Origin of the sequence: Bradyrhizobium canariense, from assembly GCF_019402665.1 — a bacterium.
Taxonomy (GTDB): domain Bacteria; phylum Pseudomonadota; class Alphaproteobacteria; order Rhizobiales; family Xanthobacteraceae; genus Bradyrhizobium; species Bradyrhizobium canariense.
In genome coordinates this window covers 1-53420 of sequence record NZ_VSST01000071.1, presented here as the reverse complement: position 1 = coordinate 53420, position 53420 = coordinate 1, and the positions used below count along the sequence as shown (strand labels likewise).

General features: G+C 64.9%; 46 protein-coding genes and 1 pseudogene. 28 read left to right on the top strand and 19 right to left on the bottom strand.

The genetic code is table 11. The features are described 5' to 3' along the window. Positions 1-155 (top strand): annotated as a pseudogene (locus tag FXB41_RS41205) (NAD(P)/FAD-dependent oxidoreductase); the annotation flags it as partial. Between the two features lie 199 nt (positions 156-354). Here the strand turns inward: FXB41_RS41205 and FXB41_RS32780 are convergent. Further along, positions 355-1632, bottom strand: coding sequence for a flavin-dependent oxidoreductase (locus FXB41_RS32780; protein WP_219684699.1), 1278 nt, complete (start codon positions 1630-1632; stop codon positions 355-357). Positions 1633-1773: 141 nt separating this feature from the next. Between FXB41_RS32780 and FXB41_RS32775 the strand changes: the two genes are divergently transcribed. Continuing rightward, positions 1774-2394, top strand: coding sequence for a glutathione S-transferase family protein (locus FXB41_RS32775; RefSeq protein WP_219684698.1), 621 nt, complete (start codon positions 1774-1776; stop codon positions 2392-2394). A gap of 126 nt (positions 2395-2520) precedes the next feature. Here the strand turns inward: FXB41_RS32775 and FXB41_RS32770 are convergent, their stop codons facing one another. Then, a complete protein-coding gene (locus FXB41_RS32770) occupies positions 2521-3438 on the bottom strand; it encodes a LysR family transcriptional regulator (RefSeq protein ID WP_007595001.1) in 918 nt (305 codons plus the stop codon). A 90-nt stretch (positions 3439-3528) separates the two neighbouring features. Between FXB41_RS32770 and FXB41_RS32765 the strand changes: the two genes are divergently transcribed. Then, the gene (locus tag FXB41_RS32765; RefSeq protein WP_219684697.1) at positions 3529-3972 is read left to right on the top strand and encodes a nuclear transport factor 2 family protein; all 444 of its coding nucleotides are present in this window, start codon (positions 3529-3531) and stop codon (positions 3970-3972) included. Positions 3973-4307: 335 nt separating this feature from the next. Continuing rightward, positions 4308-6317, top strand: a complete 2010-nt coding sequence (locus FXB41_RS32760) for a HAMP domain-containing methyl-accepting chemotaxis protein (RefSeq protein ID WP_007594997.1) — start codon at positions 4308-4310, stop codon at positions 6315-6317. A gap of 58 nt (positions 6318-6375) precedes the next feature. Here the strand turns inward: FXB41_RS32760 and FXB41_RS32755 are convergent, their stop codons facing one another. From FXB41_RS32755 to FXB41_RS32745, 3 genes are all read right to left on the bottom strand, one after another. Continuing rightward, on the bottom strand, positions 6376-7062 hold the full coding sequence (locus FXB41_RS32755) for a glutathione S-transferase family protein (protein WP_219684696.1): 687 nt from the start codon (positions 7060-7062) through the stop codon (positions 6376-6378). A gap of 132 nt (positions 7063-7194) precedes the next feature. Then, a complete protein-coding gene (locus tag FXB41_RS32750; protein WP_219684695.1) occupies positions 7195-7521 on the bottom strand; it encodes a hypothetical protein in 327 nt (108 codons plus the stop codon). A 168-nt stretch (positions 7522-7689) separates the two neighbouring features. Next, on the bottom strand, positions 7690-8820 hold the full coding sequence (locus FXB41_RS32745) for a site-specific DNA-methyltransferase (RefSeq protein WP_007607106.1): 1131 nt from the start codon (positions 8818-8820) through the stop codon (positions 7690-7692). A gap of 410 nt (positions 8821-9230) precedes the next feature. Here FXB41_RS32745 and ypfJ point away from each other — a divergent pair, with 410 nt between their 5' ends. Then, entirely contained in the window at positions 9231-10166 is a 936-nt protein-coding gene (gene ypfJ, locus FXB41_RS32740; protein ID WP_007594991.1) for a KPN_02809 family neutral zinc metallopeptidase, read from the top strand. 161 nt (positions 10167-10327) lie between these two features. Continuing rightward, on the top strand, positions 10328-10891 hold the full coding sequence (moaB, locus tag FXB41_RS32735; protein ID WP_219684694.1) for a molybdenum cofactor biosynthesis protein B: 564 nt from the start codon (positions 10328-10330) through the stop codon (positions 10889-10891). A gap of 184 nt (positions 10892-11075) precedes the next feature. Here the strand turns inward: moaB and FXB41_RS32730 are convergent, their stop codons facing one another. Further along, a complete protein-coding gene (locus FXB41_RS32730; protein WP_219684693.1) occupies positions 11076-12002 on the bottom strand; it encodes a bifunctional helix-turn-helix transcriptional regulator/GNAT family N-acetyltransferase in 927 nt (308 codons plus the stop codon). Between the two features lie 61 nt (positions 12003-12063). Next, positions 12064-12639 carry a glycosyltransferase family protein gene (locus tag FXB41_RS32725; RefSeq protein WP_007594985.1) on the bottom strand — a complete coding sequence of 192 codons (576 nt, stop codon included), beginning with the start codon at positions 12637-12639 and terminating at the stop codon, positions 12064-12066. A 323-nt stretch (positions 12640-12962) separates the two neighbouring features. Between FXB41_RS32725 and FXB41_RS32720 the strand changes: the two genes are divergently transcribed. Beyond that, the gene (locus FXB41_RS32720; RefSeq protein ID WP_007594984.1) at positions 12963-13802 is read left to right on the top strand and encodes an RMD1 family protein; all 840 of its coding nucleotides are present in this window, start codon (positions 12963-12965) and stop codon (positions 13800-13802) included. 233 nt (positions 13803-14035) lie between these two features. Here FXB41_RS32720 and FXB41_RS32715 read toward each other — a convergent pair whose 3' ends face one another. Next, positions 14036-15223, bottom strand: coding sequence for an acetate/propionate family kinase (locus tag FXB41_RS32715; protein WP_219684692.1), 1188 nt, complete (start codon positions 15221-15223; stop codon positions 14036-14038). Positions 15224-15231: 8 nt separating this feature from the next. After that, a complete protein-coding gene (locus FXB41_RS32710) occupies positions 15232-17646 on the bottom strand; it encodes a phosphoketolase family protein (RefSeq protein WP_219684691.1) in 2415 nt (804 codons plus the stop codon). Positions 17647-17857: 211 nt separating this feature from the next. Here FXB41_RS32710 and FXB41_RS32705 point away from each other — a divergent pair, with 211 nt between their 5' ends. From FXB41_RS32705 to FXB41_RS32690, 4 genes are all read left to right on the top strand, one after another. Then, entirely contained in the window at positions 17858-19021 is a 1164-nt protein-coding gene (locus tag FXB41_RS32705; RefSeq protein ID WP_007594981.1) for a PA0069 family radical SAM protein, read from the top strand. A gap of 24 nt (positions 19022-19045) precedes the next feature. Beyond that, on the top strand, positions 19046-19501 hold the full coding sequence (locus FXB41_RS32700; protein ID WP_007594979.1) for a VOC family protein: 456 nt from the start codon (positions 19046-19048) through the stop codon (positions 19499-19501). An 84-nt stretch (positions 19502-19585) separates the two neighbouring features. After that, positions 19586-20422, top strand: a complete 837-nt coding sequence (rnhB, locus tag FXB41_RS32695) for a ribonuclease HII (RefSeq protein WP_219684690.1) — start codon at positions 19586-19588, stop codon at positions 20420-20422. A 98-nt stretch (positions 20423-20520) separates the two neighbouring features. Continuing rightward, complete coding sequence (locus FXB41_RS32690; protein WP_219684689.1) at positions 20521-22029, top strand: glycosyltransferase family 39 protein; 1509 nt, start codon at positions 20521-20523, stop codon at positions 22027-22029. A 120-nt stretch (positions 22030-22149) separates the two neighbouring features. Here the strand turns inward: FXB41_RS32690 and FXB41_RS32685 are convergent, their stop codons facing one another. Further along, positions 22150-22959 carry a uracil-DNA glycosylase gene (locus FXB41_RS32685; protein WP_007594976.1) on the bottom strand — a complete coding sequence of 270 codons (810 nt, stop codon included), beginning with the start codon at positions 22957-22959 and terminating at the stop codon, positions 22150-22152. A 135-nt stretch (positions 22960-23094) separates the two neighbouring features. On the opposite strand from FXB41_RS32685, the gene FXB41_RS32680 reads away from it, so the two are divergent. The 3 genes from FXB41_RS32680 to FXB41_RS32670 all read left to right on the top strand — a co-directional run bounded on the left by FXB41_RS32680 (position 23095) and on the right by FXB41_RS32670 (position 27866). After that, positions 23095-24756, top strand: coding sequence for an electron transfer flavoprotein-ubiquinone oxidoreductase (locus tag FXB41_RS32680; protein ID WP_219684688.1), 1662 nt, complete (start codon positions 23095-23097; stop codon positions 24754-24756). A gap of 336 nt (positions 24757-25092) precedes the next feature. Continuing rightward, positions 25093-26895: a tetratricopeptide repeat protein gene (locus tag FXB41_RS32675; protein WP_219684687.1), complete on the top strand. Its 1803-nt coding sequence runs from the start codon at positions 25093-25095 to the stop codon at positions 26893-26895. A gap of 86 nt (positions 26896-26981) precedes the next feature. Next, entirely contained in the window at positions 26982-27866 is an 885-nt protein-coding gene (locus FXB41_RS32670) for a 4-(cytidine 5'-diphospho)-2-C-methyl-D-erythritol kinase (protein ID WP_219684686.1), read from the top strand. Here FXB41_RS32670 and FXB41_RS32665 read toward each other — a convergent pair. The 5 genes from FXB41_RS32665 to FXB41_RS32645 form a co-directional block, all read right to left on the bottom strand. Next, on the bottom strand, positions 27863-28723 hold the full coding sequence (locus tag FXB41_RS32665) for an alpha/beta fold hydrolase (RefSeq protein WP_219684685.1): 861 nt from the start codon (positions 28721-28723) through the stop codon (positions 27863-27865). The two genes, FXB41_RS32670 and FXB41_RS32665, sit on opposite strands and share 4 nt — an antisense overlap. Before the next feature lie 7 nt (positions 28724-28730). Further along, complete coding sequence (locus FXB41_RS32660; RefSeq protein WP_219684684.1) at positions 28731-29363, bottom strand: LysE family translocator; 633 nt, start codon at positions 29361-29363, stop codon at positions 28731-28733. A 60-nt stretch (positions 29364-29423) separates the two neighbouring features. Then, entirely contained in the window at positions 29424-30680 is a 1257-nt protein-coding gene (gene fabF / locus FXB41_RS32655) for a beta-ketoacyl-ACP synthase II (protein ID WP_219684683.1), read from the bottom strand. Position 30681: 1 nt separating this feature from the next. Then, positions 30682-31197 (bottom strand): winged helix-turn-helix transcriptional regulator, encoded by a 516-nt coding sequence (locus FXB41_RS32650; RefSeq protein ID WP_007594966.1) that lies wholly within the window; start codon positions 31195-31197, stop codon positions 30682-30684. 315 nt (positions 31198-31512) lie between these two features. Next, positions 31513-32520: a polyprenyl synthetase family protein gene (locus tag FXB41_RS32645; protein ID WP_007594965.1), complete on the bottom strand. Its 1008-nt coding sequence runs from the start codon at positions 32518-32520 to the stop codon at positions 31513-31515. Positions 32521-32652: 132 nt separating this feature from the next. On the opposite strand from FXB41_RS32645, the gene FXB41_RS32640 reads away from it, so the two are divergent. The 6 genes from FXB41_RS32640 to glyS all read left to right on the top strand — a co-directional run bounded on the left by FXB41_RS32640 (position 32653) and on the right by glyS (position 38330). Continuing rightward, a complete protein-coding gene (locus FXB41_RS32640) occupies positions 32653-32880 on the top strand; it encodes a putative signal transducing protein (RefSeq protein ID WP_007607161.1) in 228 nt (75 codons plus the stop codon). Further along, complete coding sequence (locus FXB41_RS32635; protein ID WP_219684682.1) at positions 32873-33643, top strand: tRNA1(Val) (adenine(37)-N6)-methyltransferase; 771 nt, start codon at positions 32873-32875, stop codon at positions 33641-33643. Before FXB41_RS32640 ends, FXB41_RS32635 begins: the two co-directional genes overlap by 8 nt. Positions 33644-33854: 211 nt before the next feature. Next, a complete protein-coding gene (locus FXB41_RS32630) occupies positions 33855-34763 on the top strand; it encodes a S49 family peptidase (protein WP_219684681.1) in 909 nt (302 codons plus the stop codon). Between the two features lie 116 nt (positions 34764-34879). Continuing rightward, positions 34880-35071 carry a hypothetical protein gene (locus tag FXB41_RS32625; RefSeq protein WP_007607173.1) on the top strand — a complete coding sequence of 64 codons (192 nt, stop codon included), beginning with the start codon at positions 34880-34882 and terminating at the stop codon, positions 35069-35071. 212 nt (positions 35072-35283) lie between these two features. Next, on the top strand, positions 35284-36231 hold the full coding sequence (locus FXB41_RS32620; protein ID WP_219684680.1) for a glycine--tRNA ligase subunit alpha: 948 nt from the start codon (positions 35284-35286) through the stop codon (positions 36229-36231). Continuing rightward, positions 36231-38330 carry a glycine--tRNA ligase subunit beta gene (gene glyS, locus FXB41_RS32615; protein WP_219684679.1) on the top strand — a complete coding sequence of 700 codons (2100 nt, stop codon included), beginning with the start codon at positions 36231-36233 and terminating at the stop codon, positions 38328-38330. The genes FXB41_RS32620 and glyS overlap by 1 nt, the downstream gene beginning before the upstream one ends. Positions 38331-38594: 264 nt before the next feature. Here glyS and FXB41_RS32610 read toward each other — a convergent pair whose 3' ends face one another. Further along, positions 38595-38948 carry a DUF1236 domain-containing protein gene (locus FXB41_RS32610; RefSeq protein ID WP_007594952.1) on the bottom strand — a complete coding sequence of 118 codons (354 nt, stop codon included), beginning with the start codon at positions 38946-38948 and terminating at the stop codon, positions 38595-38597. A 223-nt stretch (positions 38949-39171) separates the two neighbouring features. Between FXB41_RS32610 and FXB41_RS32605 the strand changes: the two genes are divergently transcribed. The 3 genes from FXB41_RS32605 to FXB41_RS32595 all read left to right on the top strand — a co-directional run bounded on the left by FXB41_RS32605 (position 39172) and on the right by FXB41_RS32595 (position 44334). After that, positions 39172-39327, top strand: coding sequence for a DUF3096 domain-containing protein (locus tag FXB41_RS32605; RefSeq protein ID WP_007594951.1), 156 nt, complete (start codon positions 39172-39174; stop codon positions 39325-39327). 96 nt (positions 39328-39423) lie between these two features. Further along, positions 39424-42378 (top strand): pyruvate, phosphate dikinase, encoded by a 2955-nt coding sequence (ppdK, locus tag FXB41_RS32600; RefSeq protein WP_007594947.1) that lies wholly within the window; start codon positions 39424-39426, stop codon positions 42376-42378. Between the two features lie 501 nt (positions 42379-42879). After that, positions 42880-44334 carry a cell wall hydrolase gene (locus tag FXB41_RS32595; protein WP_219684678.1) on the top strand — a complete coding sequence of 485 codons (1455 nt, stop codon included), beginning with the start codon at positions 42880-42882 and terminating at the stop codon, positions 44332-44334. 4 nt (positions 44335-44338) lie between these two features. Here the strand turns inward: FXB41_RS32595 and nadC are convergent, their stop codons facing one another. The 3 genes from nadC to nadA all read right to left on the bottom strand — a co-directional run bounded on the left by nadC (position 44339) and on the right by nadA (position 48143). Continuing rightward, the gene (gene nadC, locus FXB41_RS32590; protein WP_007594942.1) at positions 44339-45217 is read right to left on the bottom strand and encodes a carboxylating nicotinate-nucleotide diphosphorylase; all 879 of its coding nucleotides are present in this window, start codon (positions 45215-45217) and stop codon (positions 44339-44341) included. An 11-nt stretch (positions 45218-45228) separates the two neighbouring features. Continuing rightward, positions 45229-46836 carry an L-aspartate oxidase gene (locus tag FXB41_RS32585; protein ID WP_219684677.1) on the bottom strand — a complete coding sequence of 536 codons (1608 nt, stop codon included), beginning with the start codon at positions 46834-46836 and terminating at the stop codon, positions 45229-45231. Between the two features lie 200 nt (positions 46837-47036). Then, positions 47037-48143 (bottom strand): quinolinate synthase NadA, encoded by a 1107-nt coding sequence (nadA, locus tag FXB41_RS32580; RefSeq protein WP_007594940.1) that lies wholly within the window; start codon positions 48141-48143, stop codon positions 47037-47039. 330 nt (positions 48144-48473) lie between these two features. Between nadA and FXB41_RS32575 the strand changes: the two genes are divergently transcribed. The 5 genes from FXB41_RS32575 to FXB41_RS32555 all read left to right on the top strand — a co-directional run. After that, on the top strand, positions 48474-49727 hold the full coding sequence (locus FXB41_RS32575) for an MFS transporter (RefSeq protein WP_219684676.1): 1254 nt from the start codon (positions 48474-48476) through the stop codon (positions 49725-49727). A 40-nt stretch (positions 49728-49767) separates the two neighbouring features. Further along, positions 49768-50754, top strand: coding sequence for an acrylyl-CoA reductase (NADPH) (gene acuI, locus FXB41_RS32570; protein WP_219684675.1), 987 nt, complete (start codon positions 49768-49770; stop codon positions 50752-50754). Between the two features lie 112 nt (positions 50755-50866). Then, a complete protein-coding gene (locus FXB41_RS32565) occupies positions 50867-51466 on the top strand; it encodes a hypothetical protein (RefSeq protein ID WP_219684674.1) in 600 nt (199 codons plus the stop codon). A gap of 164 nt (positions 51467-51630) precedes the next feature. Continuing rightward, on the top strand, positions 51631-51882 hold the full coding sequence (locus FXB41_RS32560; RefSeq protein ID WP_007594936.1) for a DUF6894 family protein: 252 nt from the start codon (positions 51631-51633) through the stop codon (positions 51880-51882). Positions 51883-52089: 207 nt separating this feature from the next. Further along, positions 52090-53420 (top strand): methyl-accepting chemotaxis protein (locus FXB41_RS32555; protein ID WP_246649405.1); only part of this gene is annotated, 1331 nt, incomplete at its 3' end.

The window sequence follows — 53420 nt, the reverse complement described above, 5'->3', positions numbered from 1 at the left end:
GCACCATCGCGTGGTGGATCTGGGGCATCGCCCACATCTACTTCCTGATCGGCTTGCGCCACCGCCTCAGCGTCGCCCTGAGCTGGCTCTGGATCTACGCCCGCGACCAGCGCGCCGCGCGGCTGATTACGCAGGGAAGCAGCAAGGTGGTGTAGCTTTTTCTTCCTTCTCCCCTTGCGGGAGAAGCTGGCGCGAAGCGCCGGATGAGGGGTATCTCTCGGCGAGGTCAAGTTGTCAGAGATGCGCTCGCGGAGACAGACCCCTCACCTGAGTGAGTCCGCGTCTACCGGCATCGCTGCCCTCTCTCACAAGGGGCGAGGGCGCATCAACGCGCGTCTCGCTTCGCGCGAATACTCATTTCGTCGCGCGCGCACCCGCGCTCACGATGGGCGGCTTCGCATTCAGCGCTTCCACCTGGAAGCCGGCGACGCGCTTGTAGTTGGCGGCAACATCCTCCAGCTCCTGTTGCGACAGCACGTCGGTGACGACCTTGTAACCATCCGGCGCGCGCTCTTCGACGAGCTGCATCACCTGCTCGGGGCCGTTCTTGCGGTTGAGCAGGACGAGACTGGTGGTTGCAGGCCGCCGCTCGGCCTCATAGGCGAGCAGGGCCGCTTGCGTCGGGCCGTGCGCCAGGATCTCGCGGGTGATGGTGCGGGCATCGAGGATCGCCTGCGAGGCGCCGTTGGATCCGATCGGGTACATCGGATGTGCGGCGTCGCCCATCAGCGTGACGCGGCCGAAAGTCCATTGTGACACCGGATCGCGATCGACCAGCGGATATTCATAGGCGTGCGGGCAGTTCTTGATGAGGCCGGGCACGTCGAGCCAGTCGAACCGCCAGCTCTCGAACCAGGGCAGAAACTCTTCCAGCCGCGCGGTGCGGTTATAGTCTTCGCGCCGCCATTGATAGGTCGGCGGCATGTGGCGCTCGGCAACCCAGTTGATCAGATGGTTGCCCGCGGCGTCCGGTTCCTTCGAGATCGGATAGCAGACGAATTTCAGGATCTCGTGGCCGGCCATGATCATGGTACGGCCGCTGAGGAACGCCTTTGCAGGCGTGACGCCGCGCCAGAGGATGCGGCCGTTCCAGATCGGCGGGCCTTCGTCGGGATAGAGTTTTTCTCGCGCAGCCGAATGGATGCCGTCGGCGGCGATCAGGATCGTGCCGTCGTAAGTCCCCGCGGCCTTGCCGGTGGCCTTGTCGATGAAATCGGCGCGCACGCCGTCTGCGGTTTCGCTCCAGCCGGTCAGATGATGGTTGGTGAGGATGTTGTCGCGGCCGAGCCGCTCGATAGCGGTGTCGAGCAGGAGCTGCTGGAGCGTGCCGCGATGGATCGAGAATTGCGGCCATTTGTAGCCGGCCTCCAGTCCGCGCGGCTCGCTCCAGATCGGCTTGCCGTGCTTGGAGAAATAGGCGAGCTCGCGGGTGCGCACGCCGCTGGCATCGAGCTTGTCCATCAGCCCGAGCTCGATCAGCTCGCGCACCGCATGCGGCAGCACGTTGATGCCGACGCCGAGCGGCCGCAGCTCGGCGACGCTCTCGAACACTTTCACGGGAATGCCGATTCCGTGCAGGCTGAGCGCAAGCGTCAGGCCGCCGATGCCGCCACCGGCGATGAGTACGGTCATGGGAAAGCCCCTCCAACTAGAGGCGTCTTGGCACAGCCGGGCGCCGGTGGGCAACTGCGAAGAGCAAGGGCACTGAGAACGCCGTGCTATGGACCTCGGGGCCGGCAGCCGTTAACTTCCGGCTTTCCCATGAGGTCCGACATGCTCAAGCTCTACTACGCCACCGGCACCTGTGCGCTCGCCACCTACATCACCCTGGAAGAAGCCGGCGCCGACTACGCGGCCGAGCGGCTGAGCTTCAAGACCAACCAGCAGAACAGCGCGGAGTATCTCGCGATCAACCCGAAAGGCCGCGTGCCCGCGCTGGTGACCGATCGTGGCGTCCTGACCGAGACGCCGGCGATGCTAGCCTATCTCGCGCAGACCTTTCCCAAGGCGAAGCTCGCGCCGCTCGACGATCCCTTCGACTTCGCCCAGGTGCAGTCCTTCAACTCCTATCTCTGCTCGACCGTGCACATCAACCATGCCCACAAGATGCGCGGCGCGCGCTGGGCGAGCGAAGAAAGCTCGTTCGCCGACATGAAGGCGATGATTCCGAAGACCATGGGCGCCTGCTTCGGCCTGATCGAGCAGAAGATGTACAAGGGACCCTGGGTGATGGGCGAGCAGTACACGATCTGCGATCCTTATCTCTACACCCTGTCGACCTGGCTCGAAGGCGACAGAGTCGACATCAACGCAACGCCGAAGATCGCCGATCATTTCAAGCGCATGTCCGATCGCCCCGCCGTGCGCAAGGTGATGGACGCGCAGAAGGCGTAGGGCTCTTGTAGGGTGGGCAAAGGCGCGTAGTGCCGTGCCCACCATCTTTGATCACTTCAACAGAAGTAGTGGGCAAGCTTCCGCCCTCGCTCTTCGAGCTACGGCGGACAAGTCGCTTTGCCCACCCTACGAAGCCTTCCGCTTCTCCAATTCCCGTCCCGTCTCCAGCATCAGCCGCCTGAGCCAGATCGAGCCGGGATCCATCTGTGCGCGGGTCGGGTAGAACATGAACTGCTCGTCGATCCCAGGGTCGAGCGGTGGCGTCACCGTAACGAGGCCGAGCTGCTTGGACAGCGCCGCGATCAGCCGGCGCGGCACGAAGGCGACGAGGTCGGTGCGGGCAGCGACGTGCAGCGCTTCGAGATAACCCGGGACCACGAGAGCGATGTGCCGGTCGATGCCCTTGGTCCGCAGCCAGGTGTCGATCAGGTCCTCGGGCTGGCCGCGGATAATTACTCCGACATGGCGCGCCGCCAGGAACGTCTCGCGCCGTTTCAGCTTCGCAGCCATGGGATGGCCGCGCCGCACTGCCAGCGCGTCCCTGTCGGTGTAGAGCAGCTGGCGATGAAAGCCCTTGAAGGCGTTGCCGATCGAGATTACGAGATCGATGGTGCGGGCGAACTCGGCGTGGAAGATCGCCGGTCCCCGCCACGGCACCACGTCGATCCGGACGTTGGGAGCGGCCTGCGTCACCTTTTCCATCAAGGGCGGCATCAACAGCTCGACCGCGAGGTCCGGCATCATCAGTCGGAATTGCCGCTCGCTGCGCGCCGCATCGAATTCATCCGATACGAACAGCCCGCGCACCTGGTCGAGCGCCTGCGCCAGCGGCGCGCGCAAGGCTTGCGCCCGCGGCGTCAGCTCCATCCGCGTGCCTGTGCGTACCAGGAGCGGATCGCCAAGGATGTCGCGCAGACGCTGGAGCGCATGACTGGCCGCCGGCTGCGACAGCCCGATCCGCAAGGCGGCGCGGCTGACGCTGGCCTCGCGCAGCAGTGCGTCGAGCGCGGTCAGGAGATTGAGGTCGAGCGAATTCAAATTCATGAGGCGAATAGATATCATACCCACTATCGATTTGAAGAATTTAGAGCCGGCGGCGATGATCTCGGTGTTCTCACCGAGGGAGATGCCGCCATGAACGCGAGCGCCAACAAGAAACTGATGCAGGATATCTTTGCAGCCGCCGCCAGCCCCAATCCGGCTGCGCGCGACCGTGGTTTGTTCACCGAAAGTCTTGCCGACGACGCCAAATGGATCGTGACCGGCCAGTACTCCTGGTCGCGCACCTTTTCCGGCAAACAGGCGATCCTCAACGACCTGCACGGCTATGTGCGGACCCGTCTTGTCGACCGGACACGGACGGTCGCCCACCGCTTCATCGCCGACGGCGATGTCGTCGTCGTCGAAGCAAAGGGCGACAATGTTACGCCCGAGGGGGTGCGCTACGACAACGATTATTGTCTCGTGTTTCGGCTCGAGGACGGCAAGATCAAGGAGATCCGGGAATATTGCGACTCGGTGCTGACCGAGAAGGCCCTCGGCCCGTTTCCGCAAACGGCCGTGAGGGCCGCGAGCTGAGCGGATCGAGCGGCGTCGCGTCCGCCGACCGGTGCCGTCCGCCGCGGTCGGCGAGGGGCGGTCGGTCGCGCAGGCCGGTAGGCTGCAGCGGCATGCATGGCGCTGCGGGCTTCGCGCCAAAACCTTGCTCACCTGCCGATAAAATCAGCAGATGTTGTGCCGTCTGGCGCATGCGCGCGCGAAAAATCTGAAGGTTCAATTAACGAGTGTCGCCCATTGTGTCGCGGTGCAGCGTGGTTCGCGAACAACGCGACCCGCGGCTGCCGGGGTGGCGCGACAAATCGCCGGAGTTGTTCGTCCGCCCGAATTCACATGCTTCTGAGTGGACAGTGGGAATGCCGAGTTTTCGTTTGCGGATCAGGGGACGCCTGTACGCTGGTTTCATGGCCTTGGTGGCGGTTGGTCTTGTGATGGCGGTGGTCGCCATCTGGAATTTGCGGTCCGTCCAGGATCAGGTCGCAAAACTCTCCAAATTGTCGGACAGCACGGCGCACATCCTGGAGATATCGACCCATCTTCAGGCCATCCAGCGGGCCAATCTGCGCTACATTTACGATGCCAACGAACCTGCGATGCGGGAGGCTGCCGAGCGAGAGACCGCGGCGACCGGGCTGTTGCAGCTCGGAGCAAAGGGCACCCTCTCGGAGGAGCGGCGGAAGCTCTACAACGATCTGATCGCCGACATCGCCAAAATGAAAAGCCTGCGTGACAGTCTCGGCGACGCCGTCAACGAGGCGCGGACCGGCAAGGCGACTCTGTTGCCAAGTGGCGAAGAGCTGACCGTCAAGATGGCCAAGCTGGTCGATGTGGCCCGCGCCGCCGCCGACGACGACACGGTGTCGCTCGTCGCGGACCTCGAGTCCCGGGTTCTGCTGGTTCGAATCGCGAACTGGCGCTTCCTCGCTCTGCGCGACACCAACGGCCCCACCGCCTTCAGAACCAATGTCGACAGGGCGGTACAGCGGCTGGCAGCCGTCGAAAGGAGCCCGCAGGCGGCGGACCTTCGGTCGTCTCTGACGCCTGTGAAGACCGCGCTCGGTATCTACAAAGCCGCGTTCGAAACGACCTCCGCCGCGATGCTGCGGTCCGACGAGATCTACCACAAGGATCTCGCACCGCTCATCTCCGCGAGCATCGCCAAGCTCAAGGTCACGGAAACCACCTTGAAGGCGGATTACAACGATTCGCGCATGGCGGCCGATGCCGTAATCGACGGCACGACCTCGCTACAGGAGATCGCGGGCGGCCTCGCCGTCCTGTTCGGACTGATCGTCGCCTTCCTGACCGCCCGCAGCATCGTGGGGCCGCTGACCTCGATGACGCGCGCAATGGGGCTGCTTGCCGGGGGCAATCTCGCCGTCGAGATCCCCTCGCGCGGCAAGGCCGACGAGATCGGCGATATGGCCAAGGCGATCGACGTCTTCAAGACCAACATGATCGAGACCGAAAGGCTGCGCCATGAGCAGACCGCAACCGAGGCTCGGCAGGCCGAGGGCCGCAAGGCCGACATGGCCCGGCTCGCCAGTCAGTTCGAGCAGGCGGTGGGCGAGATCGTCGATACCGTATCCTCGGCATCGCAGGAGCTCGAGGGCTCGGCCGGCACCCTGACCGCGACCGCGAGGCGCGCGCAGGATCTCTCCACCGAAGTGCAATCCGCCTCCCAGGAAGCCTCGGCCAATGTGCAGGCGGTCGCCTCCGCGACCGAGGAATTGTCCTCCTCGGTGACGGAGATCGCGCGCCAGGTGCAGGAATCCGCGCGCATCGCGGGCGAAGCCGTCGGTCAGGTGAGCAAGACCAACGCGCGCGTAAGCGAGCTCTCCAAGGCTGCAGCCCGCATCGGCGACGTGGTCGAGCTGATCAGCACCATCGCCGGCCAGACCAACCTTCTGGCGCTGAATGCTACCATCGAGGCGGCGCGCGCGGGTGAAGCCGGCCGCGGCTTTGCCGTGGTCGCCTCGGAGGTCAAGGCGCTCGCGGAGCAGACCGCGAGGGCCACCGGTGAGATCGCCCAGCAGGTCTCGGGCATCCAGGCCGCGACGGAGGAGTCGGTCGGCTCGATCAGGGAAATCAGCGGCACCATCGAGCGGCTGTCGGAGATCTCGTCGACGGTTGCCGCCGCCGTGGAGGAGCAGGGTGCGGCGACGCAGGAGATCTCCCGCAACGTCCAGCAGGCGGCCCAGGGCACGCAGCTTGTGTCGTCCAACATCGGCGACGTGCAGCGCGGCGCTTCCGAGACCGGCTCGGCCTCTTCGCAGGTGCTTTCGGCGGCACGCTCGCTGTCGGCCGACAGCAACCGCTTGAAGCAGGAAGTCGCCAACTTCCTGAACTCGGTCCACGCCGCCTGAGCATGAAAAGCAAAAGGCCACGCGCATGCGCGTGGCCTCGCATTGTGACGTGGTGCGATCAGGCGACTTTCGTCGTCATGTGCTTGAACATGTTGCTGCGGGCCTCGTCGTCCATCTCCGCCTTGAACGTGAACTTGTCCTTCAGCGCGATCGCGCGCGTCGCCGCGGGCCGGGCCGAGATCTCGTCCACCAGCCGCTTCACGTCCGGATATCGCGCGAAGGCGTCGTCGCCAAGCTTGAATGGCACCATCCGCGCCCAACCCCACAGCGCCATGTCGACGATCGAATAGTTGTCGCCGACCATGTAGCGGCGACCTTTGAGGTGACCGTCGAGAATCTTGTAATGGCGATCGGTCTCGAACTGGTAGCGGTTATGCGCGTAGTCGTGGTTCTGGTCTTTCGGCGCAAAATGCTTGAAGTGCACGGCCTGGCCCGAATACGGCCCGACGCCGGTGGCGACGAACATCAGCCATGACAGCATCTCACCGCGAACATTGGCGGCGGGCAGGAATTTGCCGGTCTTCTCGGCCAGATGGAGCAGAATGGCGTTGGAATCGAACACGATGGTGCCGTTGTCATCGATCGCCGGCACCTTGCCGTTCGGATTGATCTTCAGATAGTCCAGCGTGAACTGCTCGCCCTTGCGGGTGTCGATCTTCACCGGCTCGAAGGGCAGGCCGGCCTCTTCGAGATAAAGCGCGACCTTGGTCGGGTTCGGCGAACCGTTAAAATAGAATTTGAGCATCGGGCATCTCCCCTGTGTTTGTTGGCCGAGAGTGGAGGCAGCAACATGTCCGCAAGCGGCCTTGTCTTGCCCGAACCTTGTCGGGGAGGGCAACCGGCGAGTTTGCCGGGCGGTATCTGCGCGCGACGCAGATCAGCCGGCGTAACAAAGGCCGATCGCCGCCGTAATGACCATGGCCGCGCCCACAGCCTCGAGGCGCAGCCCGATCCGCGTGGCGATATGCATGTCGGAGGCCCGCGCCTTGCGCTCCGATCCGCGCGCATAGCCGTGAACGATGACGTCGTGATTGAAACTGTCATGGGCCTCGTTGCTGCTGGCGAGCCCGACACAGACCACGAGCACGCCGAACAAGGCGAGGCCGAAAAATCCCAGCAGCGCAATCAGGAACATCGGAAACATGCCGACCAGAAAGATCGGCAGCAGCGGCACCAGCAGCAATGTCTCGGACTGTCGTCGCATGGCTCGACCGGTCAAGACGGGGCGTAGACAGTCAATCTAGTCCCGGCCGTCGCGTCATTCAAGACGCCGTAGGGTGGGCAAAGGCGCAAAGCGCCGTGCCCACCAAACATCGCGGCGAGAATGGTGGGCACGCTTCGCTTTGCCCCACCCTACAACATCACGGGAAGGCTACCCCGCCGCCATGCCGGCGCGGATCTCGGCGCGGAGCTCGTCGATCAGCTTGAGACCCTTCTTGGTCTCGATGTGCCAGAAGGTCCATCCGTTGCAGGCTTGCGCGCCTTGCGCCACCGCGCCCATGCGGTGAATGGAGCCGACCTTGTCGCCGAACATGATGGCGCCGTCGGCGCGGACCAGCGCGCCGAGCTTCTTCTTGGCGTCGAACAGCTTGGTGCCGGGCATGATCATGCCGCGCTCGATCAATTCCGAGAACGCAACCCGCGGCGCTTCGCGCGCCGTCATGAACGGGGCGAGGCTTGCCTCCGGCAACGGCTCGACCGCGGCGATGCGCGCTTGTGCCGCTTTCGCATAGGTCTTGTCGCGCTCGAAGCCGATATAGGAGCGGCCGAGGCGCTTGGCGACCGCGCCGGTGGTACCGGTGCCGTTGAAGGGATCGATCACGAGATCGCCGGGTTTGGAGGACGACAGCAGCACGCGTGCGAGCAGGCCTTCCGGCTTCTGCGTCGGGTGCACTTTCTTGCCATCGGCGCCCTTGAGGCGCTCCTCGCCGGTGCAGAGCGGGATCAGCCAGTCGGACCGTGCCTGCACGTCCTCGTTGGCGGCCTTCAGCGCCTCGTAGTTGAAAGTGTAGCCCTTGGCCTTCTCGTCGCGCGCGGCCCAGATCATGGTTTCGTGTGCGTTGGTGAAACGGCGGCCGCGGAAATTCGGCATCGGGTTGGTCTTGCGCCAGACGATGTCGTTCAGGAGCCAGAAGCCGAGATCCTGCATGATCGCGCCGACGCGGAAGATGTTGTGATAGGAGCCGATCACCCAGATCGTCGCCGACGGCTTCATCGCGCGGCGGGCGGCGAGCAGCCAGGCGCGGGTGAAATCGTCATAGGCGGAGAACGAATCGAACTTGTCCCAGTCGTCGTCGACCGCATCGACATGGGATTCGTCGGGGCGCTTGAGATCGCCCTTGAGCTGAAGATTGTAGGGCGGATCGGCGAACACCAGGTCCACCGAACCAGCCTGAAGCTTCGACATCTCTGCGACGCAATCGCCGAGGACGATGCTGTGCGAAGGAGACTCAAAATTTGTGCGGGGCGCCCTTGCAGACGCCCCGCGACGCGACTCTACCATGACTCAAGAACTCTGACTCAGGCGACGCTGTCGGCGACGCGGGACCAAACAACCGACTGACCGTTACATTGAAGCGGCAAAGTAAAAATCGACTTAACCCGCCGCTTTGGTAAGCAGCCCTCGCATCGCGCCTCGCACGCGGTTCGCTCCGCGTATTCGCCGTGTTTTGCAGTGTATTTCGCGTTTCTTCGCGTTGCGGCTGTGATCGGAGCGCAAAAAGACTCGAAATTCCTCTCGGAAAAAATTGCTCGATGCCCGGAAAAAATTGCTGGCGTTGCCATGCTGTCGCACTAGGCAATAATTGCCGAGCGGGATATTGATTAACGCAATGGAAATTTTACGTGCATGGTGCGTTGAGCTTTGCCGCCTTTGCGCCCAATTGATGCCAGCCAGGACCGAGGGAAGCCGCCATGCGCTACGATGATTTCCGCCGCAGCGACGACATCGAGGATCGTCGCGACGATGGTGGCGGGGGCGGTGGAGGAGGCGGGTTCGGCCTCCCCATGGGCGGCGGCGGGCTCGGGATCGGCACCATCATCGTGCTCGGCCTGGTCGGCTACGCCTTCGGCATCGATCCGCGCATCCTGATCGGCGGCGCCGAGATCCTCACCGGCGGCGGCCAGGCGCCGTCCTACCAGACCGATCGCCAGTCGTCGTCCAACGCCAAGCGCGGCGCGCCGACCGACGAGATGGGCAGCATGATCTCCGGCATCCTCGGCGAGATCGACGATCGCTGGAGCGAGATCTTCCAGGCCTCGGGCCAGTCCTTTACCGGTCCGAAGGTCGTGCTGTTCCGCAACGTCACCAATGGCGGGCGTTGCGGCCGGGCCGAGTCGGCGATGGGACCGTTCTATTGCCCGCCGGACAAGACCATCTTCCTCGACACCGGTTTCTTCCGCGAGGTCGAGACGCGTTTTCGCGGCTGCTCCGGCAAGTCCGCTTGTAACTTCACCACCGCCTACATCATCGCCCATGAGGCTGGCCATCACATCCAGAACCTGCTCGGCATCATTCCACGCGTGACGCGCCTGCAGCAGCAGGCCGGCAGCAAGGCGGAGTCGAATGCGCTCCAGGTGAAGGTCGAATTGCAGGCCGACTGCCTGTCCGGTGTCTGGGTCAATCGCGAGGCGAAGAAGCGGCCGAACTTCCTGGAGCCGGGCGACATCGACGCCGCACTCACCACGGCGAGCGCGATCGGCGACGACACGCTGCAGCGCCAGTCCACAGGCCGCGTCGTGCCCGATTCCTTCACCCACGGCTCGGCGGCGCAACGCAAACAGTGGTTCATGACCGGCTACCAGCAGGGCACCGTCCAGGCCTGCAACACGTTTGGTGGCGGACAGTAGGCTGACGGTTTCGTGCCCCGGACGCAGCGCAGCATGTAATGCTGCGCTGCTGAGCCGGGGCCCATAACGCCGGCGCCTCTGAGATTTCACGAGCATGGGTCCCGGCTCTGCGACGCACCGCTGACGCGCTGCATCGCGTCCGGGACACGAGAGGAAGTACAATGACCTCCATCGACGAAACAAAACAATTCGTCCCGCTCAACATCGCAGTGCTCACCGTGTCCGACACGCGCGTGTTCGCGGATGACAAATCCGGCCAGACCTTGGCCGACCGTCTCACCGCGGCCGGCCATCATCTCGCCGCGCGCGAGATCGTCACCGACGACGTCGAGGCGATCCGCACCGTCATCCGCCGCTGGATTGCGGACGCAAGTGTCGACGTCGTCATCACCACCGGCGGCACCGGCTTCACCGGGCGCGACGTCACGCCGGAGGCGGTTGAGCCCTTGTTCGAGAAGCGCATGGACGGTTTCTCGATCGCATTCCACATGCTGAGCCACGCCAAGATCGGCACGTCGACGATCCAGAGCCGCGCCACGGCCGGCGTCGCGGGCGCAACCTACATCTTCTGCCTCCCAGGTTCGCCCGGTGCCTGCCGCGACGGCTGGGACGGCATCCTCAAAGCCCAGCTCGATTACCGCACGCGTCCCTGCAATTTCGTCGAGATCATGCCGCGGCTGGACGAGCATCTGCGTCGGCCGAAGGCCCAGGGCGCGACGGTGTAGTGCTTGCTTCCCTTCTCCCCTTGCGGGGGAAGGTGGCGCGAAGCGCCGGATGAGGGGTATCTATCGGCACGGAGTGCTCGGAGACATACCCCTCACCCTAGTGAGTGAGTGTCTACCAGCAGCGCTGTCCTCTCCCGCAAGGGGCGAGGGCGCATTCATGCGCATCTCGCTCGTTGCGAAATAGTCAGAGATCCCGCTCCCAGGTCTCGCCGATCAGATCGACACCGAAGCTGTGGTGCTTCTCTTCCTTCACGAGCTTGAAGCCTGCACTTTGATAGATGCCACGCGCGGCGACCAAAATGCTTTGCGTCCACAGCGTCATCTTGCTGTAGCCCCTCTCGCGCGCACCCTGGATACATTGCTGGACCAGCGCGCGGCCGACACCGAGTCCCCGCGCTTTCTTTTCCACCTGCAACAGCCGCAGCTTGGCAATCTCGTCCGTGGCCTTGACCAGAAAGATCGAGCCGACCGGCTCGCCATCCACTTCCGCAATCCAGCAGTGCTCGCGCGCGGGGTCATAGTTCTTGATGAACTGTGCGCAGATCTCGGCGACCAGGGCCTCGTAGCTGATCTCCCAGTTGTAGTCGGCCGCATAGGCGGCGGCCTGCCGGGAGATGACCCAGCCCATGTCGCCGGCGCGATGGCTGCGCAGCATGAAAGCCGCGGGCTGGCTTCGACGCTCCAGCACAGCCTCGATGGTCGCCATAGCCTGCGTGAGCCGCGTTGCATCGCTGGCCGAAAGCTGAGCCAGCATAGCGGCGACCTCATTTTGCGAGCCCAGGTTCAGCTTGGCAAAGGCCTGGCGCCCTTTGGCGGTGAGGCTGAGCTGGTATTGCCTGCGATCCGCGGGCAGGGGCCTGCGGGTGATCAGGCCCTTTTCGTCGAAGCTTTGGACTATGCGGCTGAGATAGCCGGGGTCGAGGCCAAGCTCGTTGCCGATCTCCTTGGCGGCAAGGTCGTCCCGTTGTGCGAGCTCGTAGAGCACGCGGGCCTCGCTGAGCGAGAACGGGCTCTTTCCAAGGTGCTGGTCGAGCACGCCAAGTTTGCGGGTGTAAAAGCGGTTGAAGGCGCGGACCGCTGCGATGTGGTCGTCGGTACCGTTAAATGACATGGGTCACCTTGATACTTGCCATTGTCAAGCAATTATTTGACTTTGGCAAGTATCGAGAGTGTTAGCCGACCATGACGATCCGACTGCGCAGCATGATCCGCGACGAGCGGCCGAGCCGCCGCAGCAGCCGCGCCTCGGAGCGGCGGGCTTGGGGCGCGTAGCCGCCGATGCGGTCGTAGTGATCACGCGCGATCAAAAGTCCCTGATCGCCGAAGGGACCGACGAGCTTGCGCATCAGGGCCCAGAGAATATCGCGGAAGCCGGCATCGGCGTAGGGCGAGCGGGCATAGCGGAAGACGGCCGCACGATCCCGGCCGCTGGTCGAGACGGACTGGATGAACTGGGTGGTTTCCTCGATCCAGCCGGTTTCCAGCACAGCGCCCGCAGGGAGGAACATCAGCCAGGACGAACGGGCCTGGAGTGCGCCGGCGGCGAGCGCGGCGCCTTGCGTGGATCCTTCGAAGCCGATGAAACGGCAGCCCGCGACGTCGGCAACGCGCTCGATGACGCCATTGCGGGTGCCGTCGACCAGGAGCACTTCCCGGATGATGCCTGCGGCGGCACCGGGTACCAGCGCGGCCAGAGTGGCGACCGCCGTCTGCTCGACGCCTTCGGTCGGAATGATGACGCTCAGCATGATTGAGGCTTCAGTGTCCACACTTCGGGAGAAGCGTAGCTCATTATGAGGGCGTCATAAAACATGTGGCGCTGCCGAGCAACTTTCCGGCCGCGCTTCGGGTATACGATGGTAAACCGCTGCAGCTGTCGCATCCAAATGTGTCCCGTACGGGGCGGCGATATTGCCGAATGTGTCGCCCCAAGCCTGTCCTGTCCGTATTAGTCCGGAGACGAACCGCAACATTGCGAGGCGCGCCGGCCGTTCGTAAATCCTGCAAGAGGAGGATGCGATAGCGGGAGAACGGGAAAAACCGTGCAATGGTGCTGCTGACGAGGCTTTGAATGAACGCCGATCAACTTGCTGTTAACTCGCCGGCAACATCTCCCAGGCCGGACGGCGCGCCGACCTTGCGGATCCGCGCCGTGATGCTGGGTGAACGCATCAATCCCTCCGGACTCGAAATGGGCGCGACAGTCTCCTCGATGCCGGCCGCCTTCCGCGTCCATGCCGGCCTTGCGGTCATCTTCCGCTACGGCGTCGTGGTGCTGATCGGTCTCCTCCCTTCGGAGGAGAAAGTGCTGATCGACAGCCTGAAGCCCCGCGTGATCGGCGAGTTCAGCCCCTACGAGGAGGAGATCGCGCATGCGCAACTCTGCAAGGACGAAAGTGCCGAGGCTATCCAGCCGGGCGGCCCGATCTGTCTCGCCAAATTCTCCGACGACCGGCTGCTGCTGATCGCGGACGCGCTTGCCAAGAGCACTTCGCTCGCACGTGACGAGCGCCGCGTCGCCGCCGTCTTCGACGTGATCGAGCCATTTGCGCGCAAGCTCGCCGAGCAGGGCCGCACGCCGCCCCGGCGCAAGGGCATCTTGCAATTGATCGGCAATGCGCTTCTCGTCCAGCAGCGCGTCGCCGGCCGTGTTGCGGTGGCCGAGAAACCCGACGTGCTCTGGGAGAAACCCGAACTCGACCGGCTCTATGCCCGCCTTGAAGACGAGTACGAACTGAAGGAGCGCCTGGACACGCTCGAGCGCAAGCTCGCCGCCGTGTCCGCGACCGCCAACGCACTTACCGACATCATCGATACCCAGCGCTCGCTCCGCCTCGAAATCGCCGTGGTGGTGCTGATCGTGATCGAGGTCGCGATCGGGTGTTTCCAGATTTGGTCGGGGACGCATTAGAACGCGCGGGCCGCTGGATCAATTTATCCCGCAAGCGAGATGCTCGTGACTGCGCCCGCGCCCCCTTGCGGGAGAGGGCAGCCCCGCAAGGAGACACAAACTTACAGGGGTGAGGGGTATGTCTCCGCATACTCACATGCATACGTGAGCGACCAAAGAACCCCTCATCCGGCGCTTCGCGCCACCTTCTCCCGCAACGGGCGAAGGGAAGCGACGCCGACGTACGCCGTTGATCACGAGCTGACGGCCCGCAGCACCGCCGCACAATGCCGCGCGATCATCAGTTCCTCATTCGTTGGAATGACGAAGACATCGACTGCGCTATCGCCATCGTTGATGCGCTCGCGCGCCGCCTCATTCGCAGCGGCATCGATGCGCACACCGAGCCAGTCGAGACGCTCACCGATCGCGCTGCGGATTTCCCCGGCGTGTTCGCCGATGCCGCCGGTGAAGATCAGGCAGTCCAGCCCGGCAAGCGTTGTCGCCATCGCCGCCACCTCCTGCGCGGCGCGGAAGGTGAAGAGCTCGACCGCCTCCCGTGCCGCAGCTTCGCTGCTCGCAAGCAGCGTGCGCATATCCGAAGCGATGCGGGAGACGCCGAGCAGGCCCGATTCGTGATAGAGCAGGTGCTGGACATCTTCGACCGACATTTTCTCGTGCTGTTGCAGATAGAGCAGCACGCCCGGGTCGATCCTACCGCAGCGCGTGCCCATCACCAGTCCGTCGAGCGGCGTCAGTCCCATCGTGGTGTCGATGCTGCGGCCGTCGCGCACGCCGCACAGGCTCGCGCCGTTGCCGAGATGCGCGATCACAGTGCGCTTCGCCACGAGCTGTGGTGCGATTCGGGCGAGCCGTCCCGCGACATATTCGAACGAGAGGCCATGAAATCCGTAGCGCCGGACGCCGCGCTCTTCATAACCTCTCGGAATGGCGAAGCGGCTGGCGGGCGGCGCAATGCCGTGGTGGAAAGCGGTGTCGAAGCAGGCGATCTGCGTCAGGTCGGGCCTTATCGCCGTGATGGTGCGGACCGACGCCAGGCAGCGCTGCTGGTGCAGCGGCGCCAGCGGCGTCAGCGCTTCCAGCTTTGCGGTGACATCATCCGTCAGCTCGACCGGAGCGGAATAGTCCGGACCGCCATGGACGACACGATGGCCGACGGCGCGCAAGCGATAGTCGCCGAAACGATCCTCGATGAAGCCGAGCACGTCGGCGAACAGATGATCGCTGTCCGCATCCGATGCTTCCCTCCGTTTCCCGAACAGGTCCTCGCCCGCGGGGCTCTTCACGACGAGCCGCGGCTTCGTCTCGTGCTCGTCGAGCAGGCCCTTGCAGAGCAGGGTGGGCTCGGCCGCCGAGATATCGAACAGGCCGAATTTGATGCTCGACGATCCCGAGTTGAGAACGAGTACTGTGTTTGACATGGCTGCTGTCAGTCGCCTGCCTGCGCCGGCGTGTTGCCGCCGGCGCTGTTCTGCCAGACCCATTCCTGGATTTCCGGCATGTCCTCGCCGTATTCGCGCACATAGCGCGAATGCTCGATCAGCTTGTCGCGGAATTGCTGCTTCACCTGCGCCGCCTTGGTGGCCAGTCCCGGCACGCGCTCGATCGCCTCGATCGCGAGGTGATAGCGGTCGAGCTCGTTGAGCACGACCATGTCGAACGGCGTCGTCGTGGTGCCTTCCTCGGCAAAGCCGCGGACGTGCATGCCGGCGTGGTTGGTGCGGTTATAGGTCAGCCGGTGGATCAGATAGGGATAGCCGTGATAGGCGAAGATCACCGGCTTGTCGCGCGTGAACAGGCCGTCGAAGTCGCGGTCGGACAAACCGTGCGGGTGCTGCTCCCTGGGTTGCAGCGTCATGAGGTCGACGACGTTGACGACGCGGATCTTCAGCTCGGGCAGCGCCTTGCGCAGCAGGTCGACGGCGGCGAGTGTTTCCAGTGTCGGCACGTCGCCGGCGCAGGCCATCACGACATCGGGCTCGCCATTCGCGTCTTCCGTGCCGGCCCAGCTCCAGATGCCGATGCCGGCGTCGCAATGCGTGGCCGCCTCCTGCACCGACAGCCATTGCGGCGCCGGCTGCTTGCCGGCGACGATGACGTTGACGCGGTCATAGGTGCGCAGGCAGTGATCGGCGATCCACAGCAGCGTGTTGGCGTCCGGCGGGAAGTAGATGCGGACGATGTCGGCCTTCTTGTTGGCGACGAGATCGACGAAACCGGGATCCTGATGGCTGAAGCCGTTGTGGTCCTGACGCCAGACATGCGAGGTGAGCAGATAGTTGAGCGAGGCGATCGGTCGCCGCCACGGCAGATGCCGGGTCACCTTCAGCCATTTGGCGTGCTGGTTGAACATGGAATCCACGATGTGGATGAACGCCTCGTAGCAGGAGAAGAAGCCGTGCCGGCCCGTGAGCAGATAGCCCTCTAACCAGCCCTGGCAGAGATGCTCGCTCAGGACTTCCATCACGCGTCCGTCCTGGGCGAGATGCACGTCGTAAGGTTTTGTCGGCTCCATCCAGACGCGTTCCGTGGCCTCGAACACCGCATCGAGCCGGTTTGACGCGGTCTCGTCCGGACCCATGATGCGGAAGTTGCGGGCCTCGGCGTTGAGGCGGATGACGTCGCGCAGGAATTTCCCGAGCTCGCGGGTTGCCTCCGCCACGACGCCGCCCGGCTGAGTTACCTCGACGGCGAAGCTGCGGAAGTCCGGCAGCTTCAGCTCCTTCTTCAGAAGGCCGCCATTGGCGTGCGGATTGCCGCCCATGCGGCGATTGCCTTCGGGCGCGAGCGCCTGGAGCTCGGCAATCAGAGCGCCGTTGGCGTCGAACAGATTTTCCGGCTCGTAGCTGCGCATCCAGTCTTCGAGAATCTTCAGATGCGCCGGATTCTCGCGGCAGTTCGCGACCGGCACCTGATGCGCCCGCCAAAAACCTTCGACCTTCTTGCCGTCGACTTCCTTGGGGCCGGTCCAGCCCTTCGGGCTGCGCAGCACGATCATCGGCCAGCGCGGGCGTTCGATGCTCTTGCGGCCGTCGCGGGCGTGCTGCTGGATCGACCGGATGCTGGCGAACGCGACATCCAGCGCGTCCGCCATGGCCTGATGCATCGGCTTGGGATCGTCGCCCTCGACGAACAGCGGCTCGTGGCCGAGCCCGCGGAACAGATTGCGGATCTCGTCGTCGCGCATCCGCCCGAGCACGGTCGGATTGGCAATCTTGTAACCGTTGAGATGCAGGATCGGCAGCACCGCACCGTCATGGGCGGGATTGAGGAACTTGTTGGAGTGCCAGGACGCGGCGAGCGGGCCGGTCTCGGCCTCGCCGTCGCCGACGACACAGGCGACGATCAGGTCGGGATTGTCGAAGGCCGCGCCATAGGCATGCACCAGCGCGTAGCCGAGCTCGCCGCCTTCGTGGATCGAACCGGGCGTTTCCGGCGCCGCGTGACTCGGGATGCCGCCGGGGAAGGAGAACTGTCTGAACAGCTTGCGCAATCCGTCGGCATCGCGCGCGATATCGGGATAGATCTCGCTGTAGCTGCCTTCGAGATAGGTGTTGGCGACCATGCCGGGGCCGCCGTGGCCGGGACCGCAGACATAGATCACGCTCAGGTCCAGCGCGCGGATGACGCGGTTGAGATGGGCGTAAATGAAGTTCAACCCGGGCGTCGTGCCCCAATGGCCGAGCAAACGCGGCTTGATGTGCTCGGGCCGTAACGGCTCGCGCAGCAGCGGATTGTCGAGCAGGTAGATCTGCCCGACGGAGAGATAGTTCGCGGCGCGCCAGTAGCGGTCGAGCAGATCGAGGTCGCTGCTCGCTGCGGCCAATTGTTGTTGATTTGTCATGTTCCTGCCGACCTTCACCCGGGATCGTCACCAACCGAGTTCCGGCGAGATCGATCCTTCGGCAGCATCAAACGGGATCGCCGTGACGCCACTGTTGCGTGAGGTCAAAAGCGGGCGCGCGAAGTTTGGGCAGCTCTACTGTGCATGGGGTTGTTTTCACGTTTTTCGTTTGTGTTCTTGATTTGTTCCTTTGGCGTGCTATCTTGGCTTCATGAGTCCAGCATCCTCTCATGCTCTCAAGCACCCGCCGGTCACGGCGCCCTCCGAGCCGGCGGGTGCGCCTTCTGACTTCCCTGAGCTGGCGGTCGCCATCGACCGCCAGCGCAGGCGAGGCCGGGGCGCGCAGTCCAACGCCAGCGGCCGGTTCGAGGCCGAGGCGCGCGTCGCATTCGACGATGGCTGGCAAAGCCTTGAAGAACTGCCTCCGTTCAAGACCACGGTCGGGATCGACACCTCGCGCAAGGTGATTACCCGCAACGATTCTCCCGACATCGGCTTCGATCGTTCGATCAATCCCTACCGCGGCTGCGAGCACGGCTGCGTTTATTGCTTCGCGCGGCCGACCCATGCCTATCTCGGCCTGTCGCCGGGGCTCGACTTCGAGTCGAAGCTGTTCGTGAAGCCCGAGGCGCCGGCGCTGCTCGAGAAGGAGCTTGCAGCGCCGGGCTACGAGCCGCGGATGATCGCGATCGGCACCAACACCGATCCCTATCAGCCGATCGAACGCGAGCGCAAAATCATGCGCGGCATTCTGGAGGTGCTGGAGCGCGCCGGCCATCCCGTCGGGATCGTCACAAAGTCGGCGCTGGTGACCCGCGACATCGACATTCTCGCGCGCATGGCCAAGCGCAACCTCGCCAAGGTCGGGATCTCCGTGACCTCGCTCGATCCGAAATTGGCGCGCACCATGGAGCCGCGGGCGTCCACGCCGCCGAAGCGGCTGGAGGCGCTGAAGCAGCTTTCCGAGGCCGGCATTCCGACCACCGTCATGGTCGCCCCCGTCATCCCCGCGCTGAACGATTCCGAGATCGAGCGCATCCTGGACGCCGCCGCTCATGCCGGCGTCAAGGAAGCCTCCTACGTGTTGCTGCGGTTGCCGCTCGAGGTGCGCGATCTCTTTCGGGAATGGCTGATGGCGAACTATCCGGACCGCTATCGCCACGTCTTCACGCTGATCCGCGACATGCGCGGCGGCCGCGACTACGACGCGAAATGGGGCGAGCGCATGAAGGGCACCGGTCCGATGGCCTGGACCATCGGCCGCCGCTTCGAGATCGCCTGCGACAGGCTCGGGCTGAACAAGCGGCGCTCCAAGCTGACGACGGATCATTTTGCCAAGCCGAAGCGGAACGGCGATCAGCTCAGCCTGTTCTGAGGGACGAAGTGGGAGAGGCGTCGTATGAGTCAGGAACTGCCAGCTCCAATCCCGCGGCTCACCGTCATCACGCTGGGCGTGAATGACATCCGCGCCAGTATTGCCTTTTACGACGCGCTCGGGTTTTCGCGCCGGCTCAAGGTGACCGGTGAGGCCGTTGCGTTCTATGACACCGGCGGTCCGGTGCTCGCGCTGTTTCCCTGGGACCAGCTCGCGGTCGACGCCAGATTGCCGGATCATCCGAGGCCATCGACGTTCCGCGGCATGACGCTCGCTTGGAACTGCCGCGCGCGTGAGGAGGTGGATGCGGTGCTGGCTTTCGCCATCGGCAAGGGAGCCGCGCTGCTGAAGGCCGCGCATGAGACCGATTACGGCGGCTATTCCGGCTATTTCGCCGATCCTGATGGCCATCCCTGGGAAGTCGTGGTCGCACCCGGCATCGACGTCGGCGAGGACCGGCGGGTGCATCTGGCGGAATAGGGCAGCTGACTTGAATCTTGAATAGCGGGAATTGTCCGAGGTTCCCGGTTGCGCAGGCCGTGCCGCTTGCGCACGATCCCCGCCATGATTCGGGATCAGTCCGCCAAGAAGCCGGCCAAAGGTGCGCCCAAGAAGGCTGCGCCTGAAAACAAGAAAGCTGCGCCCAAAAAAATCGCCAAGGCGCTGGCCGGCACAAAGAGCGCCATCATCGTCGCCCCAAGCTTCCGCCGCGAGCGCGCGCTGATGAAGCGCGGCGTCTGGCCGGTGGCGGGCTGCGATGAGGCCGGCCGCGGGCCGCTGGCCGGTCCTGTGGTGGCGGCGGCGGTGATTCTCGATCCCGACCGCATCCCGCGCGGCATCGACGATTCCAAGCGCCTGACGGCCGAGGAGCGCGAAAGACTGTTCGACAAGATCTGCGCCACCGCCCAGGTCTCGGTGGCCGTCGCCTCGCGCGCCCGCATCGACCGCGACAACATCCTGCGCGCCTCGCTGTGGGCGCTGAAGCGCGCCGTGGTGGCGCTGCCCGAGCAGCCCCGGCACGTCTTCGTCGACGGCCGCGACCGGCTCGACACGGAATGCGATTGCGAGGCCGTGATCGGCGGCGACGGCATCGTCCTGTCGATCGCAGCGGCCTCGATCATCGCCAAGGTGACGCGGGACCGCCTGATGTGCGCGCTGGCGCAGGACTGTCCCGGCTACGGTTTCGAGCAGCACAAGGGCTACGCCGTTCCCGAGCACCTCGACGCGCTCAACCGCCTCGGTCCCACCGTCCACCACCGCAGCTTCTTCGCCCCCGTCGCCGCCGCCCGCGCCAAGCACATGCCCTGGACCGTCGAGCCGGCGCAGGATCTGTTTGCGGTGACCGAGATCGAGCTGCAGGTGGACACGAGCCTGGAAGTCGACGCGCCGGCAAATCTCTAGACGAGACTCGGTTGCCACGACGCGCCGCGCCCTCTATCAAAATAGTCGTGAGCGAATAGGGCCGGCTTCACGGGTTGGCTGCATCTTTCGGACGTTGCATGCGGTTTACCTCCCTGGTCATCGAGCTCATTCGCGCGCGGCCGCGGCTGATCGTCTGGATCGCCGTGCTGCTCCAGGCCGCGATGTGGCTGTTCGTGGCGCTGGTGTTTTATCGCAGCCCGCCCGGCAGCCTCGCGACCCTGCTGGCGTTCGGCCGCGAATACCAGGTCGGCACTGATTTGGGCCCGCCCTTGCCGGTCTGGCTCGCCGACATCGCCTATCGCGCCGCCGGCGGCCACGTGTTCGGCGTCTACGTCCTGGCGGAGCTCTGTGGGGTCGCGACCTTCATCGCGCTCTATCATCTGTCCCGCGCGGTGGTCGGCCCCCAGCAGGCAGTGCTGGCCGTGCTGCTGACCATGACGCTGCTGGCCTTCTCCTCGCCCGCACTCGACTTCGGCCCCCTGGTGCTGGCGCGGCCGCTCTGGGCGCTGCTGCTGCTGCATTCCTGGCAGATCATCGGACAGCGCCGCGGCAATGCCTGGTTCGCCTGGTCGATCGAGGCGGGCCTCTTGCTGCTGACGACGCCGGCTGCGATCTTCTTCTTGCTGCTGATCGTCGTCTTCGCGCTCGCAACCGCGGACGGCCGCCGCACGCTGCGCGCATTCGACCCACTGTTTGCGCTGGTGGTCGTCGCCGTGCTGGCATTGCCCTATGCCGTCTGGCTGATGCGCGCCGAGGTGCTCGTCCTGCCGGCCTTGCCTGAGGTCGCCCAGCTCAATGCCCGCGCGCTGCACGCGGCCTGGCTGCTCGGGGGGCTCCTGCTCGGTGCGGCGGCGATCCCGGCGCTGACGGTCCTCAACACCGGCCTGTTCGTTCCCAAGAGCGAGGAGGCGCCGATCATCTACCGCCCGCCGGTCGAGCCGCTCGCGCGCAATTTCGTCTATTTCTTCGCGCTGGCGCCGCCACTCGGCGCGGTGCTGATCTCCGGCCTGCTGGGCCTCGACGCCGTCGTCGGCGGCGCCGGCGTCGTGCTGGTGTTGTCGGGGCTTGCCGTGGTCGTGGGGGCCGGCGATCTCATCGCGATGCGCCGCGCGAGGATGCTGCGGATGGTCTGGGCGGCCGCCGTCATCGCGCCCGCAATCGGCGTCGTGCTCGCCGTCCTGCTCCTGCCGTGGACCGGTGCCAACGAGATCGCGACCTCGATGCCGGCGCGCGCGATTTCGGACTTCTTCGACGAGAGCTTTGCCCGTCGCACCAATCATCGCCTGCGCGCGGTCGCCGGCGAGACCCAGCTTGCGAGCCTGATCACGCTGCATTCCGGCCGGCCGCATCTCTTCATCGATGCCGAGCCCGCGCGGACGCCTTGGATCAATCAGGCCAAGTTCAGCGAGACCGGCGGCGTCGTGGTCTGGCGCGCCTCTGATACCGGCGGCACTCCGCCGCCGGACATCCTCGCGCGCTTTCCCGGCATCGTCCCGGAAGTCCCGCGCGCCTTCGAATGGCTGGTGACCGGACGCCAGCAACTGCTGCGCATCGGCTGGGCCATCGTGCGGCCGAAGGGGACTTAGTCGCTCGCCCTTTCCCTCGTCATTGCGAGGAGCGCTTGCGACGACGCAATCCAGAGTCCGCGGAAAGATTCTGGATTGCCTCGCTGCGCTCGCAATGACGGGGAAGGGTCGTACGGCTCCTCACGCCCCCGCCAGCGCCTTCGCGATCGCGCGCAGATCCTGCCACGCCAGCCGCTTGTACGACGGCGAGCGCAACAGATAGGCGGGGTGGAAGGTCGGCAGCGCGCGGATGGTGCGCGCGCCCGTCTCGTAGTCGAACCAGCGGCCGCGGGTGCGCATGATGCCTTCGCGGGTCGACAACAGCGTCTGCGTCGAGGGATTGCCGAGCGTCACCAGCACATCCGGATTCACCAGCTCGATCTGGCGCTGGATGAACGGCAGGCAGATTTGCGTCTCCTGCGGCGTCGGCGTGCGGTTGCCGGGCGGCCGCCAGGGGATCACGTTGGCAATGTACGCGGTGGTGCGGTTGAGGCCTATGGCTCCTATCATCAAATCGAGCAGCTTGCCGCTGCGCCCGACGAAGGGAAGCCCCTCGATGTCCTCGTCGCGGCCCGGTGCCTCGCCGACGAACATGATGCGCGCCTGCGGATTACCGTCGGCGAAAACCAACCGTGTCGCTGTGTGCTTCAGCGCGCAGCCGTCGAAGCCCTGCATCAGCTCGCGCAGCGCCTCCAAGGTCGGCGCGGTGCGTGCGGCCTCGCGCGCCGAGGCGATCGCGATGTCGGGTGCGGGCGCAGCCTCGCCGCGCAACACCGCCGGCGCGGCGGCCGGCCGTGGCGCCTCGAGCGGAGGTGGGGCGCGCGGGGCCGCAGGTGGAGCATCCAATTCCGCCAGGCGGTCGATCGGTTCCTCTGCGAGCGTGCAATCGACTCCGGCCTCCAGATAGAAGGCGAGAAGCTCTCGGACCGTGGGTGCGGGTTCTGGGATCATTGGAAAGTCTGACTATTAGTCCAGTTTGGGGCGCCTTGCACCCCGGCGAAACGCATTTCCGAGGTTGTCCTACCCGGAAAAATCGGAAACAAGAGGGCGCAATCGACCAAGGACCGTCTCAAGGGCTGAGATCAGATGAGCACCGAAGAACTTCCCCCGCGCGAATCCATGGAATTCGACGTCGTCATCGTCGGCGCCGGCCCCTCGGGCCTGGCTGCAGCGATCCGGCTGAAGCAGATCAATGCCGATCTCAATGTCGTCGTTGTGGAGAAGGGCTCCGAGGTCGGTGCGCATATTCTCTCCGGCGCCGTGATCGACCCGGCCGGGCTCGACAAGCTGATCCCGGACTGGCGCGAGGATTCCGATTGTCCTCTGAAGACCCAGGTGAAGGACGATCGCTTCTACTGGATGACGGGCGGCAGCGCGATCAGGCTGCCTAACTTCATCATGCCGCCGCTGATGGACAATCATCACTGCTATATCGGCTCGCTTGGCAATGTCTGCCGCTGGCTGGCGCGCAAGGCAGAGGCCCTCGGCGTCGAGATCTATCCGGGCTTTGCCGCGGCCGAGGTGCTCTATGACGAGCAGGGCGCGGTGAAGGGCATTGCCACCGGCGACATGGGCATCGGCCGGGACGGCAAGCCGAAGGACTCCTTTACCCGTGGCATGGAATTGCTCGGCAAGTACACGCTGTTCGCGGAAGGCGCGCGCGGCAGCCTGACCAAACAGCTCATCGCGAAGTTCGCGCTGGATACCACGAGCGAGCCGGCGAAATTTGGCATCGGGCTCAAGGAAGTCTGGCAGATCGATCCCGCCAAGCACCAGAAGGGCATGATCCAGCATTCGTTCGGCTGGCCGCTCGATCTGAAGACCGGCGGTGGCTCGTTCCTCTATCACTACGACGACAACCTCGTTGCCGTCGGCTTCGTCGTGCATCTCAACTACGACGACCCGTATCTGTCACCGTTCGACGAGTTTCAGCGTTTCAAGACCCATCCGTCGATCCGCTCCACCTTCGAAGGTGCCAAGCGGCTCGCCTATGGCGCGCGCGCCATCACCGAGGGCGGCTATCAGTCGGTCCCGAAACTCAGCTTCCCCGGCGGCGCCCTGATCGGCTGCGCGGCCGGCTTCGTCAACGTTCCCCGGATCAAGGGCGTGCACAACGCGATGGGCACGGGCATGCTCGCCGCCGAGCACGTTGCGTCCGCCATTGCCGCCGATCGCGCCAATGACGAGATCGTCGATTACGAGAACACCTGGCGCTCCTCCTCGGTCGGCAAGGATTTGTTCCTGGTCCGCAACGTCAAGCCGCTGTGGTCGAAGTTCGGCACAGTGCTCGGCGTTGCGCTCGGCGGCTTCGACATGTGGTGCAACACGCTGTTCGGCGGCTCGCTGTTTGGCACCCAGTCGCACGCGAAGCCCGATCGCGCGACGCTCGATCCGGCCAAGACCCACGCGCCGAGAACCTACCCGAAGCCTGACGGCAAGATTTCCTTCGACAAGCTCTCCTCGGTATTCCTGTCCAATACCAATCATGAGGAGGACCAGCCGGTCCATCTCAAGGTCACGGACATGAACCTCCAGAAGACGTCCGAGCACGACGTGTTTGCAGGTCCCTCGAATCGCTATTGCCCGGCCGGCGTCTATGAGTGGATCGAGGAAGGTTCCGGCCCGCGCTTCCAGATCAATGCCCAAAACTGCGTTCACTGCAAAACCTGCGACGTGAAGGACCCCAACGGCAACATCACCTGGGTTCCCCCCGAGGGCGGCGGCGGTCCGAACTACGAGGCGATGTAGGCGGGGTCCGCAAGCCACGATCCAGGTGACCAAGGCCCAAGGGCGACCAATATTGCGTGACCTTGGCCCTGCGACGCACGTTCGCGTGAGAACCCGGCCGCGGTCGCGGTCCGTGGTCACGATAAGGCCATACTGGCGGCGTCTTGGGGCGCTCTTGACCGGTCACTTGGCCGATTTGGGGCGTGCGGAGGGGATCGCCCGGCCCGAATCCTTGCGGTGAAGCGCCAAAAGCGGCATTGTCGGCCCGACGGTTCCGGGTCCCCATGCCACCGGCCGCGTTCGCATGCGATACGGCCTTCTTCAGACCCAGGCACTACCAACTCAAGGCGAGCCCTGATGTTTTCAAATCGTTTCAACCGCTGGACTGTTGCCGCCATTGCCCTCATGGGCTCAGCGATGGCGACGGTCCCCGGCGCGGTCCTGGCGCAGACGCCGGACCATCCGTCCGACACGGCGGCGCAGTTTCCGACCCGAAACGATCTGAAGGCGCTGACCACCTCCGGCAGCTATCTCGCCGCCCGCCACGCCAGCGTCGAGCGCGACGCGGCCTCCGCCGCCGCGTTCTATCGCTCGGCCCTGCGCACCGATCCCAAGAACAACGAGCTGCTCGACCGCGCCTTCATCTCCTCGGTTGCCGACGGTGACATCGACGAAGCCGTCAAGCTCGCCGAGCGCATCCTGACCATCGACAAGACCAACCGCGTTGCGCGCCTCGTCGTCGGCGTGCACGATCTCAAGTTCAAGAAGTACGCGACCGCGCAGACCAACATCAACCAGTCGATCCGCGGTCCGATCACCGATCTCGTCGCCACGCTGCTGTCGGGCTGGGCCGCCTATGGTGCGGGTGATGCCAAGGGCGGCGTCGCCACCATCGACAAGCTGGCCGGTCCGGAATGGTATCCGCTGTTCAAGGATCTCCATGCCGGCATGATCCTCGAGCTCGCCGGCAAGGAGAAAGACGCGGGCGCCCGGTTCGAGCGTGCCTACAAGCTCGACGATTCCATGTTGCGTGTCACCGAGGCCTATGCGCGCTGGCTGTCGCGCAACAAGGACTCGGCCGCCGCGACCACCGTCTACCAGGCTTTCGACAAGAAGCTCGCCCGCCATCCGCTGATCGTAGAAGGGTTGCGCGACACCAAGGCCGGCAAGAAGATGCCGCCGCTGGTCGATAGCGCGCAAGCCGGCGCCGCAGAAGCACTCTACGGCATCGGCGCCACACTGACCCGCCGCGGCGGCGAGGATCTGGCGCTGGTCTACCTCCAGCTCTCGCTCTACCTCCAGCCCACCCATCCCCTGGCGCTGCTCTCGCTCGCCGATCTCTATGAATCGGTGAAGCGGCCGCAGATGGCGATCAAGGTCTATGAGCGGGTGCCGGCGTCCTCGCCGCTCAAACGCAACGCCCAGATTCAGCTCGCCATCGATCTGGATTCCGCCGACCGCACCGACGAGGCGATCAAGATCCTCAAGGGCGTCACCACTGAGGATTCCAAGGATCTCGAAGCCATCATGGCGCTCGGCAACATCGAGCGCGGCCGCAAGAAGTTCGGCGAATGCGGCGCGACCTATTCGCAAGGCGTCGACGTGCTGCCGGCCGGCAACGACAAGGCCAACAGCGTCTGGTATTATTATCGCGGCATCTGCGAGGAGCGCTCCAAGCAGTGGGGCAAGGCCGAAGCCGACATGAAGAAGGCGCTGGAGCTGCAGCCCGACCAGCCCCACGTCCTCAACTATCTCGGCTATTCCTGGATCGACCAGGGCATCAATCTCGACGAAGGCATGAAGATGATCAAGCGGGCGGTCGAGCAGCGCCCGGATGACGGCTACATCGTCGACTCCCTTGGCTGGGCCTATTACCGCATCGGCAATTACGAGGACGCGGTGAAGAACCTCGAGCGCGCCATTGACCTCAAGCCCGAGGATCCCACGATCAACGATCACCTTGGCGACGCCTATTGGCGCGTCGGCCGCACGTTGGAAGCCAAGTTCCAGTGGGCGCACGCCCGCGATCTCAAGCCCGAAGCGGATGAGCTTCCGAAGATCGAGGCCAAGATTGCCAACGGAATGACCGACGACAATTCGAACTCCTCGGCTGCGCAGGCGGAGAAGGAGAAGAAAAAGGACGACGGCAAGGGCGGCTGAGTTGAGCGCATGATCCGGAAAAGTGTGTAGCGGTTTTCCGGCAAGATCATGCGTAGGAAGAACTAAGTTCTGGGGGCGTGTCGTCAATGCCGGCGTTGATTGAAGAAGGGCGCGCGAAGGTCAATCTGAGCCTTCGCGTGGTCGGCCGTCGTGCCGACGGCTATCATGATCTCGAAAGCGTGGTCGCGTTTGCCGACTGCGCCGACCGGCTCACGCTGGAGCCCGGCAGCGAGCTGAAGCTCACCACGACAGGGCCACTCGCGGCGGCCTGCGGCGATATGGCCGACAACCTCGTGTTCAAGGCGGCCAAGCTCCTGGCCGAAGCCGTCCCGAACCTGAAGCTGGGCGCCTTCGCGCTCGACAAGGTGCTCCCGGTCGCCGCCGGCATCGGCGGCGGCTCGGCCGACGCGGCTGCGGCGCTGCGATTGCTGGCGCATCTCAACAATCTTTCGCTCGACGACCCGCGGCTGCAGAAGGTTGCGCTTGCGACCGGTGCCGACGTGCCGGTGTGTCTGTTCTCGCGCGCCTGCGACATGACCGGTGTCGGCGAACAGCTGCTGCCGCTGGCGTTGCCGAGCATGCCGTGCGTGATGGTCAATCCGCGCGTGCCGGTCGCGACCAAGGATGTGTTCCAGGCGCTGGGCCTGCGCAACGGCGAACTCCTGGTCGGCGCCACCTCCGTCCTCGACGCTCCGGCCTGGCCGGGCGAGGGCGCCTCCATTGCCGATTGGGTCGACACGCTCGAGACCGTCGCCAACGATCTCGAAACCCCCGCGATGCGCATCGAGCCTGTCATCGGCGACGTGCTGGAAGCCTTGCGTGGCTCCGCCGGCGTCAAGCTTGCCCGCATGTCCGGCTCGGGTGCGACGTGCTTTGCGATCTATGGCGAATCTTCCGAAGCGCATGCCGCCGCCGAGACGATCCGCAGGGATCATTCCGGCTGGTGGGTGCACGCGGGGACGCTGAGCTAGGCCAGCCCGAGAAACTCCCGGATCTCACCTAACACCTCCTGCGGCTTGTCATGTTGCAGCCAGTGTCCGGCCCCGGCGATGGTCTCGACGCGCGCCTGCGGAAAGTAGCGCTCCAGGCCTGCGGCTCTCGCGCCAGCCAGAAAGCTTTCGCCGGCATTCAAGAGCAGCGTCGGACAGGTGATACGGGACCACAGCGCGATGTGATCGTCCGGCCAGAGCCGGTGCGGCGCAGAGGCGCGCTGGTAGGGATCGAACTTCCAGCTATAGGTGCCGTCCTCGTTCTGCCGCGCGCCGTGGGTGGCGAGATGCAGCGCGAGGTCGCGGGACAGCCGCTTGTTGTGAAGCACCATCTGCGCCGCCGCGTCTTCGAGGGTCGAATAACGGCGCGGTGCGCGGTCGTGCAGCTTGTCGAGCTGACCGACCCATTTGCCGATCCGCTCATGCACCGGCGGTTTTGGAGTATCCGGCAACATCGTCACACCGTCGAGCACGACCAGCTTCGAGACCTGTTCGGGGAAAGCCCCTGTAAAGATCAGGCTGACCATGCCGCCCATGGAATGGCCGATGAGAGTGACTTGAGGCGCTGCGACGGCACGGACGAGCTGGGCCAGATCGTACACATACTCCGTCAGTGCGTAGCTGCCGCCTTTGGTCCAGTCCGAATCGCCGTGACCGCGCAGGTCGGGTGCGAGCACGTGGAAATGCGGCTGCAGCGACCGGGCGATGACGTCCCAGCTCCGGCAATGATCGCGGCCGCCATGAACCAGGATGGCGACCGGCGCGCCGTCGTTGCCCCAGTCGGCATAGTGCAGTCGCAGGCCGTGAGACTCGTAAGTGCGGCTTTGCGGGGCGGGCATGGTGGCGCTATCCATTCGCGGGTCGCCGCGCCAGTGCGAGCGACAGGCCGAGCCCTGCGATGAAGACGCCGGAGCCCTGGGTGAGACGTCGCATCAGATGTGGCCTTCCGATCAACTGCGTGCGTGTCGCGGAGGCCATCAGCACCACCACGATGTCGGCGAGCGTGTTCAGCGTCACCGAGATCGCACCCAACATGATGAATTGCAGTGTCGGGTTCGATCCCGCGGGGTCAAGGAACTGCGGAATGAAGGCGAGGAAGAAGGCGGCGGTCTTCGGGTTCAGCGCCTCGACCAGCACGCCGTCGCGAAAGGCGCGCTTGTCGCCGACGGGCTCGCTGTCGAATGACAGCGCGCGGCCGGCGCTGCGAAAGGTCCTGATGCCGAGCCAGACCAGATAGAGTGCGCCGACAAACTTCACGGCGGCGAACAGCTCGGCGCTGGCGAGGATGATGGCGGAGATGCCGAGGCTGCCTGCGACCACATGAACCAGCCCGCCGAGCGCGGTGCCCACGGTCGATGCAAAACCGCTGGCGCGCCCTTCCGACAAGGTCCGTGCCGCGACGTAGAAAATACCGGGGCCGGGAACGGCGGCGATGAGACAAGCGGCGGCCAGGAACAGCCAGAAATTCGTGTTGATCATCCTGCTTTGGTAGCGATGCTTGCCGCGATTGCAAGGCCCCGTCGTCTACAAGGCTTGCGTTTAGCCCATCCGGCGGAAGATCACGCTGGCATTCACCCCGCCGAATCCGAACCCGTTCGAGATCGCGTGCTGCATCGGCATCGGGCGCGCCACACCGGCGACGATGTCGATGCCGTCAGCGGCGGGATCAGGGTTTTCGAGATTGAGCGTCGGCGGCGCGATCTGGTCGCGCAGGGCGAGCACGGTGAAGACCGCTTCCAGCCCACCCGCGGCGCCGAGCAGATGGCCGGTGGCCGATTTGGTCGCGCTCACGGCGATGCCGCGGTGACGACCGAACAGGGCGGCAATCGCGCCAAGCTCGCTCTCGTCGCCGGCCGGTGTCGACGTCGCATGCGCGTTCAGGTGCTGCAAATCCGCAGGCGCAAGCTTCGCCTGCCGGAGCGCGATCTCCATGGCGCGCCGCGCGCCGTCACCGTCAGGCGGACCCGATGTCATGTGATAGGCGTCCGCGGTCGTACCGTATCCGACAATCTCCGCGATCGGCGTCGCGCCACGCGCCAAGGCATGCTCCAGCTCCTCGATCACCAGGATGCCGGCACCTTCGCCCATGACAAAACCGTCGCGGTCGCGATCGAACGGGCGCGAGGCGCGTGCGTCATTGAACCCGCTCGACAGTGCGCGGGCCGCAGCGAAGCCGCCGAGGCTGACGATGTCGATGCAGGCTTCCGCGCCGCCGCAGATCGCCACATCAGCCTCGCTCGCGCGGATCATGCGCGCGGCATCGCCGATCGCCTGAACGCCGGCGGCGCACGCCGTGACCGGTGTGCCCAGCGCTCCCTTGTAGCCGTATTTGATCGAGACGTGCCCCGCAGCGAGATTGGCGAGGAAAGAGGGGATCGTGAACGGCGACAGCCGGCGCGGGCCGCGCAGTTCGGTGATGCGCACCGCCTCCGCCATCGCCGGAAAACCGCCGACGCCGGAGGCGATGATCGTCGCGGTTCGTTCCTGTGCTGCCGCGTCCTGCGGTGTCCAGCCGGCCTGCGCCACAGCTTCTGCAGTGGCGAGCAGCGCGAACAGGATGAAGCGGTCCATCTTGCGCTGGTCTTTCGGCGCGGCGGCCTGCGCGGGATCGAAGCCGCCGTCCGCATCATCGGCCTTGTCGGGCAAGAGGCCGGCAATGCGTGCCGGCAGCGCCTGCGACCATTCCGGCAGCGGGCGCAGCCCGCTTTGACCGGCCAGCAGCCGGCGCCACGACAGTTCGACACCGCAGCCAAGCGGCGACACCGCGCCCATTCCCGTCACGACGATACGACGCATGTCAGTCTCCAGCCGGCGCGACGGCCGGGTTCATGGCTTTGAGCGAGGTCAGCCGTTTGCGCATGAGACGGCTGGCGCGGGGACCGGCGATGATGACCGCATTGGTGAGCGTAATCGGCTGCATGTCGGCGGCATCGACCACCACCGGATTGAATGGACGACGATCGCGCCGGTTCGCGAGCAGGATCGCTTCGCCCTTCGGTGCGAGATGCTTGTTGCCCCAGGCGAGCAGGGTCGCGACCACGGGGAAGAAGTCCCGGGCCTTGTCCGTCAGCACATATTCATAGCGCGGCGGCCGTTCATTGTAGCGGCGGCGGACGAACATGCCGCTTTCGGTGAGATGGGCCAACCGCCGCGACAGGATGTTCGGCGCGATCCCGAGGCTTTGCGAAAATTCGTCGAACCTCGTTGCGCCCTGGAACGCATCCCGCAGGATCAAAATGCTCCACCATTCGCCGACCGTCTCCACGGCGCGGCCGACCGGACATTCCTGGATGGAAGGGGATTTGGGCTGCATGAGGCAAAGGTAGGAGAGTGGCTTGCAAAATGCAAGTTACTTGGCGAGCAGTGGCCGATGCGGGTGGAGGGAGCCAAGGCAGCTGCGAAGCTGGAGCTGTCGCTGCGCTCGCAATGACGGTGTTGATGAAGTGGTGAGGCTATCTCAACGATGTCGTCCCGGCGAAGGCCGGGACCCATAGCCACGACTGTTGTTGTGGTGGCACGATGGTGGCCACAGCGCGCTCAGACGACGCTGACCGGGGTAATGGATCCCGGCCTTCGCCGGGACGACACTGAGGGTGTGGCGACCAGCAAGCGCTAAGGATGCGGAGCCCTAATGCGACCGTGCCAGACAGAACGCCACGACCTGCTCCAGCGCGCTCTTCATTGGCGAGGATGGGAACAGCGCCAGCGCGTCCACCGCCATGGCGCCGTAGTGCTGGGCGCGGCTGCGCGTGTCTTCGAGCGCACGATGCTTGTTCATCAGCCCGATGGCGTGGTCGAGGTCGGTGTCGCCGATTTCGCCGCGCTCGAGCGCGCGGATCCAGAAGGCGCGCTCGGTGTCGTTGCCGCGGCGGAAGGCGAGCACGACGGGCAGCGTGATCTTGCCCTCGCGGAAATCGTCGCCGGTATTCTTGCCGAGCTTCGCGCTCTTGCCGCCATAGTCGAGCACGTCGTCGACGAGCTGGAAGGCGATGCCGAGATTCATGCCGACCGAGCGGCAGGCGGTCTGCTCCGCCTTCGGACGATTGGCGATCACGGGGCCGACCTCGCAGGCGGCCGCGAACAGCTCGGCGGTCTTGCCGCGGATCACGGCGAGATATTCGTCCTCGGTGGTCGCGGTGTTCTTGGCGGCGGCAAGCTGCATCACCTCGCCCTCGGCGATGGTGGCGGCGGCCGCGGAGAGAATGTCGAGCGCGCGGAGCGAGCCGACCTCGACCATCATGCGGAAGGCCTGGCCGAGCAGGAAGTCGCCGACCAGCACGCTTGCCTCATTGCCCCAGAGCATGCGCGCCGACAGCTTGCCGCGGCGCATCTCGCTTTCGTCGACGACGTCGTCATGGAGCAGGGTGGCGGTATGCATGAACTCGACGCTGGCGGCGAGCTTGATATGGCCGTCGCCGGTGTAGCCGGCGAGGTTGGCCATGGCCAGCGTCAGCATCGGCCGCAGGCGCTTGCCCCCGGAGGAGATCAAATGGTTGGCGACCTCCGGGATCATGGTCACGTCCGAACCGGTCCGCGACAGGATCGTGGCGTTGACGCGCTCCATGTCACCGGCGACAAGGGCAACCAGCTCTTCGATCGACGCGCCGGGAGTTTCGAAAGGTACGATGACGGCCACGCCGGTCTCCAATATTTGCCCCGGAAGGGCTATTCTGATGGAAAGACAATAGAAACTGGACGGGGATGCGGCAAGGGCCGTGGAACCATTGACATTTGGCGCTTAATCCCCGTCAGGCAGGAGGCTTGTGTTTTGCGAGAACTGGTTCGGACCAACGATATGGTGCTGGTGTCGGCGATCGGCGCGCTGCTCGACGGCGCCAACATCCATCATCTGGTGCTGGACCAGAACATGAGCATCATCGAGGGCTCGCTCGGCATTTTGCCGCGGCGGATCCTGGTCCACGAGGACGACGCCATCGAGGCCCGGCAGCTTCTGACCGAGGCCGGCCTCAGCCACGAACTGCGCGGCGATGAGTGAAGCACTGGCAGACCTCACCGAGGACGCCTTTCTCGGCGGGCAATTGCGGCTGAAGCAGAAGCGGTCCGGCCATCGCGCCGGGCACGATGCCATTCTGCTCGCGGCGGCGACGGAGGCGAGGGCGGGCGACCGCGTCGTCGATCTCGGCGCCGGCATCGGCACAGCCGGGCTTGCGTTGGCTCGGCGCGTTCCCGGGATCAAGCTCGGCCTGGTCGAGATCGATCCCGAGCTGGCGGAGCTTGCGCGCGTCAATGCGGCAGCGAATGCGATTGCCGCCGAGACGATCGTGCTCGACGTCACCGCGGACGCACAGGCCTTCGCGGCCAGCGGGCTCGCGCCCGACAGCGTCGACGTGGTGCTGACGAACCCGCCCTTCAACGATCCCGCTCGCCATCGCGGCTCGCCCGACCAGGCGCGCCAGATCGCGCATGTGGCGACGGATGAGACGCTGAATGCCTGGGTACATGCGGCGCGCCGCATCCTCCGCTCGAATGGTGCGCTGACATTGATTTGGCGCGCAGATGGGATCACGGAGGTTTTGGCAGCGCTGTCTCGCGGCTTCGGCAGTCTCGCGATTCTGCCGGTTCACGGTGAAGCCGGGCGGCCCGCGATCCGCGTGCTGGTGCGCGCGGTCAAGGGCGGGAGGGCCCCGGCGCGATTGTTGCCGAGCCTCATGCTCAACGAAGAGTCACGCGTGCCTAAAAAAGAGGTGATGGATATTCTGGAGGGGAGGGCGATTCTACCCCTGGTGGAACCGTGCTGAGCTATTGCGGAAGCGATTCCGACTGGTGCTCTTGCGGAGTCGTCAGGCGGATCGCCATGAATAGCGCACCGATCAGCAGCATCAGCAGATAGATTTTCATGGTGTTCTCCGCTGGCCCATTGCAGCCTCTCAACGGGGTTTTTGCAAAACACGTTCCGGGCCCTTCCAATGACAGTCGCGTGATAAGAAATGGTTAATCAGAGGTAACGGCATGGCCGAACAATTGAACGATCGTGAGAGTTCCGGCCTGGCCGACAAGCTCATGCAATATCTGCCGGCGCGCTTCCGTCCCGGCACGGCCGTGGTGCCGGTGGTGCGGCTGTCCGGTGTGATCGGCGCGGTGACGCCGCTGCGTCCGGGTATGACGCTCGCGACCGTTTCGCGGGTGCTGGAGCGGGCGTTTTCGACGCGCAACGCCAAGGCGGTGGCGCTGGTGATCAATTCGCCCGGCGGCTCGCCGGTGCAGTCGCGCCAGATCTACCTGCGCATCAAGCAGCTCGCGGCGGAGAAGAAGCTGCCGGTGCTGGTGTTCGTCGAGGACGTCGCGGCCTCCGGCGGCTACATGATCGCCTGCGCCGGCGACGAGATCATCTGCGATCCGTCCTCGATCCTCGGTTCGATCGGCGTGGTCGGCGGCAGTTTTGGTTTCCAGGAGGCGATCAAGCGGCTCGGCATCGAGCGGCGCCTCTACACCGCCGGTGCGCACAAGGCGATGCTCGACCCGTTTCTCCCTGAAAACCCCGACGACGTCGCCAAGCTGAAGGCGCTCCAGCGCGAGATCCACCAGATCTTCATCGCGCTGGTGAAGGAGAGCCGCGGCGCGCGGTTGAAGGGCTCCGACGACACCCTGTTCACGGGCGAATACTGGGCCGGCGAGAGTTCGATCGCGCTGGGGCTCGCCGACAGCATCGGCGATCTCCGCTCAACTCTTCGTGCCCGCTATGGCGAGAAGGTTCTCACCCCCGTGATTGCCCAGCCGACCGGTCTGCTCTCCAGCCTTTTGGGCCGGAAATCGCCCGGCGCGGGGCAGCTTTCGGCCCTGGAATCGATAGCCGGCCTGCCGGACGACCTGATCTCGGCGGTCGAGACGCGCGCGATCTGGGCGAAATTCGGGTTCTAGACGGAGCCCCTCCGCGCCATTTGGTCCCAAGGAGACTTGAGGCTGAGCCAATTGCGGCGCGGCCCGGTCTGCGCAAGAATGCGCGTGGGGGCTGAGCATTGAACAAGGATCGACCGATGCCGCCGTTCGTCGCTTTCGCGGGCGTCTTGGGCGGGCTTGCCGTGGTCCGCTGGGCCTACAAGACCGCCGTCAGGATCAACCAGGAGCTGGAGGAGATGCGCCTCTCACGCGTCGCCGAGGCCGCCCATAGGGGGGCCGTCCAGACGCTGAAGCAGGATCCCGTGACCGGAGCCTATCGGCCGGGCTAGCTGGCGTCTTTCCATACGCCGTCATTCCGGGGCGATGCGAAGCATCGAACTAGGGTGCGCAGTTGCGCACCTGAGAAGCTCGAGATTCCGGGTTCGCCCTTCGGGCGCCCCGGAATGACAGCCCATTTCAACCCCCCTTTGCCTTGATTCCCACCCCTGCCGTCGATACGGTCCCGCGCGATTCAACACCCCCGCGAGAGCCCGATCTGACGATGGACGCCTCCTTGCCCGCCCATATGCGCCCGGAACGCTCGTTCCAGGGTTTTATCCTCGCGCTCCAGCGGTTCTGGGCCGAGCAGGGCTGCGTGATCCTGCAACCCTACGACATGGAAATGGGTGCGGGTACCTTCCATCCGGCGACCACGCTGCGCGCACTCGGGCCCAAGCCCTGGAATGCGGCCTATGTGCAGCCCTCGCGGCGTCCCAAGGACGGCCGCTACGGCGAGAATCCGAACCGGATGCAGCACTACTACCAGTTCCAAGTGATCATGAAACCGTCGCCGCCGAACCTTCAGGAGCTGTACCTGAAGTCGCTCGCCGCGATCGGCATCGATTCCGCCATGCACGACATTCGCTTCGTCGAGGACGATTGGGAGAGCCCGACGCTGGGCGCCTGGGGCCTCGGCTGGGAGTGCTGGTGCGACGGCATGGAAGTCAGCCAGTTCACCTATTTCCAGCAGGTCGCGGGTGTCGAATGCGCGCCGGTCGCGGGCGAGCTTACCTACGGGCTCGAGCGGCTCGCGATGTACGTGCAGGGCGTCGATCGCGTCTACGACCTGAACTTCAACGGCCGCGAAGGTGACGCCAAGGTCACCTATGGCGATGTCTTCCTGCAGGCCGAGCGGGAATATTCGAAGCACAATTTCGAAGTGGCCGACACCGCGATGCTGTTCGAGCAGTTCAAGATGGCGGAATCTGCCTGCCGGAAATATCTCGAGGCAGGTTGGCAAAAAAATTCGGAGTCCGGCAAGCGCGAGGCCCATCTGATGTCGCTGCCGGCCTATGACCAATGCATCAAGGCAAGCCATGTGTTCAACCTGCTCGACGCGCGCGGCGTGATCTCGGTGACCGAGCGGCAGAGCTACATTCTTCGCGTGCGCGAATTGGCAAAGGCTTGCGGCGAGGCCTGGATACACACCGAAGCCGGTGGAGCGGCCTGATGCCTGATTTGTTGCTTGAACTGTTCTCCGAAGAAATCCCCGCGCGCATGCAGGCGAAGGCGGCGGAGGACCTGCGCCGCATGGTCACCGACAAGCTCGTCGCCGAAGGCCTCGTCTACGAGGGCGCGAAGGCGTTCGCGACGCCGCGCCGCCTCGCGCTCACCGTGCACGGCATCCCTGCGCGCCAGCCTGACCTGAAGACCGAACGCCGTGGACCGAAGATCGGCGCGGCCGATGCTGCCGTGCAGGGGTTTCTGAAAGCGACGGGTTTGACGTCGCTGGACGAGGCCAAGATCCAGCGCGACCCGAAGGGCGACTTCTACATCGCGCTGATCGAGAAGCCCGGCCGCGACGCCATCGACGTGCTCGCGGAAATCCTTCCCGTCATCATCCGCACTTTCCCCTGGCCGAAATCGATGCGCTGGGGCGCGCGCTCCGGCAAGCCGGGCTCGCTGAGCTGGGTGCGCCCGCTGCACGCGATCACCGCGACGTTCGGGCTCGAAACCGAAGAGCCCGACGTCGTGAAATTCGCGGTCGATGGCATCGAGGCCGGCCAGACCACCCACGGCCATCGCTTCATGGCGCCGGATGCGATTTCCGTGCGCCGCTTCGAGGATTACGAAGCGAAGCTGAAGGCGGCAAAGGTCATCCTCGATCCGCAGGCCCGCAAGGACATCATCTTTGCCGACGCCAAGGAACTGACCTTCGCGCAAGGGTTCGAACTGGTCGAGGACCAGGTACTGCTCGATGAGGTTTCGGGCCTGGTCGAATGGCCCGTCGTCATGATGGGATCGTTCGAAGCGGAATATCTCGCGATTCCCGACGAGGTGATCCGCGCCACCATCCGCAACAACCAGAAGTGCTTCGTCGTCAAAGATCCCAAGACGGGCAAGCTGACCAACAAGTTCGTCCTCACCGCCAACATCGAGGCGCCCGACGGCGGCAAGACCATCGTCGCCGGCAATGAACGCGTGATCCGTCCGCGCCTGTCGGATGCGAAGTTTTTCTATGAGACGGATTTGAAGACGAAGCTGGAAGACCGGCTGCCGAAGTTCGAGCAGATCGTGTTTCACGAGAAGCTCGGCACACAGGCTGAACGCATCAAGCGGATCGAACGTCTCGCCGCCGAGATAGCGCCGCTGGTCGGCGCTGATGTCGCAAAGGCCACGCGGGCCGCGCATCTGGCGAAGGCGGATTTGCTGACCGAAGTCGTCGGCGAATTCCCCGAGGTGCAGGGCCTGATGGGCAAGTACTACGCGCTGGCCCAGGGCGAGGACGCCTCCGTCGCCGCCGCCTGCGAAGAGCACTACAAGCCCCAAGGTCCTGCCGATCGTGTGCCGACCGATCCGGTCAGCGTCGCGGTGGCGCTCGCGGACAAGCTCGACACGCTGGTTGGCTTCTGGGCGATCGACGAAAAGCCGACGGGCAGCAAGGACCCCTATGCGTTGCGTCGCGCGGCGCTAGGTGTGATCAGGCTGATCGCTGAGAACGCACTGCGTCTGTCCATCATGAAGATGGCGGCGTCCGCACTCGCCGGCTTGTCCTTGAAGCCTGCCGATGCGCAGAAGCTTCCGAGCGACCTGCTTGCTTTCTTCGCAGACCGGCTGAAGGTTCAACTCCGCGAGCAGGGCGCGCGGCACGATCTGGTCGATGCCGTGTTCGCGCTCGGCGGCCAGGACGATCTCTTGATGATCGTTCGCCGCGTCGAGGCGCTCGGCAAGTTTCTCGAGACCGACGACGGCAAGAACCTGCTCGCCGGTATCAAGCGCGCCAGCAATATCCTCGGCATCGAGGAGAAGAAGGATAAGCGCACGTTCGACGGGGCGCCCGATGCTGCACTCTACGGCCTCGGCGAGGAGAAGGCGCTGGCCAAGGCGATCGGCGAAGTGAAGGCGGAAGCCAGCGCTGCTGTCGCGAAGGAAGACTTCGCTGCCGCGATGAGTGCGATGGCCAAGCTACGCCCGCCGGTCGATGCGTTCTTCGAGAAAGTTCGCGTCAACGACGAGGATGCGAAGGTGCGCGAAAACCGCCTGAAGCTGCTCAACGAGATCCGCAGCGCCACGCGTGCGGTGGCGGATTTCTCGAAGATCCAGGATTGACCTCGTGCCCCGGACGCGGCGCAGCGCTTCTTAGCGGTGCGCTGCAGAGCGGGGCCCATGCCGCCGCAAAAGATTCTGGGTCCCGGCTCTGCGCCGCAACGCTACGCGCTGCGTCGCGTCCGGGACACGAGAGCACGCACACACGAAGCACAAAAAGCCCCGCCCGGCGGGGGGAGGACCGGGCGGGGCCTGATGTCCGACTCTACTGCTCGCGTCAGCCTGATTGATGTGACGCGCCGGACACCTAGTCGATCCCTGAAGACGCTAGTCCATCACCTCGACGATGCGCCGCGAGCGCGGCTCGACCAGCACGGTCTCGCCGTTCACGACGGTGTAGCGATAGGTGGTGGCGCCGAAACGTTGCGGCACGTCATAATAGGTCACGCCGCTTTCAGGTAAGGTGGCACCGACCACCACGCGATCCGGGATGCGGAAAGCCGGCACACGTTGTTCGACGACATAGTCGCGGAACGCCGGCCGCTGCTCGACCGCAATGGTCGGACCGCTGTCGACGACGACGGGTGCGCGTCCCACTGTGACGCTGCTTTGCGCCTGCGCCGCAAGGGGCGAGCCGATCGCGGCCGCGAGCGCTGCAAGAGCAAGAATCCTGTTCCGCATGGGCAACTCCTTCGAGAAGGTTTTCGGGAAGCGCCAATGGCGCGACCGGTTGCCAATGCATGCGTCTTCGCGATGTTCCGGAAAACGGCCGCCGCATTCGCGGCATTTTCGGGCAGTTTTCGCGAAGCCGGGAACTCGCGCCCGCCCAGTGCGTCTCTACCCGCGGAACCTAGTCCGCTATGATCCCGCCGCGATTCGCCCCCACCCCACGGAAAGAAAGTTCATGCACATCACCGTCGCCCATATCTCGCCGATCCTGTCGCTGCTTGCGGGTGTGCTCATCCTGATCATGCCGCGCCTGCTGAACCTGATCGTCGCGATTTTTCTCATCATAAATGGTGCGATCGGGCTCGGATTGTTGAAGTGGCTCCATCTCTAGGCCTTCATTCTACGGAACTCTTCGACTTGCGCGGACCTGCCCAAAGTGGTGTAAGGCCCGCGATTACCCATTCCTCTCGCAGGTTGTGTGCAAGCTATGGCCAAAGCCGCCTCGAAAACTTCAGCGAAAATGCCAGCGAAATCAAAGTCCTCTGCCAAGGCGAAAGCCGCGCCGGCGGCCCGCAAGGCACTTGCCAAGCGCGCCCCGAAGCCCGTGGCCAAGGCTGCTGCCAAGCCGGCTGTGAAGCCTGCGGCCAAGGCCGTTTCCAAGGCTGTTGCGAAGGCGCCGAAGAAGCCGGTTGCGCCGAAGGTCGCCGCGAAGTCGGTACCGAGCAAGGCTGCTTCAACCAAGGCGGCGCCTGTTGCGGCCAAGGCCGGCAAGTGGGTGTTCACGTTCGGGGACGGCAAGGCCGAGGGCAAAGCGGAGATGCGCGACCTGCTCGGCGGCAAGGGCGCCAACCTCGCCGAGATGGCCAATCTCGGCCTGCCGGTGCCTCCGGGCTTCACCATCCCGACCTCGGTCTGCACCTATTTCTACGCGCACGACAAATCCTACCCCAAGGAATTGAAGTCGCAGGTTGAGAAGGCGCTCGATCATGTTGGCAAGTTGACCGGCAAGATCTTCGGCGATTCCAGGAACCCGCTGCTCGTTTCCGTGCGCTCCGGCGGCCGCGCCTCGATGCCGGGCATGATGGACACCGTGCTCAATCTCGGCCTCAACGACGAGACCGTGGAAGCGCTGTCGGAACTGTCGGGCGATCGCCGCTTCGCCTATGACAGCTATCGCCGCTTCATCACCATGTATTCGGACGTGGTGCTCGGCTTCGAGCATCATCATTTCGAGGAAATCCTCGACACCTTCAAGGACAGCCAGGGCTACACGCTCGACACCGATCTCACCGCCGACGACTGGGTCGATCTGGTCGGCAAGTACAAGGACGCGGTCGCGCGCGAAACCGGCAAGGATTTTCCGCAGGATCCGCACGACCAGCTCTGGGGCGCGATTGGCGCGGTGTTTTCATCCTGGATGAACGCGCGCGCGGTGACCTACCGCAGGCTGCACGACATTCCGGAATCCTGGGGCACCGCGGTCAACGTGCAGGCCATGGTGTTCGGCAACATGGGCGAGACCTCGGCGACCGGCGTTGCCTTCACGCGCAATCCCTCGACCGGCGAGAGCAAGCTCTACGGCGAGTTCCTGATCAACGCGCAAGGCGAGGACGTGGTGGCGGGCATCCGCACGCCGCAGGACATCACCGAGGAAGCGCGCAAGGACTCGGGCTCCGACAAGGCGTCGATGGAATCGGCGATGCCGGAAGCCTTCAACGAGCTGACCCGGATCTACACGCTGCTCGAGAAGCACTACCGCGACATGCAGGACATGGAGTTCACGGTCGAGCAGGGCAAGCTCTGGATGCTGCAGACCCGCGGCGGCAAGCGCACCGCGAAAGCGGCGCTGCGCATCGCGGTCGAGCTCGCCAATGAAGGCCTGATCACCAAGAAGGAAGCGGTGACGCGGATCGACCCCGCCTCGCTCGATCAGCTGCTGCATCCGACCATCGACCCCAATGCCAAGCGCGACGTGATCGCGACCGGCCTGCCGGCCTCGCCGGGTGCGGCCTCCGGCGAGATCGTGTTCTCCTCGGACGAGGCGGCCAAGCTTCAGGCCGACGGTCGCAAGGTGATTCTGGTCCGGATCGAGACCAGCCCCGAGGACATCCACGGCATGCACGCCGCCGAAGGCATCTTGACCACCCGTGGCGGCATGACCTCGCATGCTGCGGTGGTCGCGCGCGGCATGGGCAAGCCCTGCGTCTCCGGCTGCGGCACCATCCGCGTCGATTACGGCCGCGGCACCATGAGCATCGGCTCGCGCACCTTCAAGACCGGCGACGTGATCACCATCGACGGCTCGCTCGGTCAGGTGCTCGCCGGCCGCATGCCGATGATCGAGCCCGAGCTGTCCGGCGAGTTCGGCACGCTAATGAAATGGGCCGACCAGGTCCGTAAGATCGGCGTGCGCGTCAACGCGGACACGCCGGAAGACGCGCACACCGCGATCAAGTTCGGCGCGGAAGGCATCGGCCTGTGCCGTACCGAGCACATGTTCTTCGAGGAGACGCGCATCCGCACGGTGCGCGAGATGATCCTCTCCGAGGACGAGCAGTCGCGCCGCGCTGCGCTGGCAAAGCTGCTGCCGATGCAGCGCGCCGACTTCGTCGAGCTGTTCGAGATCATGAAGGGTCTGCCCGTCACGATCCGCTTGCTTGATCCGCCGTTGCACGAGTTCCTGCCGCACACCCATGCCGAGGTCGAGGAAGTGGCGCGCGCCATGAACACCGACCCGCGGCGCCTGGCCGACCGCGCGCGCGAGCTGTCGGAGTTCAACCCGATGCTCGGCTTCCGCGGCTGCCGTATCGCGATCGCCTATCCCGAGATCGCCGAGATGCAGGCGCGCGCGATCTTCGAAGCGGCAGTCGAGGCCGAGAAGCGCACCGGCAAGGCCGTCGGCCTCGAGGTGATGGTGCCGCTGATCGCCACTAAGATGGAGCTCGACCTCGTCAAGGCGCGCATCGATTCCACCGCGAAGGCGGTGATGCGCGACACCAACACCAAGCTGACCTACCAGGTCGGCACCATGATCGAGCTGCCGCGCGCCTGCCTGCTCGCGGCCGAGATCGCGGAGAGCGCCGAGTTCTTCTCGTTCGGTACCAACGACCTCACGCAGACGACCTACGGCATCAGCCGTGACGATGCCGCGAGCTTCCTCGGCACCTACGTGTCCAAGGGCATCCTGCCGATCGATCCCTTCGTCGCGCTCGACCAGGAAGGCGTCGGCGAGCTCGTCAAGATCGGCGTCGCACGCGGCCGCAAGACGCGCGCCTCGCTCAAGGTCGGCATCTGCGGCGAGCACGGCGGCGATCCCGCCTCCGTCGCCTTCTGTCACGCGATCGGCCTCGACTACGTCTCCTGCTCGCCCTACCGCGTCCCGATCGCCCGCCTCGCCGCCGCGCAAGCCGCGCTCGGCAAGGCGGTTGCGAGCCAGGCATAAGCGACGAGTTGAAATGTTGAGAACGAAAGAGGCGGGGGCTAAACCCCGCCTCTTTTGTTTGGAGCGATGCTCTCGCCACGCCGCCATTGCGATCACCGCACACTCGCTGTCATCGCCCGGCTTGACCGGGCGATCCAGTACGCCGAGACGTTAGTGCTTGAACGCAGAAGCCGCGGCGTACTGGATGCCCCGCCTTCGCGGGGCATGACAGCTACTGTTGATGTGGCGATGGGACCGAACCTATCGCGTCCCGTAATGACACGTGCGAGCAAGAGTTCCTTCACCATTCGCGTTGACCAATTGTTTACCGCGCAGCGTGAGGGCGCGTTTACCAATGCGCATCGTCGCCCCGTGAAAACACCTGCGATTGCTTGCGTGTGCCGCATGCGCAACGCCGATTAACGCCCCGGCAACCTAAATTAGATACTCACGATAAAGATCGAATTGCACGGATGTACTGCGGCTCGATTTTTCTAGCGTAAGCGTAGCGTGAGCGTATCGATGTTTTTGTTGCGTACCCATCCGAAGGGCGCGCGGTTCGCGTCCTTCGGCATCGGTCTCTGCATCTTCGCATTGATGCCGAGAGAGACCGGCTATCAGGACATTGCCTCGCTGCTGGCGCGCCAACCCGGCGTCGCGGAGCGTTGGCAGAAGCAGGTATTCTCTGCTGCGTCCTCCATACAGCTGGCCACTTACAGTTTTTCCCGGCCGATCGGCACTTCGGCTCCGCAGAGCGCGATGGTTCGTCTCGCGAGCCTCGACGGCCGCGACGTCACCGGCGCGATCAGCCGCGATCCGGCGCTGCAGGCGCCGCCGCGCTACCAGGCCGCCGATTTTCCCAAGGTCGATCGCTCGATGAAGGGTGACCGCCTCGCAACGGTCACACCGACGCAGGCTCCCGAAGCGGGCGCGCCGACGGCAGCGCCGACGCAGGAAGATCCCGCGACGTCGAACAGCTCGGTGTTCGGCGCCAAGACCGTCGCGCTGCCACAGGCGATGTCGCCGGAGTCCGCGGCCGCGCTCGATCCCGAACTCGCGGAGGCGCTGCGCGCGCCGCCGCTGCCGCAATACACCAATGCGCCACAGGCCAGCGACGCCGCGCGCTCGATCGCGCTCCAGCCGCTCGAAGCGCTGAAGCAGGCCACCATTCCGGCTGCACCGCCGCGCGATCCGTTCCGCGTCAAGACCTCGAACCTATTCTTCGGCAGTTCCTCGCTCGGCGGCAATGTCGAGAGCATCGAGAGCTGGCAACCGGGTGCGGAGCCGCTGATCGTGATGCCCGACCCCGACATGAAGGTGACGGCCTCGCTGTCGCCGCCGTCGGAGGATATTGCGAAGGATATCGAAAGCGGCGAGAGCGTCGCGCCGAAGGGTGAGGTCAACGTCGACAACCAGCGCGCCAGATCGCCGGCGGAACGGCTCGCGCTCGACGACAAGTCGCGCGCGAAGTCCGAAAAATGCCTCGCGGAGGCCGTCTATTTCGAGTCCCGCGGCGAAGCCGTGCGCGGTCAGATGGCGGTTGCGCAGGTGGTGATGAACCGCGTGTTCTCCGGCAAATATCCGGACACGGTGTGCGGCGCCGTCTATCAGAACAAGCACCGGCATTTCGCCTGCCAGTTCACCTTTGCCTGCGACAACAATGCCGACGTGATCCGCGAGCCCGAGATGTGGGAGCGTGCGAAAAAGATCTCGAAGGCCATGCTCGACGGCCAGATCTGGCTGCCCGAGGTCGGCAAGTCCACGCACTACCACGCCTACTGGGTGCGCCCGTCCTGGGTCGCCGAGATGAAGAAGATGTACAAGACCGGCGTCCACACCTTCTATCGCCCACGCGCCTGGGGCGACGGCAGCGAGGAACCGAGCTGGGGCACGCCGGCGCAGACCGCCGCGCTCTCCGCCGAACTCACCCAGGAAGCCAAGAGCTCCGCCGAGATGGGCACGACCGAGCGAAGGTAGCGCCTCACATCTCGATATCCAGCGCGCAGTCGAAATTCGGTGCCGAATGCGTCAGCGCGCCGGCTGAAGCGTAGTCGACGCCGGTCGCCGCGATGGCTGCGATCGAGCCCAGGGTGACGCCGCCGGATGCCTCCAGCTTGAGGCGTCCCTCGTTGATCCCAACGGCCTCGCGCAGCGTCGCAATGTCCATGTTGTCGAGCAGCACGGCGTCGGCAAGGCCGGTGTCGAGCACCTCGCGCAACTGCGTCAGCGTGTCGACCTCGATCTCGATCTTGACGAGATGGCCGGCATGGGCGCGGGCGCGCTCCAGCACGGGGCGGATACCGCCGGCGACCGCGACGTGGTTGTCCTTGATCAGGATCGCGTCGTCGAGCCCGAAGCGGTGATTGAAGCCCCCGCCGCAACGTACCGCGTATTTCTCCAACGCCCGTAATCCCGGCGTGGTTTTTCGCGTGCAGCAGATCCGCATCCGGGTGCCCTCGGTGCGCGCAACATAGTCCGCCGTGAGCGTCGCAACGCCTGACAGGCGGCCGACGAAATTCAGCGCGGTCCGCTCCGCCGTGAGGACGGCGCGTGCCGGCCCCGAGATCGTCAGCACCTGCTGCCCGCGGGCGACGCGCGCGGCGTCGCGAACATGTGCGCGTACCTCGATGTCGGGCGAAAGCCTTTGCAGGGTGGCGAGCGCCAGCGGCAAGCCGGCGATCACGCCGGATTGCCGTGCGACCAGGATCGCTTGCGCCTTCGTTGCCTCGGGGATCGTCGCAAGCGAGGTGATGTCGCCGGCGCGGCCGAGATCCTCATCGAGCGCGCGGTGCACAGCCTCGTCGATCGCGAGCGGGGAGAGGAAGGCGTCGGGGTAGAGCAGAGAGGTTGGGGTGATCATGGCGGACTCCGTCAAGCGATCATGGGTTGCGCGATGCGTGGTGTCGGGCGTTCGGTTAGGCCATCTGCGATCTCGCGCACTGCTGCGAGCGTCGTCATCGTGCGTTGCGCGAGCGCGGGAACGTCCGCGGAATGGTCGGAGCGGAAATGCGCGCCGCGGCTCTCGCGCCGGTTCCAGGCCGACGCCGCCACGAGCAGGGCTGCCGTTGCCATGTTGCGGACCGTGATGCTCGCGGCCTCGCATTCGAGCGCGGCGAAGCTGCGGACCGCCTCCGCAAGCCCCTCACCATTGCGGATCACGCCGACATGCGCGCTCATCAGCGTCCGCAGCCGGTTCACGTCCGCAGCATCCGGCGCGTCGCCCCGCGGCGTCGGCACGTCCGCAAGGCGCGCGGGCGAGGGAATGGTGCGGCCGGCGATGTCGTCGGCGATGCGCGCGGCGTAGACCACGGCCTCCAGCAGCGAATTCGACGCAAGCCGGTTCGCGCCATGCGCGCCGGTGGACGACACTTCGCCGCCGGCCCAGAGCCCGTCGATCGAGCTGCGGCCGCGATCGTCCACCGCGATGCCGCCCATGTGATAGTGCGCCGCCGGTGCGATCGGGATGGCCTGCGTGGCGGGGTCGATGCCGGCGGCGATGCAGCTTGCATGAACGGTCGGGAACCTGTCGGCAAAACGTGCGCCCAGCGCCTGCCGCGCATCGAGGAAGGCGCCGCGCCCGGCCGAGATCTCCGCGAACACGCCGCGGGCCACGATGTCGCGCGGTGCGAGCTCGGCGAGCGGATGGCGCGCCGCCATGAAACGCTCGCCACGGCCGTTGATCAGCGTCGCGCCTTCGCCGCGCAGGGCTTCCGTGGCGAGCGGCGCGGGATCGCGGCCGACCATGATGGCGGTCGGGTGAAATTGCACGAATTCGGGATCTGCAATGACCGCGCCGGCGCGTGCGGCGATCGCAAGGCCGGATCCGCTGGCCTCGCGCGGATTGGTGGTGACGGCATAGAGATGGCCGATGCCGCCGGTGGCGAGCACCACCGTCCGCGCAGCGAGGAGGACCGGCCGTGCGGCGTAATTGCGGACTTCGCGCAGTTGAAGGCCGATGACAGCGCCGTCCTCGGTCAACAGCGCTTCGGCGACAAAGCCTTCGATCAGCCGGATCGATGGTGTGCGCCGCACGGCCTCGCTCAGGGCTGCGATGATGGCGGCGCCCGCGCCGTCGCCGCGCACATGGACGATACGCCGCGCCGAATGTGCGGCCTCGCGCCCGACGGCGAGCCTGCCTTCGAGATCGCGGTCGAACGGCACGCCATAGGCGAGAAGATCGTGAATCCGCGGCGCGGCCTCGCGCGCGATTTCCAATGCGACAGCTTCGTCGACGATGCCGCCGCCAACGGCGATCGTATCCGCGGCGTGCGCTTCGGGCGTATCGCCTTCAGCTATTGCGGCGGCGATGCCGCCTTGCGCCCATGCGGATGACGCGCCCTGTCCGAGCGGCGCGGCCGAGATCAATGTCACCGGCCGCGGCGCGAGCTTCAATGCGCAAAAGAGTCCGGCGAGACCGCCGCCGACGATGACGACATCGTCGGCGCTGCGGGCGAGAGGGTGGATGGTGTTTGTTGTCATAGCTTTCTCCAAGCTCTCAGCTGTCGTCCCGGCCTAGTGCGCAATTGCGCACGGGGGGCCGGGACCCATACTCCGCAGCAGCTGTTGTTTGGCTCAGCTGCCTGACGCTGTTCTTTGCAACCGGCGGCGTTCGGTGGTTATGGGTCCCGGCCCCCCGTGCGCAATTGCGCACTAGGCCGGGACGACCGCTGTGTGTGTTGCTAGTTCTTCAGATTGATCATCCGCTCGACCGAGCGCCTTGCGCGGTCCGCAAGCGTGGGATCGATCGTGACCTCGTCGCGAAGCGTCAGCAGGCTCTCCAGAATGTTGGCGAGCGTGATGCGCTTCATGTGCGGGCAGATGTTGCAGGGACGCAGCATCTCCACATCGGGCAGCTCGGCGCGCACATTGTCGGCCATCGAGCATTCCGTGATCATCACCAGCCGCCGCGGCCGCCGCTCGCGCACCCAGTTGATCATGTGCGCGGTCGAGCCCGTGAAGTCGGCCTCGGCCAGCACGTCCGGCGGGCATTCGGGATGGGCGATGATCTGAACGGAGGGATCGGCCTCGCGGTAGCTGCGCAGCTCGGCGCCGGTGAAACGCTCGTGCACCTCGCAGGCGCCCTTCCAGGCAATGATCTTCACGTCGGTCTTCGAGGCCACGTAAGTGGCGAGATAGCGGTCGGGCAGGAAGATCACGCTGGGCGCGCCGAGGCTCTCGACCACCTGAACCGCGTTCGACGAGGTGCAGCAGATATCGACCTCGGCCTTCACCTCCGCGGAGGTGTTGACATAGGCAACGACAGGCACGCCGGGAAATTTTTCGCGGAGCAGGCGGACGTCGGCGCCAGTGATGCTGGCGGCGAGCGAGCAGCCCGCGCGCGTATCAGGGATCAGCACCGTCTTGTCCGGATTGAGCAGTTTCGACGTCTCCGCCATGAAGTGCACGCCGCACTGGACGATGATGCCGGCCTTCACCCTGGTGGCTTCGACCGCGAGCTGGAGCGAATCACCGCCGATGTCGGCGACGCAGTGGAAGATCTCCGGCGCCTGGTAATTATGCGCGAGAATCACCGCGCCGCGCGCCTGCTTCAGTTCGTTGATCGCCTTGATCGTCGGGGCCATCAGCGGCCATTCGATCGGCGGGATCACCTGTTTCACGCGCTCGTAAAGCGGTGCGGTGGCTCGCTCGACCTCCGGCGTCCATTCCAGTGAAGGCATCGGCAGCGGAGGTCCGGTTCGCGCCTGCCCCGGCCGTGCCGGCGCGATGACGTGGCCCTGCGGCCGGTTGGCAAAGTCGTCGGGGCCGTAAATTCCAGTTAGCGGCATCGAAGCCTCCCGAGTATGTCAGTTGTACTCAATATGAGTATATTTGTGGCCTGAGAAATCCGGCCAAGGGGGCCGGTGGACCTTCGATATGCTCAACTTGAGTAAATCGAAGATAACACGGCGCGCGGCGGGCCGCCAGATCTTGCCGCACACATTTCCGTCAAGTCCGGCGCCCGGCGCGTCGGCTAAGGTCGCGAGGAAATGCAATGCTCCCGCGCCAGCTCTTCGCGGAATGCAATCGTTTTTGACTTGGGGTTTTCATGCAGATGCATTAAACGAGCTGGCTCGCGGCTGCCATTTGCGAATCCGCGACGACGCACGAGGAACAGCATGTCGACACAGATGGGCGAGCTCGGTTCGGTCTCCCGTTCCTCCTCCTGGCGTACGCCGGCGATCATCATTCTCTGCGGCTGCGCGATCGGGATGCTCGGCTTCGGGCCGCGCTCGGCGCTCGGTTTCTTCGTACAGCCGATGAGCCATGAATATGCCTGGGGCCGCGACGTGTTCGGCCTCGCGATCGCGTTTCAGAATTTGCTGTGGGGACTGGGCCAGCCCGTCGCCGGCGCGGTCGCCGATCGCTTCGGCCTGTTCCGGGTAATGTGCGTCGGCGCTCTGCTCTATGCCGGCGGCTTGCTCCTGATGCGCTATTCCTCGACGCCGCTGTCGCTCAACATCGGCGCTGGCGTCATGGTTGGCTTCGGTCTCGCCGGCTGCTCGTTCAATCTGGTGCTCTCGGCATTTACCAAGCTCTTGCCGGCCGAGAAGCGCGGCCTTGCGCTTGGCGCCGGCACTGCGGCGGGATCGTTCGGGCAGTTCCTGTTCGCGCCGATCGGTGTGGCCCTGATCGACAATTTCGGCTGGCAGCAGGCGCTCACCGTGTTCGGCTTCCTGATGCTGCTGATCATCCCGCTGGCGCTGGCGCTCTCGACGCCGCCGGTCGCAAGCACGGCAAACGCGGCGCCCGCGGACCAGCAGACTTTCACCAAAGCGCTCGCGGAAGCCTTCGGCCATCGCTCCTACGTGCTGCTTGTGCTCGGCTTCTTCACCTGCGGCTTCCAGCTTGCCTTCATCACGGTGCATCTGCCGGCCTTCCTGGTCGATAACGGCATCTCCACGCAAATCGGCGGCTGGGTGATCGCCGCGATCGGCCTGTTCAACATCATGGGATCGCTGAGCGTCGGCTATCTCCAGAACTCACTTCCCAAGCGCTACATCCTCTCGAGCATCTATTTCACCCGCGCGCTTGCGACGTTTGCCTTCATCTCGTTCCCGATCACGCCATTCTCGGCGATTGCGTTCGGCGCGGTCTCCGGCCTGACCTGGCTGTCGACCGTGCCGCCGACCTCGGCGCTGGTCGCGATCATGTTCGGCACGCGCTGGTTCGCCACCCTCTATGGCTTCGCCTTCGTCAGCCATCAGGTCGGCGGCTTCCTCGGCGTCTGGCTCGGCGGCATTGTGTTCGAGCGGTTCGGTTCCTACACGCCGATCTGGTGGCTCTCGATCCTGTTCGGCGTGCTCTCGGCGCTGATCAATCTTCCGATCGTGGAAAAACCGGTCCAGCGGGCGGTTGCGCAGCCTGCCTGATCGGCTAAACATCCCCTGAAACAAGTCAGGGAGTTTTGCTGTGGCGACGTTCAAGGCGATCCGGATCGACAAGGCGGACAAGGGCACCACCGCGCAGCTCACGCAGTTCGACGAAGCCGAGCTGATGGAGGGCGACGTCACCGTCCGCGTGGAATGGTCGACATTGAACTACAAGGACGGCCTTGCGCTCACCGGCAAGGCGCCGGTGGTGCGCCGCTTTCCGATGATTGCCGGCATCGATTTCGCCGGCACCGTCGAGCAGTCCTCGCATCCGCAATGGAAGGCGGGCGATAAAGTCGTCTGCACCGGCTGGGGCATGGGGGAGACCCATCTCGGCGCCTATGCCGAGAAGGCGCGGGTGAAAGGCGACTGGCTGGTCGCTCTTCCGCAGGGCCTGTCGGCGCGCGACGCCATGGCGATCGGCACCGCCGGCTTCACCGCGATGCTGTCCGTGCTGGCGCTGGAGAAGCACGGAGTGTCGCCGAACAGCGGTCCGGTCGTGGTGACGGGCGCGGCGGGCGGCGTCGGCTCGGTTGCGACCGCCGTGCTCTCGAAGCTCGGCTATCACGTCATCGCGTCCACCGGCCGTGCCTCCGAAGCCGACTATCTGAAAGAGATCGGCGCGACTGAGGTGATCGACCGCAACGAATTGTCAGCGGCCGCCAAGCCCATCGCCAAGGAGCGCTGGGCGGGTGGCGTCGACAGCGTCGGCTCGACCACGCTCGCAAATCTCCTGTCGATGACAAAGTATGGCGGCGCGATCGCGGCCTGCGGCTTGGCGGCCGGCATGGACCTGCCGTCTTCCGTCGCGCCCTTCATTTTGCGCGGGGTGTGCCTTCTCGGCATCGATTCCGTGATGTGCCCGATCGAGCCGCGGAAAGCCGCCTGGCAGCGCCTGGCGTCCGATCTGGATCGGACAAAACTAGCTGAAATTACTCACGAAATTCCGCTTTCCGAAGTTCCGGAGTGGGGCGCGAAAATCCTGGCCGGCCAGGTCCGCGGTCGCACCGTTGTAAAAATTCTCTAACGGCGTTCAGACTTTACCAACCATGCTGCTTCAATGTCGCCATGGTTAGTATGGTAAGCAGCGGGTAAAGAGATAAGGCATAGCCCGCTGCGGGGTTGGTTCGGAGTTGAGCATGCTTGCGCGTATTGTGTTGGGGGCGGTCACGGCGGTAGCGACGTTTGCGCCGGCCATTGCTGGAAGCATGAACGCCGATGAGGCGCGCCGCTTCGTCGCCGGGAAGGTGTTTGCTTTCACCTGCTTTGACGGCACCCGCGGGGCTGGCCGCATCATGGACGACCTCGGCGCCGCCGGCGCCGTGCAGTTCTCGGGTGCAGGTCCGGTGAAACATCTCCGTCTGCCCGGCAACACGCTTCAGATCCGCGGCCAGAACGTCTGCGCCTCGATCAAGGGCATTCCGTTCGAGCCCTGTTTCAATCTTGAAAAGACCGACGATCGCAGTTTCCGCGGCTCGGTGTCGGGGATGGGCTTTGCCTATTGCGACTTCCATCACCAAGGCGGCAACCAGATGCTGATGGCGCGCGCCGTCGCGCGGCCGCGCTCGCTGCGCACCTCGGAACACACGGGTTCGGTCGGCGCGACCAACACCGAAGTCGCCGCGCGTATCGAGACCCCACGCGTCGAGAGCAGCCGGCTCGAGCCGGTGAAGCCGCAAGTTAAATCGGAGCCCGCCAGGGACGACGCCCCGCTGGAGCTGCGCCGCTCGACCCAGTGAGTTGGCTGCGCAGGACAGTCCGCGCACTTTGTCGTTGAGAGCTGCCATCAAACACGAAGCCGCCGCGCCGTAGTCATACGGACGGCGGCTTTCATGCGTTGGTAGCTGTTCGCGCCCCAGTTTGCGTACGGCCGGGGGGCGCGGCCCGATCAAAGGGTTCAACGATGTCGCTGTACTTCTTCCGTATCAGCACGGGCCGCTATTCCGGTGCTGCCGACCAGCCATATGAGTTCGAGGACCGCGCCGCGGCCTGGACCGAGATGACCGAAGTCTGTGCCAATTTGCTCGGCGGCATCTCACGCGGCCTGAAACAGGACGCCGAATGGCGCATGGAGCTGCTCGACGAGAACAAGGAGCCGGTGTTCCGGATCAGCCTGATCGGCGAGAGCCAGAAAGCCCTTGGTCGCACTGGCTAAAAATCGGGCATCCTACCGCCGCGCGTGGTTAACCTGTTAAGCGCGCGGACCGTGCCATTTTTCAAGGGATTTCCCGGCGAAGCCGGTATTTGTCCGGGGGTGGCCGTTAACCGGATCACCACACCTGAAGCTCAGTTCTTAGGCAAGGGCGATCAACGCCGAGGGCGGCCGACAATGACTTGGCCGCGCATCCCGGGAAACGCCCTCATGTCGAGACTCATCCAGAATCTACAAATTGGTACCAAGCTCGCGCTCGCTTCGGTGTTCGGCGTTATTCTCGTCGGCGCCATGATCGCGAGCCAGGTCATCGGCAACAACACCGTGCGTCATTCCAACCAAGCAGCAATTGCGCAGCAGGAATTGGTGCGCGAGGCCACCGAAGCCAAGCTTGGAATACGTGGCATGCAGCTCGCTGTACGCGACATGCGTCTCGCCAACAATCAGGGTGACTTGCAAAAGGCGAGCGAGACTCTGCTGGAGCGGTCGAAAGCGCTGAACGGCGTCATCGATTCCATGCTCAGATTGACGCACTCCCCGGAAAATCGCGCGCGGATGGAGAAGCTCAGGTCTACGTCCGCCGATTACCTGAAGGGCGCACAGCAGAACGCCTCTTTTCGCAGCGAGGCCATTGCCGTTGCGGCCACGGACCCCGCGCGCGCGGCCAAGATTTCCGAGGAAGGCGCGCGCCAGATCCGTGAGGTGACGCTGCCGCTTGCGACGCAACTGGATAATTTGACCAGCGAGATCGCCGATTTCGCCAAGCACAAAGGCGAGGAAGAAATCGCTGCCGCGACCCAGGAGATGGCCGCGAGCGAGCGTCTCGGCATGGTGGTCGGTGCGTGCGCCGTGCTCGTCCTCGTGGGTTCATGGCTGACGTCCTTCCTGACCATCGCGCGGCCGATCCGCGCGCTCACGGTTGCCATGGACAAGCTCGCTGGCGGTGACTTCTCCGTGGTGCTGCCGGGGCTCGGCCGCAAGGACGAGGTTGGCGGCGTCGCCGCGTCCGTCGAGAAATTCAAGATCGTATCCGAGCAAAAGGCGCGCGAGGATGCCGAGGCCAAGATCAGGCAGGACCAGGTCGCAGCCGCGCAACGCAAGGCAGAGATGCACAAGCTCGCGAACGGCTTCGAAGCTGCCGTCGGGGAGATTGTCGACACCGTCTCCTCGGCCTCGACCGAACTCGAAGCGTCGGCCACGACGCTGACCTCGACCGCCGAGCGCACGCAACAGCTCACGACCGTGGTTGCAGCAGCCTCGGAGGAAGCCTCGACCAACGTGCAATCGGTGGCGTCTGCGACCGAAGAGCTGTCGTCCTCGATCACCGAGATCAGCCGCCAGGTGCAGGAATCCGCACGTGTGGCAAGCGAGGCGGTAACACAAGCCCGAACCACGACCGACCGTGTCGGCGAATTGTCCAAGGCGGCGGCTCGCATTGGCGACGTGGTCGAACTGATCAACACGATCGCCGGCCAGACCAACCTGCTGGCGCTCAATGCCACCATCGAGGCGGCACGCGCCGGCGAGGCCGGCCGCGGCTT

What these genes read in the sequence shown, in the direction of transcription:
- FXB41_RS32780 (WP_219684699.1), bottom strand. Translation starts at nt 1,632, where the DNA reads ATGACCGTACTCATCGCCGGTGGCGGCATCGGCGGCCTGACGCTTGCG.
- FXB41_RS32775 (WP_219684698.1), top strand. Translation starts at nt 1,774, where the DNA reads ATGCTCAAGCTCTACTACGCCACCGGCACCTGTGCGCTCGCCACCTAC.
- FXB41_RS32770 (WP_007595001.1), bottom strand. Translation starts at nt 3,438, where the DNA reads ATGAATTTGAATTCGCTCGACCTCAATCTCCTGACCGCGCTCGACGCA.
- FXB41_RS32765 (WP_219684697.1), top strand. Translation starts at nt 3,529, where the DNA reads ATGAACGCGAGCGCCAACAAGAAACTGATGCAGGATATCTTTGCAGCC.
- FXB41_RS32760 (WP_007594997.1), top strand. Translation starts at nt 4,308, where the DNA reads ATGCCGAGTTTTCGTTTGCGGATCAGGGGACGCCTGTACGCTGGTTTC.
- FXB41_RS32755 (WP_219684696.1), bottom strand. Translation starts at nt 7,062, where the DNA reads ATGCTCAAATTCTATTTTAACGGTTCGCCGAACCCGACCAAGGTCGCG.
- FXB41_RS32750 (WP_219684695.1), bottom strand. Translation starts at nt 7,521, where the DNA reads ATGCGACGACAGTCCGAGACATTGCTGCTGGTGCCGCTGCTGCCGATC.
- FXB41_RS32745 (WP_007607106.1), bottom strand. Translation starts at nt 8,820, where the DNA reads ATGGTAGAGTCGCGTCGCGGGGCGTCTGCAAGGGCGCCCCGCACAAAT.
- ypfJ (WP_007594991.1), top strand. Translation starts at nt 9,231, where the DNA reads ATGCGCTACGATGATTTCCGCCGCAGCGACGACATCGAGGATCGTCGC.
- moaB (WP_219684694.1), top strand. Translation starts at nt 10,328, where the DNA reads ATGACCTCCATCGACGAAACAAAACAATTCGTCCCGCTCAACATCGCA.
- FXB41_RS32730 (WP_219684693.1), bottom strand. Translation starts at nt 12,002, where the DNA reads ATGTCATTTAACGGTACCGACGACCACATCGCAGCGGTCCGCGCCTTC.
- FXB41_RS32725 (WP_007594985.1), bottom strand. Translation starts at nt 12,639, where the DNA reads ATGCTGAGCGTCATCATTCCGACCGAAGGCGTCGAGCAGACGGCGGTC.
- FXB41_RS32720 (WP_007594984.1), top strand. Translation starts at nt 12,963, where the DNA reads ATGAACGCCGATCAACTTGCTGTTAACTCGCCGGCAACATCTCCCAGG.
- FXB41_RS32715 (WP_219684692.1), bottom strand. Translation starts at nt 15,223, where the DNA reads ATGTCAAACACAGTACTCGTTCTCAACTCGGGATCGTCGAGCATCAAA.
- FXB41_RS32710 (WP_219684691.1), bottom strand. Translation starts at nt 17,646, where the DNA reads ATGACAAATCAACAACAATTGGCCGCAGCGAGCAGCGACCTCGATCTG.
- FXB41_RS32705 (WP_007594981.1), top strand. Translation starts at nt 17,858, where the DNA reads ATGAGTCCAGCATCCTCTCATGCTCTCAAGCACCCGCCGGTCACGGCG.
- FXB41_RS32700 (WP_007594979.1), top strand. Translation starts at nt 19,046, where the DNA reads ATGAGTCAGGAACTGCCAGCTCCAATCCCGCGGCTCACCGTCATCACG.
- rnhB (WP_219684690.1), top strand. Translation starts at nt 19,586, where the DNA reads ATGATTCGGGATCAGTCCGCCAAGAAGCCGGCCAAAGGTGCGCCCAAG.
- FXB41_RS32690 (WP_219684689.1), top strand. Translation starts at nt 20,521, where the DNA reads ATGCGGTTTACCTCCCTGGTCATCGAGCTCATTCGCGCGCGGCCGCGG.
- FXB41_RS32685 (WP_007594976.1), bottom strand. Translation starts at nt 22,959, where the DNA reads ATGATCCCAGAACCCGCACCCACGGTCCGAGAGCTTCTCGCCTTCTAT.
- FXB41_RS32680 (WP_219684688.1), top strand. Translation starts at nt 23,095, where the DNA reads ATGAGCACCGAAGAACTTCCCCCGCGCGAATCCATGGAATTCGACGTC.
- FXB41_RS32675 (WP_219684687.1), top strand. Translation starts at nt 25,093, where the DNA reads ATGTTTTCAAATCGTTTCAACCGCTGGACTGTTGCCGCCATTGCCCTC.
- FXB41_RS32670 (WP_219684686.1), top strand. Translation starts at nt 26,982, where the DNA reads ATGCCGGCGTTGATTGAAGAAGGGCGCGCGAAGGTCAATCTGAGCCTT.
- FXB41_RS32665 (WP_219684685.1), bottom strand. Translation starts at nt 28,723, where the DNA reads ATGCCCGCCCCGCAAAGCCGCACTTACGAGTCTCACGGCCTGCGACTG.
- FXB41_RS32660 (WP_219684684.1), bottom strand. Translation starts at nt 29,363, where the DNA reads ATGATCAACACGAATTTCTGGCTGTTCCTGGCCGCCGCTTGTCTCATC.
- fabF (WP_219684683.1), bottom strand. Translation starts at nt 30,680, where the DNA reads ATGCGTCGTATCGTCGTGACGGGAATGGGCGCGGTGTCGCCGCTTGGC.
- FXB41_RS32650 (WP_007594966.1), bottom strand. Translation starts at nt 31,197, where the DNA reads ATGCAGCCCAAATCCCCTTCCATCCAGGAATGTCCGGTCGGCCGCGCC.
- FXB41_RS32635 (WP_219684682.1), top strand. Translation starts at nt 32,873, where the DNA reads ATGAGTGAAGCACTGGCAGACCTCACCGAGGACGCCTTTCTCGGCGGG.
- FXB41_RS32630 (WP_219684681.1), top strand. Translation starts at nt 33,855, where the DNA reads ATGGCCGAACAATTGAACGATCGTGAGAGTTCCGGCCTGGCCGACAAG.
- FXB41_RS32625 (WP_007607173.1), top strand. Translation starts at nt 34,880, where the DNA reads ATGCCGCCGTTCGTCGCTTTCGCGGGCGTCTTGGGCGGGCTTGCCGTG.
- FXB41_RS32620 (WP_219684680.1), top strand. Translation starts at nt 35,284, where the DNA reads ATGGACGCCTCCTTGCCCGCCCATATGCGCCCGGAACGCTCGTTCCAG.
- glyS (WP_219684679.1), top strand. Translation starts at nt 36,231, where the DNA reads ATGCCTGATTTGTTGCTTGAACTGTTCTCCGAAGAAATCCCCGCGCGC.
- FXB41_RS32610 (WP_007594952.1), bottom strand. Translation starts at nt 38,948, where the DNA reads ATGCGGAACAGGATTCTTGCTCTTGCAGCGCTCGCGGCCGCGATCGGC.
- FXB41_RS32605 (WP_007594951.1), top strand. Translation starts at nt 39,172, where the DNA reads ATGCACATCACCGTCGCCCATATCTCGCCGATCCTGTCGCTGCTTGCG.
- ppdK (WP_007594947.1), top strand. Translation starts at nt 39,424, where the DNA reads ATGGCCAAAGCCGCCTCGAAAACTTCAGCGAAAATGCCAGCGAAATCA.
- FXB41_RS32595 (WP_219684678.1), top strand. Translation starts at nt 42,880, where the DNA reads ATGTTTTTGTTGCGTACCCATCCGAAGGGCGCGCGGTTCGCGTCCTTC.
- nadC (WP_007594942.1), bottom strand. Translation starts at nt 45,217, where the DNA reads ATGATCACCCCAACCTCTCTGCTCTACCCCGACGCCTTCCTCTCCCCG.
- FXB41_RS32585 (WP_219684677.1), bottom strand. Translation starts at nt 46,836, where the DNA reads ATGACAACAAACACCATCCACCCTCTCGCCCGCAGCGCCGACGATGTC.
- nadA (WP_007594940.1), bottom strand. Translation starts at nt 48,143, where the DNA reads ATGCCGCTAACTGGAATTTACGGCCCCGACGACTTTGCCAACCGGCCG.
- FXB41_RS32575 (WP_219684676.1), top strand. Translation starts at nt 48,474, where the DNA reads ATGTCGACACAGATGGGCGAGCTCGGTTCGGTCTCCCGTTCCTCCTCC.
- FXB41_RS32565 (WP_219684674.1), top strand. Translation starts at nt 50,867, where the DNA reads ATGCTTGCGCGTATTGTGTTGGGGGCGGTCACGGCGGTAGCGACGTTT.
- FXB41_RS32560 (WP_007594936.1), top strand. Translation starts at nt 51,631, where the DNA reads ATGTCGCTGTACTTCTTCCGTATCAGCACGGGCCGCTATTCCGGTGCT.